The sequence below is a fragment of the Rhodococcus yunnanensis NBRC 103083 genome (assembly GCF_001895005.1).
Classification (GTDB): Bacteria; Actinomycetota; Actinomycetes; order Mycobacteriales; family Mycobacteriaceae; genus Rhodococcoides; species Rhodococcoides yunnanense.
Genome location: NZ_BCXH01000001.1, coordinates 173,014 through 230,443, shown reverse-complemented (window position 1 = coordinate 230,443; position 57,430 = coordinate 173,014). Strand labels below are relative to the sequence as shown.

General features: G+C 63.2%; 53 protein-coding genes (1 of these 53 cut by a window edge). 23 read left to right on the top strand and 30 right to left on the bottom strand.

The genetic code is table 11. From position 1 onward, the window contains the following. Positions 1–3: 3 nt before the first annotated feature. The 3 genes from RY1_RS01100 (at position 4) to RY1_RS01090 (ending at position 3,443) form a co-directional block, all read left to right on the top strand. Positions 4–1,491, top strand: a complete 1,488-nt coding sequence (locus tag RY1_RS01100) for an aldehyde dehydrogenase (RefSeq protein ID WP_072801681.1) — start codon at positions 4–6, stop codon at positions 1,489–1,491. 86 nt (positions 1,492–1,577) lie between these two features. Next, entirely contained in the window at positions 1,578–2,651 is a 1,074-nt protein-coding gene (locus RY1_RS01095) for an alkene reductase (protein WP_072801680.1), read from the top strand. Between the two features lie 12 nt (positions 2,652–2,663). Next, positions 2,664–3,443 (top strand): glucose 1-dehydrogenase, encoded by a 780-nt coding sequence (locus RY1_RS01090; protein ID WP_072801679.1) that lies wholly within the window; start codon positions 2,664–2,666, stop codon positions 3,441–3,443. Positions 3,444–3,564: 121 nt separating this feature from the next. Here the strand turns inward: RY1_RS01090 and RY1_RS01085 are convergent, their stop codons facing one another. From RY1_RS01085 to RY1_RS01075, 3 genes are all read right to left on the bottom strand, one after another. After that, entirely contained in the window at positions 3,565–4,710 is a 1,146-nt protein-coding gene (locus tag RY1_RS01085; RefSeq protein WP_218019763.1) for an epoxide hydrolase family protein, read from the bottom strand. Between the two features lie 153 nt (positions 4,711–4,863). Beyond that, the gene (locus RY1_RS01080; RefSeq protein WP_072801677.1) at positions 4,864–5,280 is read right to left on the bottom strand and encodes a Zn-ribbon domain-containing OB-fold protein; all 417 of its coding nucleotides are present in this window, start codon (positions 5,278–5,280) and stop codon (positions 4,864–4,866) included. Then, entirely contained in the window at positions 5,277–6,479 is a 1,203-nt protein-coding gene (locus tag RY1_RS01075; protein ID WP_072801676.1) for a thiolase family protein, read from the bottom strand. The genes RY1_RS01080 and RY1_RS01075 overlap by 4 nt, the downstream gene beginning before the upstream one ends. Positions 6,480–6,669: 190 nt before the next feature. Between RY1_RS01075 and RY1_RS01070 the strand changes: the two genes are divergently transcribed. Further along, a complete protein-coding gene (locus RY1_RS01070) occupies positions 6,670–8,922 on the top strand; it encodes a CaiB/BaiF CoA-transferase family protein (protein WP_169914538.1) in 2,253 nt (750 codons plus the stop codon). A gap of 114 nt (positions 8,923–9,036) precedes the next feature. On the opposite strand, the gene RY1_RS01065 is transcribed toward RY1_RS01070, so the two are convergent. Next, positions 9,037–9,678, bottom strand: coding sequence for a TetR/AcrR family transcriptional regulator (locus RY1_RS01065; protein WP_072801674.1), 642 nt, complete (start codon positions 9,676–9,678; stop codon positions 9,037–9,039). 78 nt (positions 9,679–9,756) lie between these two features. Next, complete coding sequence (locus RY1_RS01060; RefSeq protein ID WP_072801673.1) at positions 9,757–10,923, bottom strand: LLM class flavin-dependent oxidoreductase; 1,167 nt, start codon at positions 10,921–10,923, stop codon at positions 9,757–9,759. A gap of 219 nt (positions 10,924–11,142) precedes the next feature. Between RY1_RS01060 and RY1_RS01055 the strand changes: the two genes are divergently transcribed. The 3 genes from RY1_RS01055 to RY1_RS01045 all read left to right on the top strand — a co-directional run bounded on the left by RY1_RS01055 (position 11,143) and on the right by RY1_RS01045 (position 14,236). Continuing rightward, the gene (locus RY1_RS01055) at positions 11,143–11,775 is read left to right on the top strand and encodes a TetR/AcrR family transcriptional regulator (RefSeq protein ID WP_072801672.1); all 633 of its coding nucleotides are present in this window, start codon (positions 11,143–11,145) and stop codon (positions 11,773–11,775) included. Between the two features lie 155 nt (positions 11,776–11,930). Beyond that, on the top strand, positions 11,931–12,851 hold the full coding sequence (locus tag RY1_RS01050) for a LysR family transcriptional regulator (RefSeq protein ID WP_072801671.1): 921 nt from the start codon (positions 11,931–11,933) through the stop codon (positions 12,849–12,851). 158 nt (positions 12,852–13,009) lie between these two features. Beyond that, entirely contained in the window at positions 13,010–14,236 is a 1,227-nt protein-coding gene (locus RY1_RS01045) for a serine hydrolase domain-containing protein (protein ID WP_072801670.1), read from the top strand. 94 nt (positions 14,237–14,330) lie between these two features. Here RY1_RS01045 and RY1_RS01040 read toward each other — a convergent pair whose 3' ends face one another. From RY1_RS01040 to RY1_RS01020, 5 genes are all read right to left on the bottom strand, one after another. Further along, positions 14,331–14,579: a ferredoxin gene (locus RY1_RS01040; protein WP_072801669.1), complete on the bottom strand. Its 249-nt coding sequence runs from the start codon at positions 14,577–14,579 to the stop codon at positions 14,331–14,333. Positions 14,580–14,615: 36 nt separating this feature from the next. Then, a complete protein-coding gene (locus RY1_RS01035; RefSeq protein ID WP_072802212.1) occupies positions 14,616–15,917 on the bottom strand; it encodes an NADH-ubiquinone oxidoreductase-F iron-sulfur binding region domain-containing protein in 1,302 nt (433 codons plus the stop codon). 105 nt (positions 15,918–16,022) lie between these two features. Then, positions 16,023–16,448: a Rieske (2Fe-2S) protein gene (locus RY1_RS01030; protein ID WP_084727091.1), complete on the bottom strand. Its 426-nt coding sequence runs from the start codon at positions 16,446–16,448 to the stop codon at positions 16,023–16,025. Continuing rightward, entirely contained in the window at positions 16,448–17,599 is a 1,152-nt protein-coding gene (locus RY1_RS01025; protein WP_072801668.1) for an amidohydrolase family protein, read from the bottom strand. Before RY1_RS01025 ends, RY1_RS01030 begins: the two co-directional genes overlap by 1 nt. Positions 17,600–17,632: 33 nt before the next feature. After that, on the bottom strand, positions 17,633–18,706 hold the full coding sequence (locus tag RY1_RS01020) for an amidohydrolase family protein (RefSeq protein ID WP_072801667.1): 1,074 nt from the start codon (positions 18,704–18,706) through the stop codon (positions 17,633–17,635). 301 nt (positions 18,707–19,007) lie between these two features. On the opposite strand from RY1_RS01020, the gene RY1_RS01015 reads away from it, so the two are divergent. Continuing rightward, a complete protein-coding gene (locus RY1_RS01015; RefSeq protein WP_139279689.1) occupies positions 19,008–20,330 on the top strand; it encodes a TetR/AcrR family transcriptional regulator in 1,323 nt (440 codons plus the stop codon). A gap of 1 nt (position 20,331) precedes the next feature. Here the strand turns inward: RY1_RS01015 and RY1_RS01010 are convergent, their stop codons facing one another. Further along, positions 20,332–20,790 carry a hypothetical protein gene (locus tag RY1_RS01010; RefSeq protein ID WP_072801665.1) on the bottom strand — a complete coding sequence of 153 codons (459 nt, stop codon included), beginning with the start codon at positions 20,788–20,790 and terminating at the stop codon, positions 20,332–20,334. A gap of 170 nt (positions 20,791–20,960) precedes the next feature. Between RY1_RS01010 and RY1_RS01005 the strand changes: the two genes are divergently transcribed. The 5 genes from RY1_RS01005 to RY1_RS00985 all read left to right on the top strand — a co-directional run bounded on the left by RY1_RS01005 (position 20,961) and on the right by RY1_RS00985 (position 25,679). Continuing rightward, a complete protein-coding gene (locus RY1_RS01005; RefSeq protein ID WP_072801664.1) occupies positions 20,961–21,818 on the top strand; it encodes an alpha/beta fold hydrolase in 858 nt (285 codons plus the stop codon). Further along, on the top strand, positions 21,815–22,285 hold the full coding sequence (locus RY1_RS01000) for a cupin domain-containing protein (RefSeq protein WP_072801663.1): 471 nt from the start codon (positions 21,815–21,817) through the stop codon (positions 22,283–22,285). The genes RY1_RS01005 and RY1_RS01000 overlap by 4 nt, the downstream gene beginning before the upstream one ends. Then, on the top strand, positions 22,282–23,028 hold the full coding sequence (locus RY1_RS00995) for an SDR family NAD(P)-dependent oxidoreductase (protein WP_072801662.1): 747 nt from the start codon (positions 22,282–22,284) through the stop codon (positions 23,026–23,028). The genes RY1_RS01000 and RY1_RS00995 overlap by 4 nt, the downstream gene beginning before the upstream one ends. Before the next feature lie 8 nt (positions 23,029–23,036). After that, entirely contained in the window at positions 23,037–23,795 is a 759-nt protein-coding gene (locus tag RY1_RS00990; RefSeq protein ID WP_072802210.1) for an SDR family NAD(P)-dependent oxidoreductase, read from the top strand. Between the two features lie 78 nt (positions 23,796–23,873). Continuing rightward, positions 23,874–25,679, top strand: a complete 1,806-nt coding sequence (locus RY1_RS00985; RefSeq protein ID WP_072801661.1) for a flavin-containing monooxygenase — start codon at positions 23,874–23,876, stop codon at positions 25,677–25,679. Positions 25,680–25,904: 225 nt separating this feature from the next. Here the strand turns inward: RY1_RS00985 and RY1_RS00980 are convergent, their stop codons facing one another. The 4 genes from RY1_RS00980 to RY1_RS00965 form a co-directional block, all read right to left on the bottom strand. Then, complete coding sequence (locus RY1_RS00980) at positions 25,905–27,143, bottom strand: acyl-CoA dehydrogenase family protein (protein ID WP_072801660.1); 1,239 nt, start codon at positions 27,141–27,143, stop codon at positions 25,905–25,907. A gap of 19 nt (positions 27,144–27,162) precedes the next feature. Further along, positions 27,163–27,933 carry an SDR family NAD(P)-dependent oxidoreductase gene (locus RY1_RS00975; protein WP_072801659.1) on the bottom strand — a complete coding sequence of 257 codons (771 nt, stop codon included), beginning with the start codon at positions 27,931–27,933 and terminating at the stop codon, positions 27,163–27,165. An 18-nt stretch (positions 27,934–27,951) separates the two neighbouring features. Continuing rightward, the gene (locus tag RY1_RS00970) at positions 27,952–28,500 is read right to left on the bottom strand and encodes a TetR family transcriptional regulator (RefSeq protein ID WP_442972249.1); all 549 of its coding nucleotides are present in this window, start codon (positions 28,498–28,500) and stop codon (positions 27,952–27,954) included. Positions 28,501–28,601: 101 nt separating this feature from the next. Further along, on the bottom strand, positions 28,602–29,660 hold the full coding sequence (locus tag RY1_RS00965) for a phosphotransferase family protein (RefSeq protein WP_072801658.1): 1,059 nt from the start codon (positions 29,658–29,660) through the stop codon (positions 28,602–28,604). 178 nt (positions 29,661–29,838) lie between these two features. Here RY1_RS00965 and RY1_RS00960 point away from each other — a divergent pair, with 178 nt between their 5' ends. Genes RY1_RS00960 through RY1_RS00945 form a run of 4 tightly spaced genes read left to right on the top strand, consistent with a single transcriptional unit; the run spans position 29,839 to position 34,421 of the window. Continuing rightward, positions 29,839–30,996, top strand: coding sequence for an acyl-CoA dehydrogenase family protein (locus RY1_RS00960; RefSeq protein ID WP_072801657.1), 1,158 nt, complete (start codon positions 29,839–29,841; stop codon positions 30,994–30,996). Continuing rightward, positions 30,989–32,080: an acyl-CoA dehydrogenase family protein gene (locus tag RY1_RS00955; RefSeq protein WP_072801656.1), complete on the top strand. Its 1,092-nt coding sequence runs from the start codon at positions 30,989–30,991 to the stop codon at positions 32,078–32,080. Before RY1_RS00960 ends, RY1_RS00955 begins: the two co-directional genes overlap by 8 nt. Next, the gene (locus RY1_RS00950) at positions 32,077–33,309 is read left to right on the top strand and encodes an acyl-CoA dehydrogenase family protein (RefSeq protein ID WP_072801655.1); all 1,233 of its coding nucleotides are present in this window, start codon (positions 32,077–32,079) and stop codon (positions 33,307–33,309) included. The genes RY1_RS00955 and RY1_RS00950 overlap by 4 nt, the downstream gene beginning before the upstream one ends. Continuing rightward, positions 33,306–34,421, top strand: a complete 1,116-nt coding sequence (locus RY1_RS00945) for an acyl-CoA dehydrogenase family protein (protein ID WP_072801654.1) — start codon at positions 33,306–33,308, stop codon at positions 34,419–34,421. Before RY1_RS00950 ends, RY1_RS00945 begins: the two co-directional genes overlap by 4 nt. A 67-nt stretch (positions 34,422–34,488) precedes the next feature. Here RY1_RS00945 and RY1_RS00940 read toward each other — a convergent pair whose 3' ends face one another. From RY1_RS00940 to RY1_RS00925, 4 genes are all read right to left on the bottom strand, one after another. Then, a complete protein-coding gene (locus RY1_RS00940) occupies positions 34,489–34,740 on the bottom strand; it encodes a hypothetical protein (protein ID WP_072801653.1) in 252 nt (83 codons plus the stop codon). Continuing rightward, on the bottom strand, positions 34,737–35,888 hold the full coding sequence (locus RY1_RS00935) for an acyl-CoA dehydrogenase family protein (protein ID WP_072801652.1): 1,152 nt from the start codon (positions 35,886–35,888) through the stop codon (positions 34,737–34,739). Before RY1_RS00935 ends, RY1_RS00940 begins: the two co-directional genes overlap by 4 nt. 5 nt (positions 35,889–35,893) lie before the next feature. After that, positions 35,894–36,901, bottom strand: coding sequence for an acyl-CoA dehydrogenase family protein (locus RY1_RS00930; protein ID WP_072801651.1), 1,008 nt, complete (start codon positions 36,899–36,901; stop codon positions 35,894–35,896). Between the two features lie 64 nt (positions 36,902–36,965). Then, the gene (locus RY1_RS00925; protein WP_084727081.1) at positions 36,966–37,973 is read right to left on the bottom strand and encodes a Rieske 2Fe-2S domain-containing protein; all 1,008 of its coding nucleotides are present in this window, start codon (positions 37,971–37,973) and stop codon (positions 36,966–36,968) included. Between the two features lie 151 nt (positions 37,974–38,124). On the opposite strand from RY1_RS00925, the gene RY1_RS00920 reads away from it, so the two are divergent. Then, on the top strand, positions 38,125–39,273 hold the full coding sequence (locus RY1_RS00920; RefSeq protein WP_072801650.1) for an acetyl-CoA C-acetyltransferase: 1,149 nt from the start codon (positions 38,125–38,127) through the stop codon (positions 39,271–39,273). 75 nt (positions 39,274–39,348) lie between these two features. Here the strand turns inward: RY1_RS00920 and RY1_RS00915 are convergent, their stop codons facing one another. Continuing rightward, positions 39,349–40,113: a 3-hydroxyacyl-CoA dehydrogenase gene (locus RY1_RS00915; protein ID WP_072801649.1), complete on the bottom strand. Its 765-nt coding sequence runs from the start codon at positions 40,111–40,113 to the stop codon at positions 39,349–39,351. A gap of 119 nt (positions 40,114–40,232) precedes the next feature. Here RY1_RS00915 and RY1_RS00910 point away from each other — a divergent pair, with 119 nt between their 5' ends. Further along, the gene (locus RY1_RS00910; protein ID WP_072801648.1) at positions 40,233–41,300 is read left to right on the top strand and encodes a ferredoxin--NADP reductase; all 1,068 of its coding nucleotides are present in this window, start codon (positions 40,233–40,235) and stop codon (positions 41,298–41,300) included. 21 nt (positions 41,301–41,321) lie between these two features. Here the strand turns inward: RY1_RS00910 and fabG are convergent, their stop codons facing one another. From fabG to RY1_RS00895, 3 genes are read right to left on the bottom strand one after another with little or no spacing between them, the layout of a single operon-like run. Continuing rightward, positions 41,322–42,077, bottom strand: a complete 756-nt coding sequence (fabG, locus tag RY1_RS00905; protein WP_072801647.1) for a 3-oxoacyl-ACP reductase FabG — start codon at positions 42,075–42,077, stop codon at positions 41,322–41,324. Between the two features lie 39 nt (positions 42,078–42,116). Then, on the bottom strand, positions 42,117–42,998 hold the full coding sequence (locus RY1_RS00900) for a TIGR03619 family F420-dependent LLM class oxidoreductase (RefSeq protein ID WP_072801646.1): 882 nt from the start codon (positions 42,996–42,998) through the stop codon (positions 42,117–42,119). Next, entirely contained in the window at positions 42,995–43,792 is a 798-nt protein-coding gene (locus tag RY1_RS00895; RefSeq protein WP_072801645.1) for an enoyl-CoA hydratase/isomerase family protein, read from the bottom strand. Before RY1_RS00895 ends, RY1_RS00900 begins: the two co-directional genes overlap by 4 nt. A 275-nt stretch (positions 43,793–44,067) precedes the next feature. On the opposite strand from RY1_RS00895, the gene RY1_RS00890 reads away from it, so the two are divergent. From RY1_RS00890 to RY1_RS00875, 4 genes are all read left to right on the top strand, one after another. After that, positions 44,068–45,666 carry a class I adenylate-forming enzyme family protein gene (locus tag RY1_RS00890; protein WP_169914536.1) on the top strand — a complete coding sequence of 533 codons (1,599 nt, stop codon included), beginning with the start codon at positions 44,068–44,070 and terminating at the stop codon, positions 45,664–45,666. Positions 45,667–45,717: 51 nt separating this feature from the next. Then, positions 45,718–46,527, top strand: coding sequence for an amidohydrolase family protein (locus tag RY1_RS00885; RefSeq protein WP_072801643.1), 810 nt, complete (start codon positions 45,718–45,720; stop codon positions 46,525–46,527). Positions 46,528–46,540: 13 nt separating this feature from the next. Beyond that, positions 46,541–47,404, top strand: coding sequence for an enoyl-CoA hydratase-related protein (locus RY1_RS00880; RefSeq protein WP_072801642.1), 864 nt, complete (start codon positions 46,541–46,543; stop codon positions 47,402–47,404). 111 nt (positions 47,405–47,515) lie between these two features. Next, positions 47,516–48,298 carry a FadR/GntR family transcriptional regulator gene (locus RY1_RS00875; RefSeq protein ID WP_072801641.1) on the top strand — a complete coding sequence of 261 codons (783 nt, stop codon included), beginning with the start codon at positions 47,516–47,518 and terminating at the stop codon, positions 48,296–48,298. A gap of 58 nt (positions 48,299–48,356) precedes the next feature. On the opposite strand, the gene RY1_RS00870 is transcribed toward RY1_RS00875, so the two are convergent. The 7 genes from RY1_RS00870 to RY1_RS00840 form a co-directional block, all read right to left on the bottom strand. Beyond that, entirely contained in the window at positions 48,357–49,751 is a 1,395-nt protein-coding gene (locus RY1_RS00870; RefSeq protein ID WP_072801640.1) for a hypothetical protein, read from the bottom strand. A gap of 121 nt (positions 49,752–49,872) precedes the next feature. Beyond that, positions 49,873–51,012 (bottom strand): epoxide hydrolase family protein, encoded by a 1,140-nt coding sequence (locus RY1_RS00865; protein ID WP_072801639.1) that lies wholly within the window; start codon positions 51,010–51,012, stop codon positions 49,873–49,875. 55 nt (positions 51,013–51,067) lie between these two features. Next, on the bottom strand, positions 51,068–52,072 hold the full coding sequence (locus tag RY1_RS00860) for a VOC family protein (RefSeq protein ID WP_072801638.1): 1,005 nt from the start codon (positions 52,070–52,072) through the stop codon (positions 51,068–51,070). 139 nt (positions 52,073–52,211) lie between these two features. Then, the gene (locus RY1_RS00855; RefSeq protein WP_072801637.1) at positions 52,212–53,201 is read right to left on the bottom strand and encodes an ABC transporter ATP-binding protein; all 990 of its coding nucleotides are present in this window, start codon (positions 53,199–53,201) and stop codon (positions 52,212–52,214) included. Then, positions 53,191–54,204: an ABC transporter ATP-binding protein gene (locus tag RY1_RS00850; RefSeq protein ID WP_072801636.1), complete on the bottom strand. Its 1,014-nt coding sequence runs from the start codon at positions 54,202–54,204 to the stop codon at positions 53,191–53,193. Before RY1_RS00850 ends, RY1_RS00855 begins: the two co-directional genes overlap by 11 nt. Before the next feature lie 29 nt (positions 54,205–54,233). Further along, positions 54,234–55,844 carry an ABC transporter substrate-binding protein gene (locus RY1_RS00845; RefSeq protein ID WP_306305344.1) on the bottom strand — a complete coding sequence of 537 codons (1,611 nt, stop codon included), beginning with the start codon at positions 55,842–55,844 and terminating at the stop codon, positions 54,234–54,236. A gap of 44 nt (positions 55,845–55,888) precedes the next feature. Beyond that, positions 55,889–57,430: the 3' portion of an ABC transporter substrate-binding protein gene (locus RY1_RS00840; RefSeq protein WP_072801635.1), read on the bottom strand. The gene runs 45 nt beyond the window's last position; only the last 1,542 of its 1,587 coding nucleotides appear in the window; its start codon lies off the right edge, out of view — the gene reads right to left on this strand; its stop codon occupies positions 55,889–55,891.

Genomic DNA, 57,430 nt, shown 5'->3' with positions numbered 1-57,430 from the left:
TCAATGACGGTGCGCCACGGCGTGAGTTACGACCACCTGTACATAGGCGGTGAATGGGTTCGATCCTCGGGTGAGGAGACGATCGAAGTCATCACACCTGTTACCGAACTTCCTCTCGGCCGTGTCCCATCGGCGACCAACGCCGATGTGGATCGGGCTGTGGCGGCCGCCCGCCACACGTTCGACGCCACCGACTGGCCCACTCGCCCCCGCGCAGATCGCGTCGACGTGCTTCGGAGACTCGTCAAGGTGTACCGGGACAGGTCGGACCAGATCGCCACTCTGATCACCGATGAAATGGGTTGCCCCATATCCCTTTCTCGAGGCATGCAGGCTGCGAGTCCAGCCATGTTGATCGAGTCGTACATCGAGGCCGCCGAGAGCTTCCCCTTCGAAGAGATTCGTCCGTCGTCCACCGGCACCGGGTTGATCACGCGGGAGGCTGTCGGTGTCGTGGCAGCGGTGATCCCGTGGAACTCACCGCATGCGAGCGCGATGCTGAAGATCGCTCCCGCGTTGATCGCCGGCTGCACCGTCGTATTGAAACCTGCGCCGGAGACCGCCATCGACGCGTTGCTGCTCGGGGAGATGCTCGACGACGCAGGTGTACCGGCAGGTGTGGTCAACATCGTTCCTGCCGACAGGGCGGTGAGCGAGTACCTCGTCTCGCACCCCGGGGTCGACAAGGTCGCATTCACGGGTTCCACGTTGGCAGGCAGGCGGATTGCAAGTATCTGCGGAAACGATCTTCGGCGCGTCACCCTCGAGCTCGGCGGCAAATCTGCAGGCGTGGTGTTCGCCGACGCCGATCTGGAGGCTTCGGTCGCTGCTCTCCGTTTCGGTGCCATGGGCAACAGCGGTCAGATGTGCGTCAACCGCACCCGTCTGCTGGTGGAGGCCAGCGCGCATGACGAGCTGGTGGAGCGATTGGCGACGATGATGGATACGATCACCGTCGGCGATCCGCACGATCCTGCGACGGAGGTCGGCCCACTGGTCTCGGCGAGGCAACGCGACCGAGTCGAGGGTTATATCCGGATCGGAACCGACGCAGGAGCACAGGTGGTCAGGGGCGGCGGTCGTCCCGGCGACCTCGATCGCGGCTACTACGTCGAACCCACGTTGCTCGTCGGCGTCGAGAACTCGATGAGAATCGCGCAGGAAGAGATATTCGGTCCCGTCGTCACGGTCACGCCTTTTCCGAACGGCGACGAGAAGGAAGCCATCCGGCTCGCCAACGACTCCGAGTACGGCCTTGCCGGTTCCGTGTACACGAGCGACCTTCATCGCGGACTACGGGTCGCCAGGCAGGTTCGTGCCGGTGGCCTCGATGTCAACGGCGCATCCTCGGGTCTGCAGTCACCGATGGGCGGCTTTCGCGCCAGTGGCATCGGACGCGAGATGGGACAGGAAGGTTTGGCATCGTTCGTCGAGGTCAAATCGATCGGCCTGCCGCCTGGCCTCATCCAAGAGTTCGCCTCGCACAGCTGACTCCGCACTCCCCTACGAGAAAACAAAATAACCATCCCCTCTCGACGAACGTCCCTCGACCAACGTGTTCCACGACGGAGGTAACCGTGCCCGGCCTGTCCACCGATTCAGCCCTGCTGCAGCCGATCGAAATCGGCACCCTGGCGGCGAAGAATCGTCTTTTCATGGCGCCACTCACCCGTGCCCGTTCCAACGATGACGGAACCCCGACCGACCTGGTCGTGGAGTACTACCGTCAGCGCGCCGGTGCCGGTCTGATCATTTCCGAGGCCACTCAGCCCTCCGCTGTCGGAAAGGGGTACACCAACTCCCCCGGCCTGCACACCGATGCCCAACAGGCGGTCTGGGCCGAGATCGCCGACGCAGTGCACACCAACGGCGGAAAGATCTTCGTGCAGATCATGCATGCCGGTCGAATTTCACATCCGGACAACTCCGGTCACGAGGCGGTTGCGCCGTCCGCGATTGCGCCGGGTATCCAGATGTTCACCAAGGAAGGCATGAAGGATATTCCAGTGCCTCGCGCCCTGGACACTCCCGAGTTGCCCGGCATTGCAGCAGAATTCGTCGACGCGGCCCGCCGCGCGGTCGCTGCGGGATTGGACGGCGTCGAGCTCCACGCCGCCAACGGATACATCCTCCACCAGTTCCTCGCAGACGGAACGAACAAGCGAACCGATGCGTACGGCGGTGACGGAGACAATCGTGCGCGTTTCGTCATCGAGGTCGTCGAAGCCGTCGTGGCTGCGATCGGTGCCGACAAAGTCGGTATCCGAATTTCACCGGGAAGCCCTGCCGGTGCGATCAGCGAAGAAGACAGCTGGGGTGCATACGGTTCGTTGCTCGGGGCACTCGACGGGCTCGGGCTTGCCTACCTTCACGCCCTCGTCGACCCCGGTGCCGAAGTCCTGAGTCGAATCAGGAACGCGTGGAGCGGACCCTTGGTCGTCAATGCCGGATTCGAGCGCGAATTGACGCCCGCCGAGCTCGAGGAATTGGTCTCCGCCGGACCTGCGGACGCCGTGGCCATCGGACGTCGGTTCATTGCCAACCCCGACCTCGTCGAACGCTGGACCATCGGCGCTGGGCTGAACGAACCCGACGCGGCGACCTTCTATGGAGGAGACGCCCGCGGTTACACCGACTATCCGTTTCTGTAGAGGACACATCCAATGGATATCAACTTCACCGACAAAGTCATCGTCGTCACCGGCGGCGCAAGTGGAATGGGCGCCGCGCACGCCAGAGCATTCGTCGAGAAGGGCGGTCGTGTAGTTCTGGGTGATGTCAACGACGAACTCGGGAAAACACTGTCGGACGAATTGGGCGAGAACGCCCGCTTTCACCATCTCGACGTCTCCGACGAAGATGATTGGGCGTCGTTCATGGAGTACACCGAGAGCGAGTTCGGCCCGATTTCGGTCCTGATCAACAACGCAGGCATCGGTGCAGGCGGACTACTGGAGAGCATGACTCTCGAGTCCTGGCGCAGAGTCCTCACCATCAATCTCGACGGCACGTTTCTCGGCATCCGCGCGGCCATCGGATCGATGAAGAAGGCGGGCGGAGGTTCCATCGTCAACATCTCGTCGTTTGCCGGGTTGATCGGAACTCCGTTCAGCGCCAATTACACCGCGTCCAAGTTCGCTGTTCGCGGCCTCACCAAGACCGCGGCGATGGAATTGGCACCGTACGGTATTCGCGTCAACTCGGTTCATCCGGGCTACATCCGAACCCCCATGATCAAGGACACCGCAGACGACGTCGTGATCGGAAAGATTGCGCTGAATCGGATGGCGGAACCCGAGGAAGTATCGAATACCGTGCTATTCCTCGCCTCCGACGCAGCAAGCTACACGACCGGTTCGGAGTTCGCCGTCGACGGCGGGTGGTCGGCCGGGTCTCCGGTCAGCATCGGGGAAACCCACAGGCAATTCGAAGACCGCTCGTAGCGGTTGGGTTTCTTCTTCACAACCGACTGTGTCCGAACCGCCACTATCTCACGCGGTTCGGACACAGTCGTTCGAAGTACAGTCGTTCGAAGTACAGTCGTTCGAGGCACAGCCGTTCGAGCTATGCGAGCGAAGCAGCGAATTTCTGGATGGACCCGATCAGCAGATCAGGCCTCTCCAGTGCAGCAAAATGCGCACCCGCCTCCATGTCGGTCCACTGGACGATGTCGAAACTGGACTCCGCCCACTCTCTGACTGCGGGAACGATGTCATTGGGGAACGCCGCCACTGCGGTCGGAACCTCCACGGCAGGCTCGACGGCACCGAGCGCGTAGGACTCACGGTAGAACCGTGCCGCGGACGCCGCAGTTCGGGTGAACCAGTACAGCGAGACCGTGGTCAGAATGTGGTCGTCGTCGACCGGAAAACCCGGGTCTCCCCACTCGATGAATTTCTCGGCGATCCAGGCGAGTTGCCCGATGGGTGAATCGGTCAGGCCGTACGACAACGTTTCCGGTCGAGTGCTCTGCAGAAATGCGTACCCGGACTTGTCCTTCAAGTACGACTGAAGCCGCTCGATCGCTGCGCGCTGTTTGTCGTCGGCTGGGGTTTCGGTCGCGTGTTGAGAAGCGAATCTGACCCCACCGACATTGATGTGCAGCCCGATGACACGCTCGGGAAACTCGCGAGCGATCGATTCGGCAACTGCTTGACCGGCATCGGAACCGTGCACCAGGTAACAGTCGTAGCCGAGTGCTTCGACGAGGCCGACGACGGCAGTAGCCATTCGTCGGTAGTTCCAACCGACACCCGGCGACGGGGTGGAGAAGCCGTATCCCGGCAGCGACGGCACGATGACGTGGAATGCGGGATCGTTCTCTCGCGCAGGAGATGTGAGCGGTTCGATGACGTCTCGATATTCGGCGAACGTGCTGGGCCACCCGTGCAGCAGAACGAGTGGAACAGCGTCGAGCCGATCCGACCGTACGTGGACTGCATGCACAGGCTGCCCGTCCACGTCGACACGGATCTGCGCGAACCGGTTGAGCGATTCCTGCTCGCGGTTCCAGTCGTAGTCGTCACGCCACCGAGCAAACAACCGCTCGAGTGTGGCGCGCGCGATTCCACCGACACCGTCAGCGACGTCGAGAGGCTCCGACCAGCGGGTCTGCTCGAGCCTACGCTGCAGGTCGTCCACCTCGCTCTGTGGAATATCGATTCGAAACGGCTTCACAACCGCACCCGTGCCCGTTGTATCTACTGACATTCTCGGTCACTCTCTCTGTTCGAACTCGTCTTGTGCTATCTATCTCAATCATATGGACAGAGTTCGAATCCGGTCGACGGAATCGGAAGGTATCCGTCAGAAAGGTGTGGCCCCGACGAGTTCGCCGGGGCCACATCATGTGTCATCGACGCGCTAGACGGCCGGTCGATACTTGAGCAACGTCACGTCGTCACCGACGTCGACGAACACCGGTAGTACTGCCATCCCGACCGTGAGCGCGGTCGGATCCTCCACATCGACCAGTTCGGTGCAGATTCGCGGCCCCTGGTCCCATTGCACGATCGCAAGGTACTGCGGCACAACATCTTTCCACGGTGGTGCAGTGGGCCGCGTCGAAATCGTATACGTCGACAGCACGCCGGACCCCTCGATCTCTCGCCACTCGAGGTCGTCGGCCAGGCTGCCTGGCGCAAGAATTCGCGGATAGAACACCCACGCATCCGTCGACGGTGAGTATTGGATCTCGATCCGGTGCTGGCGCAACGCATCCCAATACGGACGACTGACGGGGGTCGGAACCGGCACCGGCACGCCATCGATCGTTCTCATTTGTCACCCTTCAGTACGAGAGCTACCTGCTCGCTCATGAGGCCACCGTTTCCGCTGACGAAGGCCACTTCGGCGTCGGAAACCTGCGCGTCGCCTGCGCGACCCATCAACTGCCGTACGCCGTCGACGACATGGTGCATCCCACCTGCCAGCCCCGCCTGCCCGTAACCGAGCTGGCCGCCGGCCGTGTTCAGTGGGAAGTCACCGCGGAAGGTCAGGTCGTGAGAGTTGACGAACTCGGCGCCTTTTCCGTTGTCACAGAAGCCGGCGTCCTCGAGACTCAGCAGAACGGTGATCGTGTAGCAGTCGTAGATGGACGCGATGTCGACGGCGTCTCGTGACACCTCGGCCATCGAAAATGCTGTGTCAGCCGCGTCTGCCAGCGGGCTCCGAAGCATGTCCCGCGCATTCGACGGCGATTTGTGCGTGACCCGCTCACCGAAACCAGCGACCCAGACGGGCTTGTTCTTCGACCGCCGCGCCAGGTCTTTGTTCGCCACCACGACGCCGGCCCCGCCAGCGACGGGCATGACGACTTCCAACCGGTGCAGCGGATCGCTGACCATCGGGCTCGAGAGGACGTCGTCGACAGAAATCGGCTTGCCGTGAAAGATGGCGCCGGGCGTCGCACAAGCATTTTCCCGTTGATCGGCGGAGATCTTGGCCAGTGCCCGCGCGTCGTATCCGTAGGTGTGTTCGTAGAGTCGGGCAATCTGCGCGTAGGCCGAATTCTGGCCGACGAAGCCGTACGGAATCTCGAATTCGGCCTGCGGCGAACCGTATCGCCCGCTCGACGAGCCCAACCAGGGCGGTTCGGACCGCGGGAAGTGGGGCGAGCTGGGCGGCAAGCCTCCCGGCATCACGATCAGCACAGCTCGGCAGATGCCGAGTTCGATCGCGGCAGCTGCCCGCCACACGGCGCCCGCGGCGGTAGCACCACCCAGGTCGACGAACTCACCGAAATTGACTGCAATGCCGAGATATTCGGCCAGAGTCGCCGGCGCGAACACTGCGGACTCCACACCGACGCCGGTGACGAGACCATCCACCTCGCCTGCGCTCAGACCTGCATCCTCGAGTGCGGCAGCCGCCAACACAGACCACTGTTCGAGTCCGAAAAGATTCTTGTCCACCGGATGTCGCTGCGCCGGCAACTCCACGAATCCCACGACCGCAGCGTCACCACGTAGTCCGGTCATACCTACCTCCATATCGCATGTTCACAGTCCCACGGTAGAGAGCGTGATCTCGAACCGTGTTGTGCATATCGTGGTGCGGGACTTGCGGACATCGCGCTCGACAGGTCGATCTCGACGGGCGATTCTGGACAGTGTTCGTTTTCTGTCCCGAAGTACTGCACCTCGGTGTGGCAAAGGAGTTGAGGTCTCAGTGAATACCACATCGAAGCCGCCATTGGACGGCGTACGCGTCGTGGACCTCACCGACAGCATCGGAGGAATGACCGCGACGATGCTGCTCGCCGATCTCGGCGCGGATGTCGTGCGTTTCGGCGACAGCGAGGATCGGCTCGCCGGAGAAGTGATGTGGCACCGGAACAAGCGGGTCCAGCCCCGATCGCCCGAAGCCGAACGGGCAGCGATCGACGCATGCGACGTTGTCGTTACCACCGACGATGCGCAGTCCGATGCCTTCGCGAGTGTGATCGACTCCTCGGGCGTTGTGCACCTGGACATGCCGACCCTGCTACCGGAAGCCTCAGCGGACGCTCAGGTGTACGAGTCGATGCTGTGTGCGTGGGCGGGGCTCTCCACCCGGCAGTCGTCCTATACCGGCGGCCCCATCGAACTCGTCGTGCCGTTCGTCAGCTACGCACAGGGAGTCTGGGCTGCGGCAGCGCTCGTCGCCGCATTGGTCGAACGTCAGCGGTCAGGACGCGGCCAGTGCGTGACCGTCGACGCCCGGCACGGCGCGCTCATCGCCGCCACCACTACCTCACTGCTCGATCCCGAAGCGCCTGCGCCGAACACGGCCGTGGGCCCGCACGGCCCCACTCCCAACTATTCGCCCTACCGCTGCTCGGATGGTGAATGGGTCTTTCTGGCGGCACTGTCAGGCAAGTTCATGAAATCTGCATTCGCGGCCTTGGGAATTCCGCAAATTCTCGAGGACCCACGAATCGCGCACAACGATGCGAATTTCTACCTGCCCGCCAATCAGGGATGGACCAGAGCGATGATCGCCGAGGCATTCCTTGCGCATGACCGCGACCACTGGCTGGAGACACTGCAGAGAGCCGACGTCCCGTGCGGCCCCTTGGGAGAGCCGGAGCAGTGGTTGGATCAGCCGCAGCTGGGTGCAATCGGCCAGCGCGTGGAGTTGGACGATCCGCGTCAAGGCCCATCGGTGACGGCTGGGTCTCCCGTCACGTTCGCACGCACGCCGCTTGCACCGTTTCGCGCACGCCGCTTCGAACAGTCCACGGAGTGGGAGCATCTCGATTCCGTGTCCACGTCCGACGAGGCACCTTCCGACGGTCCGCTGGCTGGGGTTCGAATCCTCAATCTCGGCACCGTTGTCGCCGGTCCTTTCGCAGGCCGACTCCTTGCCGGGCTCGGAGCCGAGGTCGTGAAGGTGGAGCCGCCCGCCGGTGACAGCTTCCGTCCCAGGGGCCACATCTACAACCGCGGAAACGAGAGCTTGGCTATCGACCTCCGTAAGGACGAGGGCCACCGTGCGTTCCTTCGAGTGGTCGAGACGGCCGACGTGGTTCTCGACAACTACCGGCCCGGAGTACTGCAGAAGCTCGGAATCGACCACGCCGCTTTGGAGCTGGTGAACTCTCGCATCATCACGGCGTCGATCACCGGATTCGGTGGGATCGGACCGTTGGGCACGGATCCCGGCTTCGACCCGGTGCTGCAAGCGATGTCGGGAATGATGTCCGTTCAGGGCGGCGCCGACGAGCCGATTTTTCATACGGTGGCTGCGAACGACCTCGGTGCTGGAGCCGCACTGGCTCTCGGTGTGTGCGCCGCATTGTTCGCGCGTGAGCGGCAGGGTGTCAGTCAGAACGTCTCGACATCCCTGGCAGCTGTCTCTGCCTACATGTTGAACGGAGAGTTGGTGAAGTTCGCGGACCGATCGCCGGTCAGTCGGGGTGGGCGCGACTTCCGCGGCGCGACACCGCTGTCCCGATTCTATGAGACAGCGGACTCGGGCACCTGGATTCGACTGCACGTCGAATCGGCGGAAACTCTCGTCCGCGCCGGAATAATCGACGCGATCCCCGACGAGGGTGACGACGTTGCCGAACTACTGGCCCTGTCGATCGGAAAGCTGACGGCCGAGACGGCTATCTCGCGAATACACGAGGCCGGCGGGTTGGCTCGGGTGGCCCGAACGACCGCGGACGTCGCCAACGACCCCAACTCAGTGAGCGGGAAGTACTTCATACCGGTCACGCGCCCCGACGGAAAGGTTCTGCTGTTCCCCTCGCACTACGCACGATTCAGCCGCACCGAGCGCAGTTCCGAACTCGCCATGGCAGGAGTCGGTGAGCAGAGTCGTTCGCTGCTGACCGACGCCGGGCTCCTCGGCGCCGAGATCGATCGACTGTGCGACGAGGGCGTCGTGGTCGACGGTGGTCGGGTCGGGAAGATCGAGATCGCTGCCTACCGCTGACCGGACCGCATACGTGCCGGCAGCGTAGCTACCGGCACGTATGCGGTCGTGGGTCTCTCATCGACGATTGACCTACGACCGCATCGGTGACGCAGTGTCCGAGCCGGCAAAAGATCACACGTCGTCGGGTGGCGACGAACTGAGAGCACTCATCCACACGTCGGTCATGGCCTCGGCGAGCTCGGCGTTGGACACATCTTTGCGTACGTCCTCGGTCCGAAGCAGAAACGAGAACATCGCGCGAAACTGGGCCGCCAGCAGCGCAATTCGCATTCGAGCCTGCGGTCTGTCCGCCTCGCGCCAACCCGCAAGGTAGCGCGGCATGCGATCGGACAGCCCCAGGGCGTCCTCGTACGACAGCGAACCCTCCGCGACCTGAGCGGTGTCCAACGAGCTCAGGACGACCTTGTGCCCGTCCATCCAGTCGACCGACCGGTTCATCCAGTCCAGCAGCGCATCACGAGATCCATCGGCGAGCACATCGTCGAGTTGCTCGTAGAAGGCGTGGGTTTCTGCCTTCACCGACGCTCCGAGCTCGGTGATGAGTTCGAGCTTGGTCGAGAAGTACAGATAGAAGGTTGCCCGGCTTGCGCCCGAGGCGGTCGCGATCTCGTCGATCGTGCTCGCGACGTATCCCTTCGACGCGAACACCTCCTGGGCACCCTGCAGCAGCCGATCACGCGTGAACGCCCGTTGCTGTTCACGGATGGACCCCTTCGCTGCGACAGCGGGAGTCGGGTCCGTGGCTCTGGGCATTGATTCGACACTGCCTTCCGAAAACGTGAGGTCCTTGACGGTTCGGAACAGAGTACTCCAGGAGGTATCGTCCCTCTGCTACTGAGCTGCTGCAGCCTCGGTGTACACGATGGGCTCCAAGACCTCGATCGCCTGGGCGGCCGGAAGTACCTTTTCCGCGAAGAGTCGAAGGCTACGCTCGGCAGTTTCGATCGACATCGACCCGTACTTGAAGACGAGCATGAACTCCTCGGGATGGAACCTGTCGCTCAAGCTCCTGATCTTGTCCAAGCACTGCGCAGGGGTGCCCCAGATGTGGTTGTCCAAGTACGTCTTCGCCATGCCGTTGACGATGTGGCTACGGTCGACGACCTCCATCCGCGCGTAGTGCTCGTATCCCTTGATGGTTTTGAAGTGCTGACCACCCAGTTCGTATTCGCGTGCCGCGCTGTCGACATATTCCGGGATGTGTTTGTGCGCGAGGTCGTACGCCTCTTGCTCGTCTTCCACACAGATGATGTTCAGGTGCATACGAGGGCGAGCAGGCTCGAGCCCGATCTCTGCGCGAGCCTTACCGAATTCGGTGAGATCTGCGTGGTACTCGTCCAACGGCTTCTGCGGAATGATCAACGGCTTGAGACCGTGCGCAGCACCGACTGGCGCGGAAGCGGGACTACCCCAGGAGAAATGGAGGTTGTCCAGCAGTGCCTGAGCGTCGCGTGGCCGCGGCCGGACGGACACATCCTCGAAGTGATGAATTTCGCCGTGGTACGAGAACTCGTCCTCGGTCAGAGCGAGTTTCACGATCTCCACGCCCTCGTGGAAAAGCTGGCGAGACTGGTTCATATCGATCCCGAGCTGCTTGAACTCGCGCTGGGCTGCTCCACGTCCGAATCCGATGAACGCCTTGCGACCGCGCAGCGCGTGTTGAAGCATGATGATGTCTTCCGCAACACGAATCGGGTGATGCCACGGCAGGACGACCACCATGGTCCCCAGATCGATGCGGCTTGTTGCGCCGGCGAAGAAAGTCAGCAGCTGGAGTGGATTGGTCACCATCGTGTACGGGGTCACGTGGTGCTCGATGGTCCACAACGAATCGAATCCGAGCTCTTCGACCAGAAGCCCGAGGCCGATCTCGTCGGAGAGAATCTGGGCATCGACCGTTCCGTCGACGGTGGAGGTCGATTCCTCCCCTCGCTCGTGCGCCTCGTAGCGATCCCAGTCCCCGTAGTTCTGCGCGTACAGAGTGACACCGATCCGCATGATTTCTCCTTGGATTCATTGGCTGATGATTAGACATCGTGACTACTCAACAGCAATCAAGTCAAGGCTTCTGTGTAAATAATTTCACATCTTCACGCTCCTATGACCGTCGGCATACCGTATGAGCAGCCCCCGATGGCGCCCGTCGCTTCGCCTCCCTGTACACCCGGGCAACCAACGAGTCGTGGGGTCGACCACGAGAGCAGTTACCATTCGCTCATGGCTGGACCACACTCGTCGGGCGCGACGATCAGAGAACAACAACGCGCGTTCACGCGAGAACGAATCCTCGAAGGAGCAATCGCCGTATTCGCCCAGAAGGGCTACCTCGCCACCACTATCGACGACATCGTCAACGCCGCCGGTGCAGGGCGAGCGACGTTCTACCTCCATTTCCCGACCAAACGGGACATCGTGTCCACCCTCACCGGCCGGCTCCTTCCCGAGGTACAGCAGATGTACGGCGCCCTCGACGAAGTACTCGTGGACGGTACTCGCACTGCAATGCGCGCATGGATGGCGACGGCCATCGGATGGATGGAGCGATACCGGGTCATCCTCGGTGCGGCAGACGCCGCCTCCAACATCGAAAGCGTCAGTTCGTACCGGGACGCCATGGATCTCGCCGACTACATGCCTCGTTATCTTGCTCAGTACCCGGAGCGGGAAAGTCATCGCGCTCATGTACAGGTCGCGCTGCTGGCAGTCCAATTTCGCGCGACCTATGCCTATCTGCTTCCCGACGCAGGCGATCGGACCGACGCGACGAACGACCTGATCATCGACGCCATGACCGAGATTTGGCTCGTAGGACTCAGGCGATCAGGAAAGGCCGCGCAACTGCGTCGATGACGTCCGCGACCTCGTAAGCCTGCCACGACATGCACATTGCGTCTTGACTGTGGACTGGTTGTCCAACAGACTGATCACGTCCGCTCCCGTGGCCGGTCGACGATCGAGTACCGATTGCGGTCGACCCTCGCCCGGGCGCCCATGAGGAGATCGGCGTGAATCTAGAGAATCTGCGTGCATTCGTGCTGACGGCCGCGGAGGGCAGTATGGCCCGCGCTGCGCCTTTGATGTATCTGTCGGTCTCCGCTCTGAGCCGCCGCATTCAGGATCTCGAGCGCGAACTCGGCGTCAAACTCTTCGACCGCACCTCGCGCGGAATCGTCGTCAGTGCCGTCGGTCGGCGCCTTCTCGATCACGCTCGACAAGTGCTGTCCGCAATGGACGAGGTGTACGCCGCGGCGTCCGACGAAGAGGCAGCGCCGGCTGCCAAACTCGGACTCGCCTTGGGCGTCGGCGTAGGGCTGCGGAACGCGGTACTCGACACGATGCGGGACACCGGGATCCCGGTCCAGTGCGTACCGGGTCCGAATGTTCAACTGATCCGGCAACTTTCGGTCGGAAAAGTGGACATCGCACTGCTGCATCAGGCGCCGCCCACGACGAGGATCCCCTCGGAACTCATCTCGAGACACCCGGTGAAGGTGATGTTCGCATCCTCACTCCCCCAGGCCTCGATCAGCACCCTGTCGATCCGGCATTTCGCCGATCAACCTCTGGTGACCTCGGCAGCACTGATGGCCGGAACTCCGATCTTCTACGCGAAGCTTCGGTCGATTCTCGCCGAGTTCGGCATCGTGGACACCATCGATGCCGGCGAAGCCTCGTGGATACGCGACGTGGTATCGAGTGGCTCCGGTTTCTCGATTTTCGCAGGGGATTCCAAGCCGGAACTCGACGAGGAATACGGGGTCGTCGTGACTCCGGTCGAGGATCTCGATCTCAGTCTCGAGACGTACCTCGCATGGTCACCGTCGTCGACAGCTATCGACCGTTCCACTATCGACGCAATTCTCGACGCGGTGGCAGCTGCACCGCGCGAACCGAGACGACCCCGGATGATCCGTTCGGCCGGATGATCCGTTCGGCCTGTCGATCGGTTCGGTCTGTTGATCATCCGGCTCCGAAAAACCTCAGCGGTGTTCGCAACTTCAGGGCCGAATACACTCAATAATTAGTATGCTTCACGGGAGCAGTCGCTCACGCTGTCCGGCCCGCGCACGCATTAGGAGAAGATATGACCGAACAACTTTCTCGGCCTCAGACACACGGCTTCACCGCGCCGGGTTTCGAACCGGTGAGAGAGGCGTTCGAACGAAACTTCGCTGAGTTCAACGATACCGGTGCGGCATTCGCCTTGTATCACGAAGGTGAGTTGGTCGTCGATATCTGGGGCGGACTTGCAGACGCCGAAGCCGAGACGCCGTGGGCTCAGGACACGATTGGAATCGTGTACTCGGCTACCAAAGCAGCAACGGCGATCGTCGTCCACCAGCTCGCCGAGAAGGGCCTTCTGGATCTCGATGCACCGGTCGCGAACGTGTGGCCGGAGTTCGCTGCGGGTGGGAAGGAGGCGGTGACCACGCGCACCCTGCTGAGCCACCGCGCAGGGCTTCCTGCCATCGAAGGTGATCTCACCCTCGAGCAACTCCTTGCCGGTACGCCAGTGGCCGATCTTCTGGCTGCACAGAGCCCGGTGTGGGATCCCAGCACCTCGCATGGATACCACGCCCTGACCTACGGTTGGCTGATCGGCGAGGTAGTTCGCCGGGCGACAGGTCGGACCGTGGGCGAGCTGTTCGCTGAAAATATTGCTGTGCCTTTGAATTTGGACTTCTACATCGGCCTGCCGTCGGAGCACGTCGGGCGGGTTGCTCCCCTGGTCGCGTCCACACCGCCTGCGCCCGATTTTCTCGATGCCATCACCGATCCCGACGCGAAGGCCGCGATTCTGGCACGAATCGGTCAGATGATGGACCCGACGTCGCTGCTGAGCCGCACTCTGTCCTCCAACGGCCTGCTCCCGACACCCAACGCGCCCGCCTGGAACGACCCTGCCGTCTACGCAGCCGAGATTCCTGCCGCGAATGGAATCGCAGATGCACGGTCGCTGGCCAAGATGTACGCCGCACTGCTGGGAGAGATCGACGGCATCAGACTGCTCGAAGAGGAGACAGTGACAGCGGCAATCGCCGAACAGAGTGAGGGCATCGACGAGGTCACGATGGCACAGAGCCGGTTCGGCAGTGGATTCATGCTCGATTCGGAGATCTCGCCCCTACCGACCCATGCATTCGGTCATTACGGCGCAGGCGGATCCCTCGGCTTCGCCGATCCGTCGACGGGCATCACCTTCGGGTACGTGACGGCAAAGTTGGGCGGAACGCCGACCGGCGAACCCCGCACCGCAGGCCTCATCGCGGCAGTCGGCAGCGTCCTCGAATCGAAGAACAACGCGCAGTAGAGGGAAACACAGTATTCGAGGGAAACACAGCGGCCGCGGATGCTCTGATGAGCTCCGCGGCCGGGTGGCTGTAGTTCAGGAATTCAGCATTACATCAGCGTGCCCCGCGCGGCGTCGGTGCACCAGCGGGAATCCGAGCCGCCTTGTTCTCCGACAACTCGACGATCGCATGAACAGGGCAGTCCAACAAGGCCCGCCGCACTCGTTGTTCGTCAGCCTCGGAGATCTCGTTCCCCCCGACGACCGATGCATAACCCCACTCGTCGAGGGAGAAGATCTCCGGCGAGTGCACCGCGCACAGCGCGAAACCGTCGCACAGAGTCCTGTCCAGTTTGATCCTCACGTCGTTCTTTCCTCTCTATCGAGACAATGTTCGCTGTCAGTGCGCCGTGGAAGGGAAAACCGAGAAAGGAGGATCCGACAGTCGTCGGCCCGACGCGCATGGTTCACATCGGTGCTCGAGGTGGCCTGCTACCTGCTGGGGGAACTCGCGCAGCACACTCGCGGCGATGTTGGTGGCTCCGTCGAGGGTTCCACAGGCACCCCGTCCGCGCAGCCCGATGGACCACGTGCGCAATCGCTCCACGTCGGCCTCGGTTGCCCGGAAATCCCGAAGCGCCTGCAACGCCGCACTCATCGCTGCAGTGCCGTTGAAGCACGAGCCGCACTGTCCCGCATTCTCTCTCGCGAAGTACGTCATGACGGCCGAACTCACCTCGACAGGGCAGGTGTCGGCGTCGAGCAGCGCTACCGCGCCGCAACCGAGTCCGCTGCCGATGGCAGCCACCGAGTCGTAGTCGAGGGGCGTGTCGATCACCGCTGCACCGACGACTCCCGCGAAATAGCCGCCCATGAGCGCACCCGTGACCTTCGAGGGATCTTCGCCGAGCCACGTCAGGATTTCCCGCAGCGTCGTCCCGAGGGGGATCTCGTAGAGTCCCGGGTGCCCGGTGGCACCGGACAGAGTCATCAGGAAGGTGCCAGGACTACCTGCGGTGCCGAGCGAACGGTACTCGTCGACTCCGAGCTGTCGAAGCAACGCCAACTGGGCAAGCGTCTCGACGTTGCTGATCAGTGTCGGGCGTCCCTCGACGCCTTCCTCGAACGGACGTGGGGGCTTCTCGGTCGGCAACGCCGGACCCCCGTTGAGAACCTGAACGACAGCACTTTCCTCGCCGGCCACGTAGGCGGTCTCGACGCGGGTGACCTCGATCGACGAGACCCAATCACCGTGTCCGACGGATTCTTCGAGTGCATGAAGGATGCTCTGCTCGCTCGCCACATCGGAGACGTAGACGTGCAGTCGATCTGCACCGACCGCGGCGGCTGCCAGCCGTAACCCGTCCAGCACGAGATGCGGACGGTGACGCATCAGCCATCGATCCTTGACCGAGGCCGGTTCACCCTCCTCCCCGTTCGCCACGGCCACGGGCGTGGTCACACCCGAACCCACCGTCCTGATCTTGCGACCCAACGGGAACGCCGCGCCACCGCGCCCACGGATTCCCGATCCATCGATCGCAGTGAGAAACTCGGCCATGTCGTCGACGGACCGGTAACCGCCGCCCGACACATAGGCGTCCAAACTCTCTCTGGTTTCGACGTCGCCGAGGAGGCGTCGGCCGACACCGGAAAACACACCGGTGGCAATCGACACGGGAATTTCAGCGGTCGTGCTCATCGAATTCTCCATTCCGCGGTCGGCGACCGCGGCTCACAGGGGTACGAAAGTGTTCCGATCGAGAATTGTGTTCAGGCAGTGACGACGTTCAGGCAGTGACGATGTTCAGGCGGTAACGATGACGTCATCGCCGTCCACGTGCACTGGATAGGTGCGAATACTCCACTCGGGTTTGACGGCTGTCGTGCCGGTCGCAAGCTCGAAACCCCATTGATGCCATGGGCAGTAGATGAACTCGCCCTCGCGGGCCTCGACGGCACCGCCGGGTGCGCTGTCGTCTCGAATCGTCTGGCCGTGCGTGCGCCCGACGCACAGTGGTCCACCCTCGTGCGGGCAATAGTTGGCGATCGCGTAGTACTTGCCGTTCACGTTGTAGACCCCGACGCCGTGACGGCCGATGGAGTCGACGACCTTCTTGTTGCCCGGTGCGATCTCGTCGACGTGCGCAACAACATGCTGCCGACCGGACGGCCTGACCACTTCTGCCACAGCCTCCACCACGGCGGGTTCGACAACCCGAGGATCGGTCATCAGAAGGCCCGCGTCTGACCCGGCAGAGCCGGAACCCGGTCGGGTAGCCCGAACAGTTCGATCGCGTTCTTGAACATGACCTTCTCACGCATGTGAACAGGGATGTGCTTGGCGACCCAGCGCGGCTCGTCGAACGTCCAATGCGGGTAGTCCGAGGAGAACAGCAGAATCTTGTCGGCCTCCATCCACTCGAGCGCCTTGGTCAACTCCAGCTTGTTCTCGGGGTAGTCGAGTGGCTGCGAGGTGAACCAGATGTTGTCCTTGACATAGTCCGATGGCTTGCGCTTCAAACCGTTCTCGGGGCCGCGAGCGGCGTAGATCGCATCCATGCGCCACATGAGCGGCAGGATCCAGCTGAACGCATGCTCGATGAAGACGATCTGGAGCGTCGGGAATCGGTCGAAGACACCGTCGAAGATCAGGCTCATGACCTGGTTCGCAGCCACCAGCGAGTAACTGACCATCAGATCGTGGTTGTACGTCATGAATCCGACGGGCGACATCGGCAGCTCGTTGTGCTGGCCTCGTCCGAGGTGGCAGGACACAGGGATGTTGTGACGGGTCGCGGCCTCCCACACCGGGTAGTACTTGGGATCACCCCAGGCGGGACGCATCTCGGAGTTCACCATGATCTGGCTGAAGTACGGGTGGCCTGCCCATCGCTCGATCTCGGTAACAGCCTTCTCCGGTGCTTCCAACGCCGTCATGATCGACCCTCGGAACCGCTGGTGCCAGTTGTTCTCGCTGTCGAGCCATCGCTGATCCTGCCAGTCGTTGACCGCGACGTTCAGCGCGTGGATCTCGTCCTCGGTCTGGCCGAGCTGCGGGAAGATCGGACCCAGAATTGCGATGTCGGAACCCGACTCCATGATCAGCTGACGAAAGGCCGTCGCGGGATCGGATCCAGGGAACCCTCCGTCCGGAGGGAACGAATCGACACGCATCGCGAAGCTGTGTGCGTAGTCCGGGGGGTCGTAGTAGACCTGGCTACCGGCACCGGTGGTTCGCGAGATGAACTTGTCCTTGAACTCCGACGGATAGAATTCCACCAGCGCTCCGGGTCGTGGAACAGGGTGAACATCCGAGTCGACGACCCGGACCGGGACGGTCTCGGTGCTCAATCGGTGGTTCTTTTCGATTTCGATCGTCATGCCTGATTCCTTTCGTAGTCTCGGTGTCGGCGCTCAGACGGAGGCCGGGACAGGCAGGCCGAAGAGCGTTGCGGCGTTGCCGCCCAGCACCTTTACGCGCTGGGCTGCTGTCCACCCCGCGGGTAGCTTCTCGGGGTGCACGTCCTGCCAGCTCGGATGGCTCGACCCATAGAGCAACATGTCCTCCTTGCCGGTCATGGACAACCACTCGGCCGCGTACTCGGCGTCGCCCGGACCATCGAGCAGGCCGTGCACGAAATAGACGTGATCGGGTAGGTAGTCACTCGGCATCTTCGGCGACCACGGAGTCTGTTCGAGGTGTGGACGCCCGAAGGTGTCCATGCGCCAGATGAACGGGGTGAGCATGTCGGCAGCACCATCGGCGAAGATGACCCGGAGATCGGAGAATTCTTCGAAGACACCTTCGGCGATCATGTTGAGCAGGTGATACACGAAGTTGACCGGCTGGGACACCGCGAGGTTCGAATACGTCCTCGTGATGCCGATGGGCGTCGGTGGGTGAGTTATGCCCGCGCCGTCCTCGATGTGCACGACTGCAGGAAGTCCTGATTCGGCGACAGCGCGCCACAACGCGCGGTAGTGCGGACGGCCGTACGGCTGCTGCGCCTGCAGCGGGACACCGATCTGGACCATGCCCGGATGGTCTTTCCACCGCGCGATCTCACGGACCGCGCCCTCGACGTCGTTGGGGTTGACGCGAATCGTGCCGCGGAACTTGTTCGAGTACGTGCCCGACTCCAACCAGCGCTCCGCGAGCATCTGGTTGGTAGCGGAGATGAGTGCATTGCCGAGATGCCAGTCGGGCTGGGTCCCGCCGACCGACTGCGGAAGCAGGACGGCGTAGTCCATTCCACGCTCGTCGAACACGACTTTGCCGACGTGATCCGGGTCCGAACCCGGGTGCGCACCCGGGGCCGGTTCCGACCCCTCGACGTATCGCGGACCGGGAGGCGCGAACCACGGCACATCGACGTGGGAGAACCCACGGCTCGCGAACGGCTCACGCAGAAAACTGCGGAGATCACGGTCGGACACGAACGCCGGATGCACGCTGGCATCGACTCGTGGGACGTGCGAAGTATTCATCGTCGATCCTATTCCGGCTGCCGATGACCGCCTGAGTGCCACTGCAAAAGCCTTGCGACCAAATAATTGCTCCACACGAGGCTAACAGGGGCCCTCTCGGGTGACAAGCGGAGCCTCTAATACGCAGCACTGCAGTACCTTTCGGAACCTGTGGTGTGTATCACCGAATCGCTCGACAGCGACGAGGTCCGAAAATCGGAGCAAACGAGCAGCTCACCCACCCCGGCGAAGTGAGTAAGGTGAACCGGTAGTGACGCCGCCACCAGCGGGGTACGACACGACGCGAGGTGTGAATCCGACGATGAGTATGCCGACCACCGATCACGCAACCGCGCCGCCTCGCGCGACAGGATCGGCGCGGGCGCAGGAGATTCTTGCAATCGGCGCGCGACTGTTCGAGCAGAACGGTTTCGCGGCGACGACCGTGCAGGATATCGGCGATGCAGCCGGCGTACTGCCGGGAAGCCTGTATCACCACTTCGAGTCCAAGGACGCGATTGCGGTGGCACTGATCGCGGAATTCGACGCCGACGTGACAGCTGTGGCCAGGGCATCGCTCGGAACCGACACCTCCGGGTTCGGAGCCGCGCAGGCACGGGCGCATCTGCTCGCATTGTGCCGAGACCTGACGACTGTCATCCGCCGACACGCTGCCGCGGTCCGATTGCGCGCCTACCAGGCACCCCTCGTCGCCGGGCCTGCCCTGCAGGCAGCCGTCCGCGCCGAGAGCCCGATACTGACACGCTCGTGGACCGACGCACTTGCTGCCGTACTGCGCCAGCCCGGCATCAGCCACGAGCGTCCAGGCCTCCTACGATTCGCATTCCATCGATCGACCCTCGCCGCTGCCACCGCGTATCCCCGCCACCTGAGCAGCGACGCGATCGCCGATCAACTGTGCGACATTCTGCTCGACGGCATTCTGTCCGACAGCCCTTCCGCGGTCGAATTGAACACCTCGACCGCGGCCAGGCGCGCCGAACGCTTCATCGCCGGATGGCGCCGAAACGATGCCAAGGACCTCGATCCGAAAGCACGGCTTCTACTCGCCGCCAAGGGCGAATTCGCCCGGCACGGCTACGAAGCAAGCACTATTCGAGGAATCGCCGACGCCGCGGGCATAACCATGGGAACCCTGTACCGCCGCGCCGAGTCGAAGGAGGCCATACTCCGTGAAATCCTGGAGCGCTACTCCGGTGACCTCGACAGTGCCGTACGCGGAGTGCTCAGCGATGTCACCTCGGTGGCCGAGTCACTCGACGCGCTTGCTCGCCTGTACGTGCATGCGTCGCGCCGGTTCGCCGCAGAGGCCTCGATCGTCAAGCTGGGTTCGGACGCAGACCAGCGGTCCGACAGCCCCTTCAGCGACTACCTTGCACAGACCGAGGACAGACTCGTCCTGTTGGAGAACGTCTTCGCCATGGGACTGCGCGAAGGCTCGATACGGCCGATCAGCACCGCATCCATCGTTGCACTGCACTTCCGCCAGGTGATTTGGCTGCCGTATCAGGAGCATGGTCGGACCGGTGAACGACGTGCACATTCTTTCATCCGCGAGGACGTACTCGGCGGCGCGCAGCCATCTTCTCCAGTCGCGTTCACGACCCAACAGCACGTGCCCTGAGTTACGCGACGACGATCTCCACCTCGCAGTTGAGCGCCGCTTCCAGCGCTGTATGCAATCGACTCTCCGGAACGCGTCGCATATCCTCGGCCCGAACGGTGACCGTGACCAGGTCGTATCGGCCGCCGACTGTGCGCTCGACCTGTCCGTCGATACCGAATCCAGCCAGGACACCGACCACGTCGTCGTCGGTCCCCCGGCTGATGTAGGTGATGACACCCAGGTACGCCGGGCGCCCGAAGGCCGTCTCACACAGGAGCGCGTAGCCCTGCGCGCGTTCGGCGAGATCGGTGTCGGAGACGATGAGTTCGATCTCGCGTCCACGTGGTGGCAGCCTCTCGCCCGGGCTGGCCACGATCTCCAGCCCTTGCTCGCGAAGGCAACGTATACCGTCGTCGTAGGCCTGAACGTCGAGTTCACCTTCGGCGTCGATGACAACTCTGACCACAGCGGTCCGCATGCTTCCACCCTTCGCGCAAACATCGCCTGGTCGTTACCGACCAAAACATTGCAATCTTTACAACGTCTCTTGTCATCTCTACACTACCGAAGAACCTCGAGTGAGCCCCATCACTGCCCATCGGCTCACTGCCCATTGGCGGAAATGCCCCGAACGGAGGATCACCTCACGTGCCGACAACTGTTGTCAACGGCCTGAAGATCGCGTACGAGCTCCACGGTGAAGGCGAGCCTATCGCCATCACCCCTGGTGGCCGCTACAGCATGGACGCTCTCGGAGTACGCGAGCTCGCGCAGTCCCTCGCCGCACGCGGCAAGCAAGTACTGATCTGGGATCGTCCGAACACCGGCGGATCCGACATCACGTTCGATGCGGAGTTCGAGTCGAATCTGCACGCGGACACCCTCGCCGGCCTGATTCGGACTCTCGGACTGGGGAAGACGACCATAGTTGGCGGCTCGGCAGGCTCACGCGTCTCACTGCTGACTGCCGTCCGCCACCCCGATGTGACCGAAAGGCTTGCCGTCTGGTGGGTTTCCGGCGGATTCTTCGGACTGCTGACTCTTGCCGCGCACTACTGTGGAGAGAACTGGACCGCAGCGGTTCGTGGAGGCATGAACGAGGTCGTCCAGCTTCCGGGCTGGCAGGAAACCTTCGCCAAGAACCCCGCCAACCGGGACCGTCTGCTTGCGATGGATCCGGCGGTATTCGCCGCGAAGATGGAACAGTGGGGTCCGACGTTCCTTCAGGTTCCCGGATCGCCGGTCCCAGGACTCAGCGCAGCAGACTTCGCCTCGATCTCGGTACCGACACTGGTCTTTCGGAGCGGCCCCACCGATCCCTCTCATCCTCGCGAGGTCAGTGAGCAGGTCCACCACCTCATCCCGGGCTCGAAGCTGGTCGAGCCGCCCTGGGGAGAACAGGAATGGAACCGACGCTCCGCCGAAACCCGTTCCACCGGCAACAATGTGTTGTTCGGTGGGTGGCCCCTACTGGCCGATCAGCTCAAGGAGTTTGCAGAATCATGAAACGAGTAGTAGCCGCCGTCAACGAGGACGGATTGTCCTACGTTGCCTCGATTACCGAGCTCGAGCCTGGCGCGCCGAGCACACTGTGGGAATACGACCCCGCCGACATCGCCAAGACCATCGCGTCCATCGATCCGGCAATCACCGCGGACTGGATCGGTCCGCAGGCTCCCGGAGGTGTCATCTGGCGCTACACCCCGATGCGGCCTGCATCTCAGACGACGCACACGGTACGACCGGGTATCGACGAGAACGGTTTCCACACCAGCAGAACGATCGACTTCGACATCGTCGTCGACGGAGAACTCACGCTTCTGCTCGATCTGGAAAGCGTCGTGCTCCAGCGTGGTGACACGGTGATCCAGCAGGCAACTCGCCATGCATGGAAGAACGAGAGCGAGTCGGATTCGATCCTGCTCGCGCTGATCCACCGGCCGATTCGACCGGACGAGGTGGAGGCGAAATGAGCTTCGAAGGCAAAGCTGTCATCGTCACCGGCGGCGGATCGGGAATGGGCAAAGCGAGCGCACTGTCCTTCGCCGAACGCGGAGCGAACGTACTCGTCGCCGACATCAGCGGCGACTCGGCCGAGAAAACGGTGGAAGAAATCACTGCGGCGGGCGGCAAGGCGTATGCCCACACGTTCGATCTTCGCGACCGAGACCAGGTCGTCGGCATGATCGCAGCAGGCGTCGAGCAGCTCGGTGGCCTCGACGTCCTCGCCAACGTCGGCGCCATCTCGGCCAACCAGTCGGTCGAGGAGATGACTCTCGAGTTCTGGGAGAACATGCAGACGACCAACCTGCGCGGAAACATGCTCGGCATGCAGGCCGCTATCCCCCACCTGCGGGAACGGAACGGCTCGATTGTGAACGTCGCGTCCGGAGCCGCGTTCTATGCTGTGCCAGGACTTGCCGCATACAGCGCGTCCAAGGCCGGTCTCATCGCAATGGGACGGGTTCTGGCACAGGAGAATGCACCGTACATCCGAGTCAACGCGGTTCTCCCTGGCCCCACCAAGTCGGCCATGTCCGACGGGGTCAAGTCCACCGCCGCGGTCGCCGCCAAGCGCGCGGCAGTCGGCCAGACCATCGGTCGCTGGCTCGATCCATCCGAAATCGCCGACGTCGTCGTCTGGGTGTCCTCCGATGCGGCTCGGGCCGTCAACGGTGCGCTCTTTCGCGTCGACGGCGGACACCACATGCTGTGAGGACGAACGTGCCATTCCAAGAAGAGACACTAGAGAACAAGACCTACATCGTCACCGGCGGCGCCAGTGGCATCGGCCGTGCCACCGCTGTTCTGCTCTCCGCGCGGGGCGCCAACGTCGTGGTCGCCGACGCAGACGTGGATGCTGGCACTGCCGCAGCCGAGTCCATCGGACCCCACGTCGCCTTCGTCGAGACAGCACTCGAGTCGGTCGATTCACTGACCGCGCTCGTCTCGCGAACCGTCGAACTGTTCGGCAGCGTCGACGGCCTGGCCAACGTGGCAGCTGTCCACCGAGGTGGCAGCTTTCTCGACACGACCGTCAGTGACTGGGACACGGTCGAGCAGATCAATCACAGGGCAGTGTTCTTCTTGTCGCAGGCTGTCGCCAAAGCGATCATCGAGCAGGGCAGTCAGGGGGCGATCGTCAACGTTGCCTCCGGCGCCGCGTTCAGGCCCGTACCCGATCAGTCTGCGTACTCCGGATCCAAGGGCGGCGTGGTCGCTTTGACGAGAAGCTTGGCCGGTGAGCTCGCGCCACACGGCATCCGGGTGAACCTGGTATCTCCCGGACACACCGCCACGGAATCGGTACTCGAGACGTTGACCGACGAGCAGCTGGGTGCCGTTGCCGACAAGCTTCTGTGGAAGCGTTGGTTGACTCCGGAGGAGGTCGCCGAATCGATCGTGTTCCTTCTCAGTGACCTTTCGCGTGGTATGACGGGTGCAACCGTGATGGTCAATCAAGGTGACCTGATGCCGCACTGACCCGTCCGAGACGTTCTTCTCGGACATTCGCAGACCAACTGGGGTGCACCCAGTTCAATCATTGATATGATAGGTACCATGGGTTCTCACACCGGCAGCGACGAGCTCGACTTCGACCTCGAGGCGCTGAAGCAGAAATACGCTTTCGAGCGTGACCGTCGCATCAGAACCGACGCCGACAAGCAGTACGTCCCGTCGGCGGAAGACTTTGCGGGCTACTACGAGTCGGATCCGTGGACCGAGCGCGCCGAGCGCGATCCGATCGTCGAGCAGATCGACCTCATCATCCTCGGCGGTGGTTTCGCAGGTCTGATGGCAGGCGCTCGCGCCAGAGAACAGGGCGTCGAGGACTTCCGAATCGTCGACATGGGTGGTGACTTCGGCGGGACGTGGTACTGGAACCGTTACCCCGGCATCCATTGCGACATCGAGTCCTACTGCTATCTTCCGCTGCTCGACGAGCTCGGATACGTCCCCAAGCAGAAGTACTCCACGGGTGAGGAGATCTTCGAACACTGCCAGCGCATCGGCAAGCACTTCGGCCTGTACGAGAAGGCCTTGTTCCAGACCGAGATCGACTCGTTGTCGTGGGACGAGGACAGTGAGCGGTGGAACGTACATACCGATCGCGGCGATCGGATCGCGGCACGGCACGTCATTGTCGCTCTCGGCCGCTACAACCGACCGAAACTGCCCGGCATCGCCGGAATCTCCAAGTACCAGGGTGCGACGTTCCACACCGCGCGCTGGGACTACGACTACACCGGCGGTGACATGCACGGCGGCATGGACAAGCTCGCCGACAAGCGGGTTGCCGTCATCGGCACCGGTGCCACCTCGATCCAGGTCATTCCGAAGTTGGCCGAGGACGCCGGGCACGTGGTCGTGTTCCAGCGGACGCCGTCGGTCGTCGCCCCACGCGGCAACCACGAGACCGACCCCCAGTGGGCCAAGGAACTCAAACCGGGCTGGGCCCGCGAGCGTCGCGAGAACTACGACTCCGTGGTGAGCTATCGCGAGCCCAACGACATCATCAAGGACTGGTGGACCGAGCTTCCCAGCAGGGTCGTTCCGCAGCTGCGTCCGGACATGACACTCGAAACCGTCGAGCGGATCCGCGAGATCGAGGACTACCGCATCAACAACGAGCTGCGTGCACACGTGGACGAGGTCGTCCACGATCCGGAAACCGCAGCCAAGCTCAAAGCCTGGTATCGCTGGAACTGCAAGCGTCCGACGTTCCACGATGGATATCTCGAGACCTTCAACCGTGACAACGTCACTCTTGTCGATGTCAGCTCGAGCAAGGGCGTCGAGCGCATCACCGAAAAGGGCGTCGTCGCGGACGGTGTCGAATACCCGGTCGATGCCATCGTCTTCGCGAGCGGTTTCGAGATCACCAGCGAGATGCGCAGGCGCTACGGCATCGAGACGTTCACCGGCCGCGACGGGGAGTCGTTGTACGACCACTGGCAAGACGGTGTGAAGACGCTCCACGGGTTCGCGACCAACAATTTCCCCAACCTGTACTTCATCGGCTTCTACCAGGGCGGGGTGTCCGCCAATGTCACGTCGATGTTCGACGACCAGGCGACTCACATCGCCTACCTGATCGGCGAAGCGCAGCGACGGGGCATCAAGGCGCTCGAGGTCAGCGCCGAGGCGCAGGACGCCTACGGCAATTGGATGGCCGAGAATGCCGTCGACCGTAGCGACTTCTACGCCGAGTGCACCCCCGGCTACTACAACAACGAAGGCGCCAAGATGGTCCGTGGGCAGAGCCATATCGGCGAGGTCTACAAGGGCAGCATCAACGAGTTCAACGACATGCTCGCGCAGTGGCGCGAACGCGGCGACCTGGCCGGCTTCACCACCTCCGAGTAGCAAGTCCGACAGACTCTCGACACGAAAATCGGCAGTTGTTTCCCTCGACCATCGAGGCGAAGCAGCTGCCGATCTTTGTTGTACTGGTACAGCTTGTACCGATACAGCGTGTACCGATACAGCTTGTACCGATACAGCTTGTACCGATACAGAGTAGAACGGGCCCGCTCACTCTTTCGCCGAAGAGTGAGCGGGCCCGTTCGTGTATGTGGTGCCCGAGGAGGCCTAGAACAGATCGCCGCCTGCGGTGCTCGCGGTGGTGCCGTGCTTGCGGTAAGCGGCAACGACGTTCTTGCCGACCTTCCAGCGGTGAACCTCGTCCGGGCCGTCAGCGATTCTGAGTTCGCGAATGTCCTGGTACCACTGGGCCAGCGGAGTGTCGTGCGAGAACCCGAGCGAACCGTGGATCTGCAGCGACGTGTCGACGACCTTGTGCAGCATGTTCGCGATGTACGTCTTCGCGATCGAGTTCTCGTGCCGCAGATCGAGACCGTTCTCGAGCTTGTAGGCGATGTGGAGCACCATCAGCCGCGAGATGTACAGCTCTGTTGCGCATTCGGCCAGCTGCCACTGGATGCCCTGGCGGTCGGCAACTTTGGAGCCGAACGTCTCACGCTCGGTCGCGTACTCGACCGCCATGTCCAGAGCGATCTGAGCCTTCGCGATCGACCACATGCCATGGCGTAGACGGCCGTAACCGAGGCGGTGCTGACCCATGTCGAAGCCGCCGCCCTGACCGCCGAGGATGCTGTCGGCCGGAACCCTGAGGTTCTCGATCGCGACCTCGGCATGTCCGCCGGTGTTCTCGTTCTCGAATCGCTTCTGCGACGCCTCACCGAGTACCGGGATGTCGCGGACGATCCGGTAACCCGGGTTGGGGAGTTCGACGAGGAACGTCGAGAACTGGCGATGGCGAGGGGCATCGGGATCGGTCTTGGCCATGACGAGGGCAAGCTGCGAGATGCTTGCGCTGCTGGCAAACCACTTCTCTCCGTTGAGAACCCACTCGTCACCGTCGCGCACAGCCGTGGTCTTCAGACCGGTGGCGTCGCCGCCTGCGGCTTTCTCGGTCATCGAGAAACAGATCTTGATGTCTCCGTTGACCAACGGCTTGAGGTACTTCTCCTTCTGCGCGTCGGTGCCGTGTTCGATGAGCGTCAGCATCGTTGCGTCCTGCGGGCCCATGCAGTTGAACGCCCACGCACCGAGACGGGAAGCGGAACGCCCGACCTCGATCTGCACTGCGGCGTTCGCGAGATGGCCCAGGCCCATGCCGCCCCACTCCACCGGAACGAACGGGCACCACAATCCCTCCGCACGCGCCTTCTTCTGAAGTTCGGCGACGATGTCGAAGTACGGACGCGTCCCGATCTCGTCCTCGGCGGGCATCACGTGCTCGTCGATGAACGCCTTTGCTCGCGCGCGGACGGCCTTGACGTCGTCTGGAAGCTCGAAGTCGATCATTGCTCTGTTGTGCTCCTTCTCAGCTCATCTGGCGGTATGCGCCGCCGTCTACTCGGACCAGTTCTCCCGTGATCCACGCCGAAGCGTCGCCGGCGAGCCACAGCGCGGTGCCGACGAAGTCCGCCGGAGTCCCTCCGCGCCGCAGTGGGATGTGCTGTGTTCGGACTGCGGTCTCTTCTTCGGTCCAGCTCTCGGCAATGTCGGTGAGGACTCCGCCGGGAAGAATTCCGTTGGATCTGACAGTGGGGCCGAATGCCTCTGCGAGACCGATGGTCAATGCGTTCAGTCCCGCCTTGGCAGCCGAATAGACGAGTGCCTGCGCACCGGGACGCAGCGAACCGATCGACGAGATGTTGATGATCGATCCGCCGTCACCGGCCGCCATTCGGGTGCCGATCGCAGCGCCGAGCCGGAAGGGGCCCTTGAGATTGACCCCGACGACCTTGTCGAAGTACTCCTCGGTCACCGAGTCGAGATCGGGGTACAGCGGCGACATTCCGGCGTTGTTGACCAGAATGTCCACCTTGCCGAGCTGGGCGTACACCTCGTCGACGACGCGATTGCATTCGTCCCACTTGCCCATGTGTCCGGCGATCGGGACGATGCGACGACCCGTGGCGGCCGAGACCTCGTCGGCGGTCTGCTTGCAGGCGTCGAATTTGCGACTGACGACGACGACATCTGCGCCTGCGGCGGCAAAGCCCTCGACCAACGCGCGGCCGATGCCTCGGCTGCCGCCGGTGACGAGCGCGACCTTTCCGGTCAGGTCGAACAGTGAAGCGGTGGTCATACTTCCTCCGGTCATCGATTAACGGTCGAGATCGCCCAGACCTCGTTCGACGAGGTCGAGGGCGGCAGCAATGTGGGTGGCGGGATCATCGAGGCCAGTGCCCTCGACCCAGATATCCCAGGCAGTGACCGCCGCAGCGGACATCACAGCAGCCACGAGACGAGCACGGTTGTCTCCGATTCCTGTCCTCATCCGCGACGCCAATTCGGTAGCGAGCGCATCGATCTCGCCCATCTGCTCGCCTCGCGATCGAGCAAGCAGCGCGGGGGCCGACGCAACCGCACGGGCACGTACCAGTACTGCCTCACGATCTCCTGGCGGAACGTGTGAGGTGTCGAGAAAGGCACGCCGCAGAGCCGCCACCGGCTTCTCGTCGATCGGCCGTGCCTGCAACGCCTCGAGGAGCCTCTGATCGAGTCTGCGCCGGTAACCGAGTAGTACGTCGTCCTTGCTTCCGAAATACCGAAAGAACGTTCGTTGCGATATCCCGGCGGCCGCCGACACATCGTCGACGGACACCTCGGCGAAGCCGCGGTCGACGAACAAGTCGACGGCCGTGCGCTCGATGAGTTGCGCGACGCTGTCGCGCCGAAGCTGTCGAACCGCGGACCGGCGATCCTCGAACGTCGTCTCGGCCGCCGACTCCCCCGCTGCCGCAGGGTCGATCGTCACGTCCGCTCGCCCCTGGCGAACTTGTCCGCGAAGTCGATCAGCCGGTCCACTCGTGCAGCCAGTCCCTCGGCCTCGGGCGAATTGGATTCGTTGGCTCGCGCGACGGGGCCTTCGAGGATGATCGCAAGCTTGAACAAGGCCAGAACCTGGTAGTAGCGAAGATCTTCCAGAGCGTGACCACTGCGCTCGGCATACCGCTGCGCCATGTCGGCCCGCGTTGCGAGACCATCACGGTCGAGGATGTCGAGAGGCTGCATGATGACGGGTTCTTCGCCCGGGTCGGCCCATCGCGCGAGCAGATGTCCGATGTCGAGAAGCGGATCCCCCACGGTTCCGGTGTCCCAGTCGATCACCGCGGCGAGGCGCGTCGGATCGGTGGGAGATGCCATGACGTTGAACGGACTGTAATCGCCGTGCATCAATCCAGCCGGACCTGCAGCAGGCCGCTCGGCGGTCAGCCAATCAGCGACACGGTCCAGCAGTGGCACGTCCCGGAACCGGTATCTGTCGAGTTGCGCCAACCAACGCGGCACCTGGCGCTCGAGAAATCCGTCGGGCTTGCCCAGGCCGTCGAGACCCGCCGCCTTCCAGTCCACTGCACCGAGATCGACGATCGCATCGACCATCGCGAGGGAGAGTTCGTGGCGCTGGTGTGGTCGGTCGTACGGCGCAGGGAGGTGACCGACCGGCGTGAAGCCGTCGACCACTGCCATCACGATGAACGGTGCGCCGATGAGCTCGGCGTCGAGGTTGACCAACAACGGCGCAGGGTGCGGCACAGGGGTGCCTTCCAACGCACTCAGGATCCGCCACTCGCGTTCGATGTCCGACGCGCCAGGGGCGAGAATGCGCAGGGGTGGGCGCCGGAGCACGCACCGGAACACACCCCCCGGTGCGGCGGGATCGTCGCGCTCGACCAGGAACAGTGCGTTCGCGGTGCCGGTCTCCTCGCCCATGCGTGTGGCGCGAAGGAGCCCGCGCCCTGGAATACGGTCACCCACCCAGTCGGTGAGGCGTTCGACGTCGACGGCAACGTCTGTTTGCGGAGTGTTCACGTCGCCACTTCAACACGCGCTGACAGCCACTGTCAATAGTGCTAATCACTGATATCAAATAAACGATGACCGGAAACACCGTTTCGATTGCTCCGAGAGTGAATCATATATATGATCCACTTATATTGCTCAGCGGGCTGCTGCCGCGGCCGGCGGGCACGGAAGGTACGGAGGTTCCATGGAGTTCGAGTTCGGAGTTCGCGCAGACTCCTTGAGGTCCACGCTTCGAACGTTGATCGAGCAACATGTGCCGGAAGAATTTCTCGGAGCGTTCACTCATGATCCCAAGGATCTCGAAGTAACCGAGCGCTTCTCCCGACTTCTCGCCGAGCGAGGTTTGCTCACGATGGCGTGGCCGCGCGAATACGGCGGGCTCGACTCGTCGTTGTGGGAACAAACGGTGGTGCGCGAGGAAATGTGGGCACACCACGAACCACGAGGCGCCCAGTACATGGGCGTCAACTGGGTGGGACCCACCATCATGAAGTACGGCACCGCCGAACAGCGCGAGACGCACCTGCCCCCGATCGCCGCGGGAGAAGTCGTGTGGTGCCAAGGCTTCAGCGAGCCGGACGCCGGTTCCGACCTACCCGCGCTGCGAACCTCCGCCACCAAGAACAGTGACGGAACATGGCGGATCAACGGCCAGAAGTGCTGGACCTCGTACGCGATGTTCGCGAAGTGGTGCTTCTTGCTGGCGCGTACGGGTGAGCCCGGCCGTCGGGGAATATCGGTGTTCCTGCTTCCGATGAACAGCCCTGGCATCACCGTCAGACCGATTCCGAGCATGCTCGGACCCCATCACCTCAACGAGGTGTTCTTCGACGACGTCGTCGTCCGCGACGAGGACATTCTCGGAGTTCTCGACGGTGGTTGGAAGATCGTGCAGGACGTCATCGCGTTCGAGCGCGTCGGCATTTCCCGGTACGCCCGGTGCGATCGCCTGCTTCAATGGGCACCCGAGGCCATGGGCGATCTCTGGACGGAACTTCCGGAGAACATCGTGTCCCGGTGGGCAGGCGCCTTGCTGCAGACCCGCAGCGTTCGGCTGCTCGCATACAAGGTCGTTCAGTCCCAGGAGGACGGAAAGGCCAACCCCGCGAGCGTCGCCGCCTACCGCACCGCAGCGACCCTGCTCGATCAGCAGGTAGCAGAAATCCTGATGGACATGGTCGGGTCGGTTGCACTCGGAGGCCCCGATCCGGACTCACACGTAGCCGAGTTCGCAATCGCCGTCGAGGACCACTGGAAGTACGCTCAGGCGGCGACCGTCGCCTCCGGGACGTTGGAAATGCAACGCAATGCGATCGGAAGGACGTTTGCCAATCATGGCTGACAAGCACTTCGAGGCCAACGTCGACTCCGAGATTCGGGAGTTCGGCACCATCGTGCATCGGGCCCTGGACGAGGCCGGCGGCTTCGAGCTGGTAGAACGCGCAGAAGCCGATCCGCAGATTCAGCTCGGCGTCATCGAGCCTATTCTGCGCCAGCTCGGAATCCTGGACCTCGCACCTCATCAGGGAGACGACCAGCTTCAAGCCGCTGCGGTCGCGTGCCGGGCCGCGGGAGCGTTCGTTCTCCCCTACCCGCTTGCCGAGCGCATCGCGGGCACCTCGCCCGCGATCCCGACCGGCACCACCTCTGACGGTCGTCCGCGGGCACTCGCGGTTGTCGCCGACGGATCGCGCTCTGCGGGCCCGACACGAATAAACATGGGTGGCCTCGCATTCGACTGGTGGGTCGTCGAAGCACCGACCGGTTCGATCGCGCGGGCGTCCAGCGTCGCTACGGCGGGAGCGGGCCGGCTCGGCCCCTTCGTAGCCGATGTCGAAACCCGTGCCCCGGATAGCCACGACGTGGCACCGGATATCTCGGCACTCGCACTGAGCCTCAATCTGCAGTCCTTCACGCTCCTCGGCGTTCTCGACAGCGCATTGCAATTGACGACGCGTCACACCAACGATCGTGTGCAGTTCGGTGCGCCGATCGTCAAGTATCAGGCTGTGCAGCATCAACTGGCCGATGCGCTGATAGCGCTGCAGTCCTTCGAAGCTCAGGCGCACTATGCCCTGTGGTCGATCGCCACCGAACGCCCGTCGCTGCTCGTCGACGTGGTCGGTGCGCGGCTCGCGGGATTGCAGGCTGCCGATATCGTCATCCGCGCAGGCCACCAATTGCACGGAGCGACTGGATTCTGCGACGAAACTCCGATGTCGTGGCTGTCCCGTCACAGCCAGCCACTCCGGCGGTTGCCGCTCGATCGGTCGAGAACCGAACAGTGGTTCGTCGACCTCGTGCTCGAGAACGGGTTCGACGGAATCTTCCCGACCCAGTTCCCCGACCACGGAACGGTCACGTCGAAGACTGCGTCCGCTCGTGCCGCCAGGCTGGTCACTCCCATCTCGGAGGCGCACGCATGACGCAGATCGTCACTCCGCACAGGAGCGCCGACGACATTCCTGATCTGGAGGCACTCCGGGCCGACGTCCGCGCCTGGTGCGAGCTCAACGTTCCCACCGACTGGCGGGAGTCGCAGACCGGAGCAACTGCCGAGCAATTCGTGGAGTTCCAGCAACGCTGGTTCTCGACATTGCGCGCCGGTGGCCTCGCTGTCCCCCACTGGCCGGCCGAGCACGGTGGTGGGTTCACACTTTCCGAGCAGGCCGTGCTGTTCGAGGAGTTCGCGCGAGCAGAAGCGCCGCGTCTGGTGCTGCAGTTCATCTCCCTGCACCATGCTGCCGCAACGCTTCTCACCGCAGGCACTGACAAGCAACTGGCGGAGCATCTACCTGCAATTCTCGACGGCGAGGTGTGGTGCCAAGGCTTCTCCGAGCCCGAAGCCGGCTCGGATCTGGTGTCACTGCGCACGAGGGCGGTCCGCGATGGAGATCACTACGTCGTCAACGGCCAGAAGATCTGGGCAAGTCTGGCGATGCACGCCGATTGGTGCCTGCTGCTTGCGCGCACGTCCGTCGATGCGCCGGCCCGCAAGGGAATCTCCTACCTGTTGATGGACATGAAGAGTCCAGGTCTGACCGTGCGACCGATCAAACAGTCCAGCGGCGAAGAGCACTTCTGCGAGATCTTCCTCTCCGACGTCAGAATTCCCGTCTCCAATCTCGTCGGCGAAGAGAATCAAGGCTGGCAGGTCGCTCAGCGCACACTGACCTCCGAACGTGGCGCAACCATGGTGGAGCTGTCCGAACGACTCGCGGTCGGTTACGACTGGCTCGTCGAACTGGCCCGCACCACGCTAGGCGACGACCTCGCCACCGACACGCGGGTGCGCCAGGACCTCGCCGCGCTCGCCACCGAGGTATCAGGCCTTCGCATACTGACTGCCCGTGCCATCGCCGAAGCCGAAGCACCGGTGACAGCACGGTCAGGCGGGGGTGCTTCGGCTTCGGTCATCAAGCTCTACTACAGCGAGTTGCTTCAGCGCCTGACTCACTACGGCATGCAGCTCACCGGCCTCGACGGACAAGTTGCCGACGAAAAGCCCACCAGCGCGGGATGGGAGTCCGGGCACTGGTTGCTCGACTACATCGGATCGTGGGAGTGGACGATTCCCGGTGGCACCAGCGAGATCCAGCGAAACATCATCGCCGAGCGTGGTCTCGGCCTTCCTCGAGAGCCGGTGACGACATGAGTTACGAATCCTCGACAGCCGCCGACGCCGCCGAACGTGAAGAATTCCGTGAGGTAGTTCGCGACTTTCTTGCCAAGGCATCGGATCACGATCGTGTCCGAGCCGTCGTCGGTGCGGCGGGTCTCCCAGACCCGAAGCTCCGTGACCAGGCCGCCAAGATGGGTTGGTTCGGACTGGAGATACCCGAAGAGTACGGCGGGTCGGGTGGTCGATTCGCAGATCTGGCGATCCTGCTGGAAGAAAGCGGTGAGGCCACGAGTTCACTGGCGTTGACCTCGACGTCGGTTCTGTGCGCAGGAGCCGTGCTGCTCGCCGGTTCGGACGAGCAGAAGGCCCGCTGGCTTCCGTCCCTTGCCGAGGGCACACAGCTGGGGACCGCCGTGTTGTCCGGAGCCACGGCCACGTCCGTCGGCAATGGCGCCTACTCGATCGACGGCGTGAGCAGCGAGGTCGTCGACGGCCGGTCGAGTCACTTGATCGTCGTGGTTGCCGAGATCGTCTCGGGGGGTGGACATGTCGTCGGGGTCGTCAGGCGCGAGGCCGCGGGAGTGTCCGTGCGGGCACGCCCCATGCTCGACGCGACTCGTCCACTCGATGTCGTCTCGTTCGACGGCACTGCACTCGAGAGCGCGGACATTCTGGCCACCGGCGACGACGCCGACCGTCTGATCACCGCTCTGTCGAACCGCGCTGCAGTGGCAACGGCCGCCGACTCACTCGGAATCGGTAGGCGCGTCCTGTCGATGACGGTCGCCTACGCAAGCCAACGCGAACAGTTCGGTCGCCCGATCGGCAGTTTCCAGGCGGTGAAGCACCAGGCCGCCGACGTTCATGTGGACAACGAAGTCAGTAGTGGGTTGGTCGGCGCCGCTGCAGACGCCATCGACCAGGATTCGGCATCGGCCCACGCGACGTTACGCGCGTCGATGGCGAAGAGCTTCGCCTGCGCAGCAGGTACACGCGGCGCCGGAGTTGCCGTCCAACTGCACGGCGGAATCGGATACACGTGGGAGCACGACCTTCATCTGTACCTGAAACGGGCCACCCTGAACGAACAGCTGTTCGGTAGTGGCGTCGTACACGCGGAACGCGTTGCGCGCCAAGTTCTCTGACAGTCAATAGCTGCCGAGCGCACCCGGCGGACATGACCGAAGGCCACCATCACCACCGACTCGAGAGTCAGTGGTGATGGTGGCCTTGGTCGTCACCGTCGCCGGCAGGCAGCTCGACTCCCGCCTCGGCGAGCGTGTCGGCCAACGTCTCCCGCAGTCGCATGCTGAGCGAGGAGTCCTTGTCGCGCATATGCCGATCCAGCTTGGCCCGATCGGCCCGACGCAACGCGAACGACAGGTAGATGTTCGTCCACGTCATCCGATCGTCGGATGCGTCGGACGATTGGGAGGCGTCGGACTCCTCGGTCTCTTCGCTCACGCGGTGGCCCGCGGTGTTCGTGGCATCCCAAGACGACGCTCGGCGATGACGCCGCGCAGTACCTCGGACGTCCCGCCGTAGATGGTCGTCACGAACGCGTGACGGTACATGCCCTCGATTGCACTCTCCACGGCGTTGCCGCGAGCCGCGCCCGAAGTCCCGAGTGCGTCCAGCAGTTGCGACGAATGCCGTTGCAGCGCTTCGGTGGCATACAACTTCGCCATCGTGCCCTCCAGGTTCGCTGCACGGCCCTCGGCACGCAGTGAGGTCGCTCGGCTGCCGAGGAGTCCGGCGACTGCTGTCTCCGTTGCGGCCCGGCCGATCCGGCGCAGCGTGTTGCTCGAAACCGCGTTGCCCTCGCCCGTTGCCCAGGTGGACACCAGATCCATCATTCGCTTCATCTCGGCAGCGAACTCACCGCCACGCTCGAAGTCGAGTGCGACCAGCATCGTCTGCCATCCGGTGTCGACATCGCCCACCAGAGCCGTCTCGTCGACGACGACGTCGGAGAAGAAGGTCATGTTGGAGCGTTCTCCGCCGAGCGTCTGCATCGCCGACACAGCGAAACCTTCCGACGACGTCGGAACGAGGAACAGGCTGAGGCCGCGGTGACGGGTCGCTTTCTGGTCGGTCCGAGCGAGCACGAACACATAGTCGGCCTCTTCGGCGGTGGTCGTGAATGCTTTCTCTCCGTTGATGACCCAGGTACCGTCCTCACGGCGGTCCGCTCTGGTCTGGACGGCAGCGACATCGGAACCGACGCCCGGTTCGCTGTACCCGAGTGCAATGAGAATCTCACCCGCCACGACGCGCGGCAGCACCCTCGCGCGTTGCTCGCTCGTCCCGACACGACGTATGGTCTCGGCGACGAGCATCGTCGTCGAGAATCCCGCCATCGGTACTCCCGCACGAGCCGCCTCTTCGTACAGCGCGTCCATCTCGTGCGGACTACGGTTCTGTCCGCCTTCGCTGACCGGCCACGCTGCACCGAGCATGCCTGCGGCTGCGAGTCCGCGGTGCAGAGGCCAACTGTGCTTGGTGCCCGACTGCGCGACCGCATGTCGTTCGTCGTCCGTGAAGTGTGTCCGGATGACCTCGCGCACCTCGGTCCTGAACTGCTCGGTCTGCGGGCTTACTGTGAAGTCCATTGTCGCTATCGTCCTGCCTGTGTATCGAGGTACTGGCGACCGATGTGCTGCCAGAGGTCGTCCGGGTCGCCGCCGGCGAGAGTCCAGCCCTTCGCCCGCCGAACGTATCGGTGGATCTCGTATTCGAGTGCTACGCCGTAGCCTCCGTGATAGTGCAGGCTTGCCGATGCAGCAGCCTGAGCGGTTTCCGCGGCCTGCGCGAACGCCATCGTGGCGAGCAGCGTCCACTCGGGCCGTTGCTGGTCAGCGGACCAAGCCGCCTCCAGGACGAGTAACTCTGCGCCCTCGACGCCGGTCGCGACATCGGCGAGTCCGTGTTGCACGGCTTGAAACGTACCGATCGGAACTCCGAACTGGTAACGATCCTTGGCGTAGTCGACACCGATCCTGACCGCTCGCGAACCCAGACCGACCAGAGCGGCTGCGACTCCGATGCGCCACAGATGCACGGCGTCGGCGAATGCTGCCTGCGCTTGCTCCCCGCGCGCCAACACAAGCCGCTCCCCTGCCAGGGGCCGATCCGCCACGGCGAGGAAGCCGAGGTCACCGCGCGCAGACGTGGTCGGTGCCGACACCACGGCGACCAACTCCTCGCCGTCCAATGCCACGACCACATCGGCAACTGCGCCAGCGACCACCTGATGTGCAACTCCGCCGACGACAGGGTTGGTGGCCAACGTTGCGATCTTCCCGCCGCTGGTCACTTCGGCTGCCAGCGCAGCGGCCTCGGGGAAGGACGCGAGCACTCGTGCGACCACCGCAGCTTCGATGAGGGGTACCGCCGCGACGTGGCGTCCCAATTCCATGGCGACCAGTGCGAACACGACCGCACCGCCGCCGTCGTTCGCCGTCGCGATACCGATGGTGTCCAGCGACGCCAAGAGCTTCCACAGGTCCGAATCGAATGCTTCGTCCGCTTTCTCGCGTCCACGGGCGCGATTGGCTTCCTTCTCGAAAAGCGTGGCGAACGAATCCTTGACGGATTGCTCGTCCTCGGTCAACCGCAGATCCACGGCCGTCCTCCTTGATGAATGGGGGCGTAGCAACGCCGGGCCGTGTGTGGGGCAGTACTGGTCTTCACTCGTCGTCGGCCGCGTAGAACTGCGTTGCCCAGCGGCGGAAGTCGAGGATGGCATTCTCGCCGGTCGCGAGCCGCGGCTTCGCGCGGTACAACTTGGTCTCCCAGATCGGAATGTCCTGCTCGATCTGACGGCTGAATTCGCGCATGAATGCCTTGCCGTACCTGGAGGGCCCGTCGGCGTCGCCCGGCACGAAGAACGTATGTGTGGCCACTACCTGTTCGTCGTCGATCGGGGTGACCGAGAAGATCGACCGTGCGCGACCGATTCCGACCTGCCGGACGATGTCGAGGCCGAGACCCCACAACTCGGATTCGACAGCGCCGTCGACCTTCCCACGTGAGGTCTCCATGCTGACCGATGCCGTTGCGCGGAACATCGGGCCGTCCTCGACGAGTTCGACGGATCCGAATCCTGCTACTCCGTGCACGAATTGGAAGTGCGATACGTCGACTGTGTTCTCGAAGACCTCCTGAACGTGGGTCCGCACAGTCCAGATCTTCTCCGACACGATGCTGACGAATTCCGGATCGGTGGCTTCGGGAAGCTGAGGTGGCGTCCAGTCGGGTTCGCTACCGTCCGGCGCGTTCCAGACCAGGATCTGACCGTTGCGCTCGATCGCGGTCCACACCTTCTGACGCGCACCGCGCTGCGGCTTGTCGCGGTACGGGATCTCGACGTTCTTCCCTGCGCAGTCGTACTTCCAGTGGTGGAAGGGGCACACCACGGTGTCGCCCTGCACGAAACCGCCACGGCCGATGTTGGCACCCATGTGCGCGCAGTACGCGTCGAACACTCGGGGCTCACCGCCGTCGGCGCTACGCCAGCAGATCAGATCCTCACCGAACCAGCGCATGCTGACCAGTTCACCGGCCTTGACGTCCTCCGAGGAGGCAATCCGGTACCACCCGACCGGGAACGGGTGAAGCTTGATTCGGCTGGCCGTCGCCGGCCCCGTGGCCACCGATGCGGACTCCGCCACGTAGTCCTGAGATGTCGCCGTCATCACTTCTCCTCCGGTCAGTATTCGTTGCAACCTACGTCCGAAACACTTATAGCGTCTTTTCGGCCTGCCCCTGGAGGTTTTCAGCCAGGTTGATCAGCTACAATCATCTCTATCATACAACAGATAAGAACCCTCCCGGAATGGAGCAGTCATGCCTGAGGCATACCTGATCGAAGCCGTCCGCACACCCGTCGGCCGGCGCAACGGCTCGTTGGCAGACGCACACCCGGCCGACCTCGGCGCTCACGTACTGGGCAACCTCGTCGACCGGGTCGGGATCGACCCCGCAGCCGTCGACGACGTCGTGATCGGCTGCCTCGACCAGATCGGCGGCCAGGCCAGCGACGTCGGCCGTACCGCATGGCTCGCGGCAGGACTGCCCGAATCGGTTCCAGCGGTGACCATCGACCGCCAGTGCGGCTCCTCGCAGCAAGCAGTGCACTTCGCTGCACAGGCAGTCATGAGTGGCACGTCGGACCTCGTCGTCGCAGGCGGACTGCAGAACATGAGTGCAATCCCCATCGGTGCATCGATCCCGGCAGGCGAGCCATACGCGCACGCCGAGCCGATGCAGGGCTCGAAGGGTTGGGTCAAGCGCTACGGCACCACCCCCGTCTCGCAGTTCGCAGGCGCCGAGTCGATGGCGGTCCGCTGGGATGTCAGCCGTGAGGACATGGAGCGGTTCGCTCTCGGTAGCCACCAGCGCGCACTGTCCGCGATCGCGAACGGCTACTTCGAGCGCGAAATCGTGCCGTACGGCGACTTCGCCGTCGACGAGTGCCCCCGCGACACCTCGTTGGAGAAGATGGCGGGACTGCGCACCCTGATCGAGGGAGGCCGACTGACCGCGGCTGTGTCCAGCCAGATCTCCGACGGTGCCGCCGCGATCCTCGTGGCCTCCGAGGCCGCGGTCAAGGAGCACGGACTCACCCCTCGCGCCCGCATCCACCACCTGACCGTCCTCGGCGACGACCCCATCACGATGCTGTCGGCACCGATCCCGGCCACGAAGCGTGCCCTGGCGCGGACCGGCCTCACGATCGACGACATCGATCTGATCGAGATCAACGAGGCCTTCGCCCCTGTCGTTCTGGCCTGGGCCAAAGAACTTGGCGCCGACCTCGACAAGGTCAACGTCAACGGCGGCGCCATCGCGCTCGGCCACCCGCTCGGAGCGACCGGCGCACGCCTGATGACGACCATGCTCAACGAGCTGGAGCGTCGCGGCGGCCGTTACGGTCTCCAGACCATGTGTGAGGGCGGCGGCCAGGCCAACGTCACCATCATCGAGCGTCTCTGACCCTCGCCTGCTCCAGCATCCGAATCGGGCCCCCGCGCACTGTGCGCGGGGGCCCGATTCGGTTCGAGCAGTCGGTCAGCGCAGGCCCATACGGATCGCGCCGTCGAGGCGAATGGTCTCGCCATTGAGCATCGGATTCTCCACGATGTGCACCGCGAGAGCCCCGAACTCGACCGGATTCCCCAACCGCGACGGGTGTGGAACGGTTTTGCCGAGCGCCTCCCGTGCCTCGTCGGGCATCGTTGCCATCAACGGTGTGTCGAAGAGCCCGGGCGCAATCGTGTTGACACGGATGGCCTGCTTCGACAAATCGCGGGCAATGGGGAGGGTCAGACCGACGACGCCTGCTTTGGAGGCCGCGTAGGCCGCCTGTCCGATCTGTCCGTCGAACGCCGCGACCGAGGCGGTGTTGACGATGACGCCACGCTCTTCCCCGATCGGGTCAAGCGACGCGATGCGCGCCGCCGCGAGTCGGATGACGTTGAACGTGCCGATGAGGTTGATCTCGACGATCTTCGCGAAGGACTCGAGCGGAAAGGGCGTTCCGTCGCGGCCCACTGTCCTGATGGCGTTGCCCGTGCCGGCACAGTTGACGACGGTGCGGAGCTCGCCCAGTTCGGAAGCCAGATCCACAGCCGCCTGCACCGCGTCCGCGTCACGAACGTCGGCTGGAGCGAAGCGGAGATGATCTGGGTGCTCGGCGGCGAAAGCCTCCGCCGCAGCCCCGGGCAGATCGATGATGACGGCCTTGCCACCCTTGGCGAGCAGCGCGTCCACCGTCGCGCGCCCGAGTCCGGACGCCCCACCGGTCACCAGTGCAACAGTGTTCTTGATTTCCATGCTTGTCTAGCCTTTCGTGGGAGGACACCGCGGTCGAAGGTGAGGGGTGCCACACCGGTCCGCCGTGCTATAAGATCATAATCATCCATACAATGAAGATCGGGTAGGGGAACCAGCCAATGACTCAGAGCGCGACCGGCCACGTATCGTCGACCGACGCGGGCGGCACGTACCTGACCGTAGCCGAGGTTCGTCGGGAAACCGCCGACGCGGTATCCATCACGTTCGACGTACCCACAGAACTGCAGGCGCTCTTCGATCACCGGGCCGGCCAGTTCCTGACCGTTGCAGTTCCGAGCGATCGCGTGCCTCACGTCGCACGCTGCTACTCGCTGTCCAGCGCTCCCGGTAGCGGTTCGACCATCACGGTCAAGCGCATCGACGGTGGGTACGCATCCGATTGGCTCAACACCAACGCAACGAGTGGACTGTCACTACAGTTACTCCCCCCGAGCGGCCACTTCACCGTGCCCGACCCCGACACCGATGTGCTGCTCGCCGCCGCCGGAAGCGGCATCACCCCCGTCATGTCGATTCTGCGATGGATACTCGAAGCGGGGACCGGCAATGTCGGCCTGTTCTACGCCAACCGAGATCGGGACACCACGATCTTCGCCGAGGAACTCGACCGCCTCGCCGCCGCACACCCGGATCGGTTGACGATCGTCCACTGGCTGGAGGACCAGCGTGGACTTCCGTCTCCCGACGGGCTCACGAGCTGGATCGACCAGGCACACGACGGTGACGTATGGACCTGTGGCCCAGCACCGTTCATGAATCTCGTGGTCTCCACGCTCGGGTCGACCCGACATGTGCATCGCGAAGAATATCGATCTCTCTCCAACGATCCTTTCGCCCCCGTCGAGCCCCCTGCGTCAGCCGTGTCCGCCTCGGATGGCGACGCCGACGGAGACGCGGCCCGTGCCGAGGTCGAAATCGACGGCACGGTCCACGAGATCAGCTGGCCCCGTGATGCATCACTGGTCGACACGCTGCTCGCATTGGAAGTCGACGTTCCTTACACCTGCCGCGAAGGTTGGTGTGGATCCTGCACCTGCAAGGTCGAGGAAGGGTCGGTGACCATGAAGATCACCGACGCCCTCGAGGCCGACGACGAGGCCGAGGGGTACATCCTCGGCTGCCAGGCCCGCCCGACCAGCGACACCCTGCGCATCGTCTTCGATTAGACGGGCGGGCCCGGCAACGAGTCAGTTGTTCGGGCCGCCCGAGAGGTAGACGATCTGACCGTTGACGAAGCCTGCGCCCTCACTGACGAAGAACGACACGAGGTGTGCCACGTCCTCGGGCTGCCCGACGCGTCCGACCGGAATCTGGGCCGCTGCGCCTGCCTTGAATTCTTCGAACGGGATTCCGATGCGTTCGGCGGTGGCGGCAGTCATCTCGGTTTCGATGAAACCGGGTGCGATGGCGTTGGTCGTCACACCGAACTTGCCGAGTTCGATCGCGACGGTCTTGGTAAAGCCCTGGAGCCCTGCTTTCGCGGCGGCGTAGTTTGCCTGGCCACGGTTGCCGAGCGCCGACAGGCTCGACATGTTGACGATGCGACCGAACTTCTGCGCCGTCATGTGCTTCTGTGCTGCCTTCACCATCAGGAAGGCTCCACGTAGGTGCACGTTCAGAACCGAATCCCAGTCCTGGACAGGGAGTTTGAACAGCAGGTTGTCGCGGGTGATACCAGCGTTGTTCACCAGGATCGTCGGGGCACCGAGCTCGTCCGCTACTCGCTGGACTGCGGCCTGCGAACTGGCCTCGTCCGAGACGTCCACACCGACTGCCAGTGCGTGGCCCCCGGCGTCGGCGATCTTGGCCACGGTCGTGGCTGCAGTCGACTCGTCGAGGTCGAGTACTGCGACCTGGTACCCGTCCGTCGCGAGACGCAGCGCGATAGCTGCGCCGATACCGCGTGCGGCTCCGGTGACGATGGCGGTACGTGGAGTGGTCATGAAGTGTTCTCCTTGTGTTTTCTGTCGGTGGATCCGGTGTCAGGCCAGTGGGAAATCGTGCGGACCGATGTCCGCACATATAGCGACGAGTTCGGCCAGCTGGGCGATGCCCTGTTCGGGTTCCTCGTCGCGGCGCCAAGGTGGAACGCAGATCCTGTCGACGCCAGCGTCGCGGTACGCAGCCACTGCGTCCTTGTCGGTGTTACGGGACACGCCGACCGTGACGCTGAACGGTGTGCCCGATCGCGGACCACCGGCACGCAACTCGCGAAGCGTCGCCACCTTCGCGGCAGCGGTCTCGGGTGTGTGACGCAAACCGATCCATCCGTCCGCTACGGTCGCCGCGCGGCGTAGAGCCGGTGCGCTTTCGCCACCCGCGAGGATGGGGAGCAGATCACCCTGGGGCGGCTTGGGTTCGAAGCACAGCGACGGGAAAGAATAGTGGTCGCCTTCGTGGGCGTAGTCACCGTCCGAGAAGAGTCCGCGAAGGATCTGCACGATCTCGTTCGTTCGCGCACCTCGGGTCCGGAAATGTTGTCCCACGGCAACGAACTCTTCTTCCAACCAGCCGACCCCGATCCCCAGCTCCGTCCTGCCGCCACTGAGTACGTCGAGCGTGCTCACCGCGCGCGCCGTGACATGTGGATCCCGAAGCGGCAGTACGTACACGCTCGTACCGAGCCGAACACGTTCGGTCGCGTGCGCGATGGCGGCAAGAGCCACCCACGGGTCCTGAGTCGCGAAACGTCCATCCTGTACAGGTGCTCGGCCGCTCTCGGTGTACGGATAGGTCGAGTCGTTCTCCGTCGGCCATGCCAAGTGCTCGGCCAGCCATACCGATTCGACGCCGATGTCCTCGGCCAACCGGGCGCGCGCAGGCATCGCCGCGACGTCACCGCTCAGCATCACTCCCAGTTTCACTTGCTGTCCTCGGCGTCGATGGTCCGCTGTTCCCATCGAGGTTCGCGACGCTCCGACCACGCCCGCGGTCCATCGTCGGAGTCGGGGTGATTCCAGTGGGCGCGGAGCACGTTCCAGCCGTTCTCGAGGTGCACGGACAGGCCGTCCGCTTGTGCTGTGCGCAGTATCGTTCGCGACACTGCGATGGCCGTCGGCGAACCCTTGACCACCATCGCAGCAAGTGCGTGCGCACGGTCCAACAGTTCCTCGGGAGGCACGACCTCCGATACGAGCCCGGCGCGTTCGGCAGCTGCCGCATCGAGACGTTCGGCCGATCCGAGAAGCACCATGCGCCGCAGTGCATCCGGACGCATGTGCGGCAGCAAGGTCAGTGGTTCGAGTGCGGTCACCTGCCCGACGTTCACATGCGGGTCCAGGAATGTGGCCGAGGTCGAGGCGATGGCAATATCTGCATCGGCCACGAAATGCAGTCCGCCGCCTGCGCAGACGCCGTTGACGGCGACGATGACGGGAACATCGAGACGGTCACCCGGCAGGAACGCGAGCTCTTCCTCGACCGTTCGATTCTCGTCGGACCGATCACTGGCCAGCAGATCGACATCCGCGCCCGAGCAGAATCCGCGTCCGGAGCCGGTCACGACGACGCACCGAACGTCCGCGTCGGCAGCAAGTTCGAGCCACAGAGCCCTCAGGTCCTCCATCAAGCCCGCAGAGAGCGCGTTCATCTTCGCGGGTCTGTTCAGAAAGACAGTCACTACGCCCTCCGACCGTTCGACGATCAGATTGTGCTCCACGGTCCGAACCTACTTTCTCCTTGTCGAGCTATAACAATCATCTAGATAGTTACGAATCGCGATCGTAGCGTTCCTCCCTACGCTGCGACAACCATGCGCGTCGCGCAGCCGCAGGAAAGACGCCCTGAATGTCGATCCGAAGCATCAATATCTTTGATACGATAACGATCAGGGTGAGGCTCCTCGATGCCGCTGTTCCAGAACTCGCTGCACCAGCCGGCGTCGTGAGCACCCGCGATCAACGCAGGACCGATATCCGGAGGTACACAGCAGCCATGTCGAGCGAACAGGTGCGACGCGACACTATCCCGTCCGTGGTGGCCGCCGCCGCCGACAGATGGCCCGATGGGTTCTGGTTGGGATTCCAGGACGACGTCGTCACCTTCGGTGAGCTGAACAGACGTGTCGAGACCATCGCGCGAGGCCTGTCTGCGCACGGCATCGGACGAGGATCCCGCGTCGCCCTCCACATGGGCAACCGCTCACTGTGGCTCGAGATCCAGTACGCCGTCACGTCGCTCGGAGCGTGGCTCGTTCCGCTCAACACGATGTTGACCCCCTCGGAGCTGACCAACCTGATCGAACATGCGCGCGTCGACGCCCTCATCTGGGCCGGTGAAGTGGTCGGACACGACACCATCGGAAACCTACGCGAGGTACTCGGGGGAACCTCTCCCGAATTGCTCATCGGTGTCGGCGCAGGCGATTGGCCCGAGGGCGTTCACTCGTGGGAGTCGATCGTCGATGCTGCCGAAACAGTCGAACCGGCCTTCGTGCGTGCGCAAGCGGCATCGGTGACAGGCGACGATGTAGCGCTCGTCATCTACACATCGGGTACCACCGGCAATCCCAAAGGGGTATTGCAGACCCATCGGTCGATAGTGACGGCGGGGCGCCGATGGGCGGAGCACCTGACGCTCGGCCCCGAGGATCGCTCCATCTTCTCCGGTCCTCTGTACTGGATTCACGGCTGCTGGCACCAAGCCATGGTGCCTCTGTGCGCAGGGTCGGGTCTGCTTCTCGAAGAACGATTCAACGTCGCGACAATCCTGACGCGCATCGATCGTGATGGGTGCACGCATCTCCAGGGCATTCCGGCCCAGTACGAGATGCTGCTCGCCGGCCTGGCGACCACCCCTGCAGATCTGTCGCGACTGCGGATCGTCCAGATCGGCGGAACGACGTTCTCACCTACCCTCCCCGACCGTATCCGCGCCGTTGCACCCGACGCGCAACTCCTGGGCGGTTACGGACTCAGCGAAGCCGGCTCGGCCGCGTACACCCCGCTCGGTGCCCCGATGGAAGATGTGTCGACCACGATCGGCACCATCCACCCCGGTGGAGAGGCCCGCATCGTCGATGCCGAGGACCTGAAGACCGAGCTGGAGCCGGGCAACATCGGCGAGTTCCTGATCAAGACCGACTGCACCACGATCGGCTACCTCGACGACCCGGCCGCCACCGAGAAGGCGTTCGTCGACGGGTGGCTACGCACCGGCGACCTCGCCAAGATGGACGAGCGCGGATACATCACCATCGTCGGCCGAAATCAGGACGCGTACAAACGATCCGGAGTCACCATCTACACCATCGACGCGGAGACGACGCTCGCCTCGCACGACGACGTCGAAGGCGTCGCGGTTGTCGGGGTCACCGACGAGACCCTGGGGCAGATCGGAATTGCCTTCGTCGTGGTTCACCCCGGCGCCGGGGTGACCGAGCAGGACCTGCGTGACTTCTGCGCCGAGCGCCTGGCCAGGTACAAGGTGCCTGCCGAAATTCATCTACTCGATCAGCTGCCGAGCACCTCGACCGGCAAGATCCGCAAGTACGAGCTCAAGCGCCGGTTCGAAGCAGCCGCTCTGATCTCCTGACGTTCCGAGCCCCTGCTCCCCCGAGACCCGCCCGAAAGAGAGAATCACCGTATGCCAACGATCGACGCGTTCGTCAACCCTGTCTTCTACGCCCCGGACGATGCGCCCGAGTATGTCAACCACGCGCTCGGTGAGACGTTCAAGACAGGGCTTGCTCAGCAGGAGAAGCTCACACCGGATAGTCTTGTCGCCGAGTTCGACCGGCTCGGCATCGATCACGGAATCCTCAGTGCGATGGACGACTTCTGGCCCGGCGTGCTCGAGTTCGTCGACGCGTACCCCGACCGATTCTCGTTCTCGATCGAGGTCGATCCGCGCGGCGGAATGGAGACCCTGCGTCAGATCGAGCGCGCGGTGAAGGACCACGGAGCAATCCTCGTTCGGATGGTGCCGTTCAAGGTCGGGTTGCCGCCGAGCGATCGGGTGTACTACCCGGTGTTCGCCAAATGTATCGAGCTCGGCGTACCGGTCGGTCTCAACACCGGGTTCCCCGCACCGAGAATGCCTGCGGCACCGCAGCAGCCGCTGCATCTCGACGAGGTTCTGCAGTACTTCCCGGAGCTCAAGGTCGTCATGCAGCACGGGGCCGACCCATGGTGGGCGGAAGCGATCAAACTGTTGCTGAAGTACCCGAATCTGTACTTGATGACATCTGCGTGGGCACCGAAGTACCTTCCGCAGGAATTGATCTACTACATGAACACGCGGGGCCGTAAGAAGATCATGTGGGCTACCGACTACCCGGTGATCGGGTTCGAACGTTGCCTCACCGAAGCAAAAGCGCTCGAGCTTCGACCCGGCGTACTCGAGGAGTATCTCGGCGACGCGGCTGTCGACCTGTGGCCGCAGCTGGCGCGCTGAGAGGAATCCGACCATGAGTGAGCAATTCCTCTACGAGGTGCAGGACCGCGTCGCAATCATGACGATCAATCGGCCCGACGCCCTCAACACTTTCAACGCCCAGATGGTCGACGACCTGAAGGCCGCATTCGACGAAGCCGACGCGAACGACGACGTGCGAGCCATCGTCGTCACCGGGGCAGGCAAGGCGTTCTGCGCAGGCGCAGACCTGTCCTCCGATGCCGGGGACACATTCAACCTCGATGATGCCGCGTCGGAGTTCGACGCAGCCGAGCATCTCGATCCCGGAGGCTTCGCCGCATTGCGGGTACTCGACTCGGTCAAACCCGTCATCGGTGCGATCAACGGTGTCGCGGCCGGCATCGGCGCCACCATCACTCTGCCCATGGATTTTCGATTGGCCAGTGAGACAGCACGATTCGGGTTCGTCTTCACCAAACGCGGGCTCGTCGCCGAATGCGCCTCCAGTTGGTTTCTGCCGCGAGCGGTCGGCCATCAGACCGCTGCGGAGTGGATCTACACCGGCCGTGTGATCAGTGCTGCCGATGCTCACGCCGCAGGTCTGGTCCGCAGCATCCATGCGCCGGGAGAGCTGCTCGACGCAGCGTTCGCCCTCGGACGCGAGATCGCCGCGAACACCTCGCCGGTCGCAGTTGCCATCAGCAAGCGACTGTTGTGGGAGATGGCCGGAGCCGCGTCTCCTCGTGACGCCCACAGGCTCGATTCCGAAGCCGTGTTCAAACTGGGTAGGTCGGCCGAGGTTCGCGAAGGTGTCGCCGCGTTCCTCGAACGCCGCTCCCCCGCATTCCCGCTTCGCATCACTTCGGACTTGGACAGCGTGTCTCCCGACTGGTCAGCGCGTCGGAATGGGAGTTGAGCGAATTCTGCGGAAGCCGGGCGTGTAGATACGACCGAATCGTGTTCGGGATACTATCGTCTAAATAGATACGATAGCTTTCGGTCTCTGACCACGGCAGAATGAGAGCCCATGTCCAAACCGAACGGACACCCCGGCATCCCCCCACAGGTGCCACGCATGGCGGACCTGGTGGCTGCCCAGCTTCGCAAGCGCATCATCGGCGGCGACCTGAAGGACGGCGACGAACTTCCGCGTGAGGCGGATCTCGTCGAGGAGTTCTCGGTGAGTCGGCCCAGCCTTCGTGAAGCCGTCCGCATTCTCGAGACCGAAGGCCTTCTGCGCATTCGACGCGGCAAGCTCGGTGGCGCGTTCGTCAAGGTCCCGACACCCGAAAGTGCCGCGTACCACCTCGGATTGACGCTGCAGTCGCGTGGCACGACGCTCGCCGATATCGCTGCTGCTCGCGAAATTCTCGAGCCCACGTGCGCTGGAATGGTGGCCGGGCTCAAGGGGACCGCACGCAAGGCAGCCCTGGAACGATTGACGAAGCTTGTCGAGGACAACGACAACATCGTGGGAGAGGCGTACGAATTCACTGCGTGCGCCCTCGAATTCCACGATGCGATCGTGGATCTGTGCGGCAATACATCGATTTCGATCGTGACGAGCGCGCTGGAGTCGGTGTGGAGTTCTCAGGAGCGCCAATGGGCAGTGCGGCGAACTGCCAGAGGTGACTATCCGATTGCCAAGTATCAACGTGATGTCATCAAGGCACATCGGCGAGTCGTTTCGCTGATCGCCGAAGGTGATGTGGCAGGAGCGTCGCAGGCGATGCGTGAGCATCTGCACAAATCGCAGCCCTACGTCGGCGATCAGGATGCACCTATCGAGGTCCTCGAGAACTATCTCTGAAGACACCACGACGACGACCCTGCTGGACCTGTACGCGAGTGCAGGCCCAGCAGCGTGGCTAGGCCCGAACGAGTCGGGGGATCACCGTGGGGTCGGTCGACTCCGGCTTGGGCTGACGTCCCTCTTCGATCCACGCGGCGATCTTCGACTGGATCGAGTCGGTCGTGATGTAGCTGTTGTCCATCCAGTGCATGGCCAATCGAGCGCCGAGGGCAACTTCGGGATCCTCGGACTGCAGTCCGACGAATGCCGCCGAGAACTCCGGAGGCGCGGGCTGCGGCGGCGTCAGGTTCTCGTACTCGGCGCCGGGATAGGTCGAGTCGATTCCGAGCGCGTTGTTCCACGCCATATCGACGTGCGGCGCGAGACCCTTCTGGAAAGCGTCTGCAACGCCGACGATGTCGCCACTCGCCTGGCGCAGAATTGCACGTAGTTCGACGGAGCCGACCGCGGCCATCGTCATTCCCTGGCCGTACGCCGGGTTGTACGAGGCCACAGCGTCGCCCAGAACGACGAATCCCTCGGGGCGTCGGTCCAACTCCTCCCAGAGGATGCGCTGATCGCCCGGCATCTGGTAGTGCTTCGGCTCGCTCAGTACCTTGGCCGATCGGATGGCCTCACCAAGGAGGGGCACATCCAACGAGTCGGCCAGTTCCTGTATTCCCGCGAGGTCGGTCGGCGGATACTCACGCAATGCTCCGAACGCGACGACGATGTGTTGTCCCCTGCCACAAGGCCACACCACGATGCTGCGTGTGCTCTTGGCATCAGCGGCCGACGGACTGGCGACCGAGACGACACCGTCGGTGAATATCCCCTCCGGAATCTCCACTCGGTAACAGGTGTATCCCATGTACACCCGAAGATGGGACTCCTCGGGGCGGGCGTACCCGAGATCTTGAATCCAGTTGGGGGTCTTGGTGCCACGGCCGGTCGCATCGATGACGAGGTCACCGAGGAGCTGCCCGTCCGGCGCATTCTTGACACGCGCACCGATGATGGTGCCGTTGTCCTCGGTGGCGATCAGACCGGAGACCACGCTCTTGAGTGCTGTCACGTTGGGTAGAGCAAGTACTCGTTTGCGGATGACCGACTCGAACAACGGACGCGTGAAGCACGTCAGCGCCAGATCACTCTCGAAGCGCACACGCCATGAACTCCTCATCCATGCCGCGAACCCAGCGAGGTTGTCGTGGCGCTCGCCACCGGCAGCGAGAAGATCCTTGTCGAAACCTGGAAGCAGATCCTCGATGCGCTCGGCGCCCAGAGCGAGGAGATGGTGTACCTGGTCTCCCTGCGGAACTCCGCGACGGGAATTCTCTGCATCCGGTCCGTCGACAATGAGTTCATCCCGGTCGACGACCGTCACCCGCTCGAACTCGCCTGCTGCTGCCGCAGCGGCGAGCAGTCCGGTGATGCTCCCGCCGAGCACAATTGCGTGATCGAATGCCATACCACTACTTCCTTCGTCGACTGCGGCGACGGTGTCCCGTCACATCGCTTCCCTGGACTGAACTAACTGCCCAATTACGGTACAAATCGTACCGTAATTAATTGTGATCCCGAGCACAGAATCAACGAGACGTGACCGAGCTTGCAACGGCAGGCGACGCAGCAAAACGCCGGAGGGAGCCGAGAACCAACTCGGGCACCTCCAGAGCCGCGAAGTGACCACCGGCCGGCATGTCGGTCCACTGCGTTATGTGAAATTCTTTGTCGGCCCAACGCGGTACCGGGGGAACGATGTCGTGCGGAAACGCGGACACCGCGGTGGGTACACCGACGTACGGCCGAGGAGATCTGGTGGAATACTCCTCGCTGTAGAAGCGGGCCGACGAGGCGGCAGTCCGGGTGAACCAATAGATCGACACCGCAGTGAGGATGTCGTCGATATCGACTGGATGGTCGGGGTCGCCCCATTCGTAGAACTTTTCACCGATCCACGCGAGCTGACCGATCGGAGAATCGGTCAATGCGTACCCGAGCGTGTCCGGACGCGTCGCCTGCAACACCGCGTAACCGGCCTTGGCGGCCGCGTACTCGGCGTTCTTCGCAAATGCTCGGCGCTCCAGATCGTCTCGTGGTTCGGAACTTGCGTTCTCCCCTGCCAACTTCACCCCGCCCATATGCACGTGCAGTCCGCGCACGTGCCTCGAATGCGCGGTGGCGATGAATTCACCGACGGCCTGCCCGATATCGGATCCGTGCACCAGGTAGCGGTCATAACCCAACTGCGCCATCAACTCGGCCATCGCATCCGCAAGGCGTGGGTTGTTCCACCCCACCCGATCCACTGGAGTCGAGAAGCCGAATCCCGGAAGCGATGGAATCACGACGTGAAAAGCGGGATCACTCTCGTCCGGCGGCGTGATCAACGGCTCGATCAGCAAGCGGTACTCCGCGAAAGTGCTCGGCCACCCGTGCAGCAGAATCACCGGGACGGCGTCTGGACGCTCGGAGCGAGCGTGCACGGCGTGCACCTTCTGCCCGTCGATCTCGGTGACGATCTGGGGGTACCGATTCAACTCGGCTTGGTGGCTGTACCAGTCGTAATCGTCACGCCAGCGCCGGAACAGTCGTCCCAACGTGGCGTGGGAGATTCCGGACTCGGCGCCAACCGGCCTCTCGTCGGGCCACCGCGTGTCCGCCAACCTTCGTCGGAGCTCGTCGACCTCCGTCTGCGGCACGTCGATACGAAACGGCGTCGGTGTCATAGCTGTGCAGTTCCTTTCGCCCGACCGCATCAGCGGACGGGAACTCGGACCGGCGTCAGTCCTCGGGCGGGGAGAAGTGCAGGAAGCTGGACTCGGGGCGAGGAGGCTTCTCGAAGAACTCGATCCTGATGCCGTCAGGATCCCGGAAACCGAGAACGCGACGGGTGCCGAACTCGGGACCGAAATCCCACGTCTCCGGCGGATCGACGATCCCTGGAGCCGCACCGATCTCTGCAGATGCCTGCAGCAGCGAGTACGCCGCATCGAGGTCGTCGACCTCGAACCCAACACGTGAGATACCCAGGTTGTTCGCTTCCTGGTACGGCGTCGACGTTTCGGGCGATGGGGCAGGAAAGACCGGTTGAGTCATGTCCACGCTCACCCGAGTATCGCCTCGGGGCGCGAACAGGTGAGACGACCACTGCGACAAATCCGATCCAGGCCCCTGTGACACAGCGATCGGCCGATCGGTGGTCACGTCCAGGTGTTGCTCGAGACCGAGCACGTCGCGGAAGAAGCCGGCACCGCGTTCGCGGTCGGTCACCACAGCATTGACATGGACCCAGTGGTCGTGACGAGCCGACTTGTCGCCATCTTGATAGAAGGACACCACAGTGCCATCGGGGTCGAGGATCGAGATGTAGCCGCGAACGATCTCCTTGTTCGTCGTCTCGACACCGTGCTCGCGGAGATGCGCCAATCTTTCCTCCGGCGGCACCTTGGTGCCGAACCCGAGCTTCCCCAACCCGACATGCCAGAAGACCGGATACGGCGATCCCACCGGCTCTGGAGTCTTCCACTCGACGATGTGCACCGATGTCGGACGACCCGCTGTTCCGTCGTTGAGAACGTAGCCCTCGAACTCACCGCTCTCGATGCCGAGAGATCCGAAACGCTGCCGAGGAGCGTTCAACTTCCCCACCGCGCGAAGTGGAGTGAAAGTTTCGTAGAACTCGAGCGACTTCTCGGCGTCGGACACGTTGATGACGACGTGTGACAGTCTGAGGATTCGTTGGCCCAGCGTGATCGCGGTCGACGCCGCGCCTGTGTTATCGCTCATCAGCGTCTCCTCATGGTGTGTGCAGTGATACTGGATGCAGCAGTGATACTTGATGCAGCGGTACGTTGCGGCTTCGAAGTTCGACAGTAATCATCTAGATAATTTAGTCAAGGACCACCTACCGATGGTCGGGAGAGATTCAGCTCGCCGCGGCAAGTGGAAAATGGCACGCTGCGAACTGCCCGGGGCGAACCTCGCGCATCTTCGGCTCTTCGGCCGCGCACTTGTCCTGTGCGAGCGGGCATCGAGTGCGGAAGCGGCACCCGGTCGGCGGCGCGAGCGGTGATGGAACGTCACCCTCGAGCGCAGGCCCGGCGAAGCCCTTGTCCGGATCGGTCAATGGCACCGAATCCAGCAGCGCACGGGTGTACGGATGTGCGGGATCGTCGTAGACCTCCACGGAGTCGCCGAATTCGCATACCTTGCCCAGATACATCACCATCACGTTGTCGCTGACGGTGCGCACGACACCGAGATCGTGTGCGATGAAGACGACGGTGAGGTCGAACTCGGCCTTGAGCTCCTCGATCAAGTTGAGAATCTGGGCCTGCACCGAAACATCCAGGGCCGACACCGGCTCGTCGCAGATCAGCAGACGTGGATTGAGTGCCAACGCCCGAGCTATGGCCACACGCTGCGCTTGCCCGCCGGAAAGATTTCGCGGCAACATCTCGGCGTAGCGCTCACCGGACAGTCCGACCTGTTCGAGCACAGCAGCACTGGTCGAGGCCTTCTCGGCGGCTGGTGCACCCGCGACCGCCAGTCCTTCCACGACGATGTCCTTGACGGACCGGCGCGGATTGAGCGATGCGACGGGATCCTGGAAGATCATCTGCATGTCGCGGCGTAGGGTCCGCATTCGAGACTCGTCGGCCTGTTCGATCCACTCTTCACCGAACCGGATCCGCCCCGACGTGACGCGGTCGAGCCGAAGAACAGCTCGGCCGGTGGTGGACTTTCCACAACCCGATTCGCCCACTATGCCCAGGGTCTCCCCCGCCATGACGTCGAAGCTGATCTTCGAGACCGCCTGTACGGTCCCAGAACTCGTCGGGTATTCCACGACGAGATCCTCGACACTGAGCAAGGCGCCGTCACCGCGCAAATGAGCAGTTCCACTACCGGCCATCTGAAGTACCTCCGGATATTGCCGTCTCCTGCAGGACGACGGGATTCAAGCAGGCGACATCGTGATCCGCACCCACGGACGTCAATTCCAGACCGGGAGTCGAACATTCACCGAGTGCGAACGCGCAGCGTGGCTGGAAGCGGCACCCCTCGGGCGGAGCCGTCGGATCGGGAAGAGAACCGGTGATCAACCGTAGTGGCGCGTGGCGCGCGTGGTCGATCGTCGGTGTTGCGCCGAGCAGCGCGTGCGTGTACCTGTGCCGTGGGTTCTCGAATACTTCTCTGGTCGACCCGATCTCGGCGAGTCGTCCCGAGTACATGACCGACACTCTGTCCGTTCTGCCTGCGACGACCGCGAGGTCGTGGCTGATCAGCATCATGGAGGTACCTCGGTCACGCTGCACGCGACGGAGCAGATCGAGCACCTGCCGCTGGATCGTGACGTCGAGCGCAGTCGTCGGCTCGTCTGCAATCAGCAAGTCCGGCTCACAGGCGAGAGCGATCGCGATCATCACCCGCTGACGCATACCCCCGGACATCTCGTGCGGGTAGTTCGTCAGCCGGCGCTCGGGATCGGGTACTCCCACCTCGTCGAGAAGTGACAGCGCCCGGCTGTGCGCCTCCGAGCGACTCACACCCAGGTGCCGACGCATCCCCTCGGTGAGTTGACGTTCGACTCTGATCACCGGATTGAGTGACCGTCCAGGATCCTGGAAAATCATCGCGATCTGCTTGCCCCAGACCTCCAGCTTCTCTTTTTTCGTCAGCGCAAGCAGGTCACGCCCCTGGAAGGTCACCTCCCCGGAGCGCCCGGATCGGGCGGGCATCAGGCCCATCACAGCGCGCGCCAGAACGGATTTGCCGGAACCGGACTCACCCACGATCCCCAGCGACTGGCCCCCTGCGAGATCGAAGGACACGTCGTCCACGGCACGGACGACACCTCGTGGTGTTCCGATGTGGGCACGCAAGTTGCGCACCGAGAGAAGTGGCTGGGTATTCATGATGATGCGATCCTTTTTTTACGCGTCGACTATTCGGAGATCCAAAGCTCCTCGGGCAAAGCAGATCCGAAGCCGTACAACTGCACGCCGTGGACGTTGCTACCGGCCACGACCGACGTCGGGACCCTGGCGTACCAAATGCCGGGAACTGTTGCAGCAAAACGCTCCTGCACGATGTCGTACGCCACCTTTCGCTCTTCTTGCGATTCCGACACGCGTCCTGCATCGAGCGCGTCGCTCAACGCCTGGTCCTTGATACCGGTGAAATTGGCGGGCGCTGCTTGATGGAACAAGTTCCACAGGTCCGAATCCGGCTCCTGTACCAGCACTGCACTGACGATCATGTCGAAATCTTTGGCAGCCGACAGTTGCTGACCCACTGTGGATTCCACGACATCGACCTTGACGTCGACGTTGTCGAAAGCGCTCAGCTGCGCCTGCACTGCCTCCGCAGCCGATGTCGCCTCGGAGGACTGAAATGCGGTGAAGGTGAACGAGACCGGCTTGCCCTCGGCAGCGAGCTCGTCGAACAACCGTTGCGCTTCTTCTTTGTCTCCAGTGCTCTGCAACGAGATGTCGCTGTAGAACGGCGACGACTCGGGGAACAGAGTCTGCGGAATCTCGGCTTTGCCGTTCGACACGGCGACATTGAACGCGTCGACATCGACCGCCAGAGCTACTGCGCGTCGGGCACGCTCGTCGTCGAACGGTGCACGCCGGAAGTTGAACGCGATGTACTGGCCACCGCCCATCGGAGCGATGTCCGTCGTCAGACCAGCGTCCTCTGCCTTGGCGAGGGTCTCCCAACTGGTTTCCACCGTCAGATCCACGCCGCCGGTGGTGAGGGTGTTGTACCGCTGGTTCGTGTCGGCCGACGAACGCAGAGTGAGAGTGTCCAGATACGGCTTCGGCGCGTCCCAGTAGGCCGGGTTCTTGGCGAGCTCGATGGTGTTCTGGCGCGTCCATTTCGTCAACGTGAACGGGCCTGCACCGATCGGAGCCGCATCGAACGCAGCTCGATCCTGCGCCAACGCGGCCGGTGAGGCGATCCAATTCAACACGCTGACGGTGACGATCTGACCGAAGTGCGGATTCGGTTCGACGAGAGTGACCTTCAGTGTCGCCGGGTCGAGAACAGTGTTGTCGGCGATCTGGACGGCATAGCGCTGCGACGTCGTCCCCAGACCTGGCTCACGCATACGGTCCCAATTGAATTTCACCGCGGCAGCATCGAGTGGGCTCCCGTCGGAGAACTTCAGATCCGGCTGCAGTTTCAGAGTGAACGTCTTGCCGCCGTCGGTGGTCGAAAAGTCCTCGGCCATCTTGTATTCGATCTCGAAGGTCTCGGTGTCGTTGACCATCAACGTGCCGTACAGCGCGTTTCCGAGGAAGCCGTAATTGGCCCAGTTGTTCGCCATCGCCGCCGGGTCGAGACTGCGGGGTTCACTGACCTGGTAGATACGTCCTACCCCACCGGCGACGGGATCGCCCACATCCGCACCGGAACCCGATGTCGAACTACCCGATGTCGAACTACCCGCGGTTCCTCCTCCGGCACCGCCACACGCGGTCAGCACCAGCGCCGCGGAGAACACCGCCGCGCACAGGGCGGTCCACGCGGTTTTGCGTCGAAACATCATCAGCCTCTCTGTTCGACGAAGATCGGGCACACGGCCGGTGATTCCTAGGAGATCCATAGCTGTTCGGGCAGAGTCGATCCCAGTCCGTACATCTCGACGCCGTGAACGTTCTTGCCGGTCACCGAGACGGGGACCAGACGCGAGTAGAAGGTTCCGACATCGAGCTCGACGAGTCGCTTCTGCACGGCGTCGTATGCCGCTCTGCGGTCCTCGACCGACTCCGCTATCCGACCGGCCTGCAGTGCCCGGTCCAGATCCGGATCGTCGATTCCCTGGACGTTGCCCGGCGAGCCGCTCTGGAACAGGTTCGTGAATTTGGAATCCGGGTCCTGCACCGAACCTCCACCGACCAGCATGTCGAAATCACCCTTGGACTGAAGCACCAGCAGAGCTGTCGATTCTACGATGCTGACCTGAACCTCGACGTTGTCGAAAGCGCTCAATTGTGCCTGCAACGCCTCGGCCGCAGCCTTGGCGTCAGGCGCCTGGTACGAGGTGAAGGTGAACGAAACCGGCTTGCCCTCGGCAGCAAGCTCGTCGAACAATTTCTGTGCCTCGTCCTTGTCGTACTTCTGCAACGGAATGTCGCTGTAGTACGGCGAACTCTTCGGGAACATCGTCTCCGGAACCTGCGCCTTGCCGTCGTACACAGCGAGATCGAGTGCATCGACGTCCGTCGCCAGCATGACTGCCCGGCGGGCGCGAGGATCGTCGAACGGCGCTCGCGCGAAGTTCATCGCGAGATAAGAACCACCACCCAGTTCCACCGCCTGGGTCGGAAGCCCGGCCTCCTCGGCCTTGGCCACGGTCTGCCAGTTGGTCTCCACGGTGAAGTCGGCCCCGCCCGTGCTGACCGTGTTGAACCGCTGAGTCGTATCCGGCGACGAGCGAAGTGTGATGGTGTCCAGATACGGCTTCGGCGCATCCCAGTAGGCCGGGTTCTTCGACAGTTCGATCGAGTCCTGACGCGTCCATTCGGTCAGCATGAACGGCCCCGCGCCGACCGGCGCCGCATCGTATGCAGCCCGATCTTGCGCAAGAGCAGTCGGAGATCCGATCCAGTTCAGCGGACTGGTTGCAATTGCCTGTCCGAAGTGCGGATTCGTCTCGGCCAGCGTCACTTTCAGTGTGCGCGTATCGACGACCTCGTTGTCGGCGATCTGAACGGCGGACTGTGCGGCACTGGTGCCAAGAGCCGGATCGCGCATCCGGTCCCAATTGAATTTGACGGCATTCGCATCGAGGGGCGTGCCGTCGGTGAAGTGGAGTTCGGGCCGCAGTCTCAATGTGAAACTGCGGCCACCGTCCGTAGTCGAGAAGTCCTCGGCCATCTTGTACTCGATCTCCAGCGACTCGGGATCATTGACCAACAGCGTCCCGTAGATCGCATTACCGATGAATCCGTAGTTGCCCCAGTTGTTCACCAGCGCGGCCGGATCGAGACTCCGCGGCTCGTTCGGCTGCAGGATGCGCCCGTTACCGCCCGCCACCGGGTCACCCTGATCGGCATCGAGTTCCGGCGTCGAACTTCCCGCAGTTCCCCCTCCTGCGCCGCCACACGAGGTCAGCGCGAGCGCCAGAGAACA

Excerpts from the sequence above, each read along its gene's own strand:
- RY1_RS01100 (WP_072801681.1), top strand. The coding sequence starts at position 4 with ATGACGGTGCGCCACGGCGTGAGTTACGACCACCTGTACATAGGCGGT.
- RY1_RS01090 (WP_072801679.1), top strand. The coding sequence starts at position 2,664 with ATGGATATCAACTTCACCGACAAAGTCATCGTCGTCACCGGCGGCGCA.
- RY1_RS01085 (WP_218019763.1), bottom strand. The coding sequence starts at position 4,710 with ATGTCAGTAGATACAACGGGCACGGGTGCGGTTGTGAAGCCGTTTCGA.
- RY1_RS01080 (WP_072801677.1), bottom strand. The coding sequence starts at position 5,280 with ATGAGAACGATCGATGGCGTGCCGGTGCCGGTTCCGACCCCCGTCAGT.
- RY1_RS01075 (WP_072801676.1), bottom strand. The coding sequence starts at position 6,479 with ATGACCGGACTACGTGGTGACGCTGCGGTCGTGGGATTCGTGGAGTTG.
- RY1_RS01065 (WP_072801674.1), bottom strand. The coding sequence starts at position 9,678 with ATGCCCAGAGCCACGGACCCGACTCCCGCTGTCGCAGCGAAGGGGTCC.
- RY1_RS01060 (WP_072801673.1), bottom strand. The coding sequence starts at position 10,923 with ATGCGGATCGGTGTCACTCTGTACGCGCAGAACTACGGGGACTGGGAT.
- RY1_RS01055 (WP_072801672.1), top strand. The coding sequence starts at position 11,143 with ATGGCTGGACCACACTCGTCGGGCGCGACGATCAGAGAACAACAACGC.
- RY1_RS01045 (WP_072801670.1), top strand. The coding sequence starts at position 13,010 with ATGACCGAACAACTTTCTCGGCCTCAGACACACGGCTTCACCGCGCCG.
- RY1_RS01035 (WP_072802212.1), bottom strand. The coding sequence starts at position 15,917 with ATGAGCACGACCGCTGAAATTCCCGTGTCGATTGCCACCGGTGTGTTT.
- RY1_RS01030 (WP_084727091.1), bottom strand. The coding sequence starts at position 16,448 with ATGACCGATCCTCGGGTTGTCGAACCCGCCGTGGTGGAGGCTGTGGCA.
- RY1_RS01025 (WP_072801668.1), bottom strand. The coding sequence starts at position 17,599 with ATGACGATCGAAATCGAAAAGAACCACCGATTGAGCACCGAGACCGTC.
- RY1_RS01020 (WP_072801667.1), bottom strand. The coding sequence starts at position 18,706 with ATGAATACTTCGCACGTCCCACGAGTCGATGCCAGCGTGCATCCGGCG.
- RY1_RS01015 (WP_139279689.1), top strand. The coding sequence starts at position 19,008 with ATGAGTATGCCGACCACCGATCACGCAACCGCGCCGCCTCGCGCGACA.
- RY1_RS01010 (WP_072801665.1), bottom strand. The coding sequence starts at position 20,790 with ATGCGGACCGCTGTGGTCAGAGTTGTCATCGACGCCGAAGGTGAACTC.
- RY1_RS01000 (WP_072801663.1), top strand. The coding sequence starts at position 21,815 with ATGAAACGAGTAGTAGCCGCCGTCAACGAGGACGGATTGTCCTACGTT.
- RY1_RS00995 (WP_072801662.1), top strand. The coding sequence starts at position 22,282 with ATGAGCTTCGAAGGCAAAGCTGTCATCGTCACCGGCGGCGGATCGGGA.
- RY1_RS00985 (WP_072801661.1), top strand. The coding sequence starts at position 23,874 with ATGGGTTCTCACACCGGCAGCGACGAGCTCGACTTCGACCTCGAGGCG.
- RY1_RS00980 (WP_072801660.1), bottom strand. The coding sequence starts at position 27,143 with ATGATCGACTTCGAGCTTCCAGACGACGTCAAGGCCGTCCGCGCGCGA.
- RY1_RS00975 (WP_072801659.1), bottom strand. The coding sequence starts at position 27,933 with ATGACCACCGCTTCACTGTTCGACCTGACCGGAAAGGTCGCGCTCGTC.
- RY1_RS00960 (WP_072801657.1), top strand. The coding sequence starts at position 29,839 with ATGGAGTTCGAGTTCGGAGTTCGCGCAGACTCCTTGAGGTCCACGCTT.
- RY1_RS00955 (WP_072801656.1), top strand. The coding sequence starts at position 30,989 with ATGGCTGACAAGCACTTCGAGGCCAACGTCGACTCCGAGATTCGGGAG.
- RY1_RS00950 (WP_072801655.1), top strand. The coding sequence starts at position 32,077 with ATGACGCAGATCGTCACTCCGCACAGGAGCGCCGACGACATTCCTGAT.
- RY1_RS00945 (WP_072801654.1), top strand. The coding sequence starts at position 33,306 with ATGAGTTACGAATCCTCGACAGCCGCCGACGCCGCCGAACGTGAAGAA.
- RY1_RS00935 (WP_072801652.1), bottom strand. The coding sequence starts at position 35,888 with ATGGACTTCACAGTAAGCCCGCAGACCGAGCAGTTCAGGACCGAGGTG.
- RY1_RS00925 (WP_084727081.1), bottom strand. The coding sequence starts at position 37,973 with ATGACGGCGACATCTCAGGACTACGTGGCGGAGTCCGCATCGGTGGCC.
- RY1_RS00920 (WP_072801650.1), top strand. The coding sequence starts at position 38,125 with ATGCCTGAGGCATACCTGATCGAAGCCGTCCGCACACCCGTCGGCCGG.
- RY1_RS00915 (WP_072801649.1), bottom strand. The coding sequence starts at position 40,113 with ATGGAAATCAAGAACACTGTTGCACTGGTGACCGGTGGGGCGTCCGGA.
- RY1_RS00910 (WP_072801648.1), top strand. The coding sequence starts at position 40,233 with ATGACTCAGAGCGCGACCGGCCACGTATCGTCGACCGACGCGGGCGGC.
- fabG (WP_072801647.1), bottom strand. The coding sequence starts at position 42,077 with ATGACCACTCCACGTACCGCCATCGTCACCGGAGCCGCACGCGGTATC.
- RY1_RS00890 (WP_169914536.1), top strand. The coding sequence starts at position 44,068 with ATGTCGAGCGAACAGGTGCGACGCGACACTATCCCGTCCGTGGTGGCC.
- RY1_RS00885 (WP_072801643.1), top strand. The coding sequence starts at position 45,718 with ATGCCAACGATCGACGCGTTCGTCAACCCTGTCTTCTACGCCCCGGAC.
- RY1_RS00880 (WP_072801642.1), top strand. The coding sequence starts at position 46,541 with ATGAGTGAGCAATTCCTCTACGAGGTGCAGGACCGCGTCGCAATCATG.
- RY1_RS00875 (WP_072801641.1), top strand. The coding sequence starts at position 47,516 with ATGTCCAAACCGAACGGACACCCCGGCATCCCCCCACAGGTGCCACGC.
- RY1_RS00870 (WP_072801640.1), bottom strand. The coding sequence starts at position 49,751 with ATGGCATTCGATCACGCAATTGTGCTCGGCGGGAGCATCACCGGACTG.
- RY1_RS00865 (WP_072801639.1), bottom strand. The coding sequence starts at position 51,012 with ATGACACCGACGCCGTTTCGTATCGACGTGCCGCAGACGGAGGTCGAC.
- RY1_RS00860 (WP_072801638.1), bottom strand. The coding sequence starts at position 52,072 with ATGAGCGATAACACAGGCGCGGCGTCGACCGCGATCACGCTGGGCCAA.
- RY1_RS00855 (WP_072801637.1), bottom strand. The coding sequence starts at position 53,201 with ATGGCCGGTAGTGGAACTGCTCATTTGCGCGGTGACGGCGCCTTGCTC.
- RY1_RS00850 (WP_072801636.1), bottom strand. The coding sequence starts at position 54,204 with ATGAATACCCAGCCACTTCTCTCGGTGCGCAACTTGCGTGCCCACATC.
- RY1_RS00845 (WP_306305344.1), bottom strand. The coding sequence starts at position 55,844 with ATGATGTTTCGACGCAAAACCGCGTGGACCGCCCTGTGCGCGGCGGTG.